Below are 55637 nucleotides of genomic sequence, written 5' to 3' on the forward strand. Positions count from 1 at the left end.
TTCGCCTGACGCTCTCTTGCGAGCGGCGATTGGCATCTTCAACACTCAACGGTGACAGCGCCATTTTTTTTGTTCGTGGTGTGCACGCAAACTTGGATCCCGGCCTTCGCCGGGATGACGTACTGGAGCAGTCGCGGAGCGTGAGTTTGCCGCTGCTCTCGAGACCGTCATTACCGCCACTGGCGGTAATGACTCCCGGCGAAGGCCGGGACAATGCCACTGGCATTGTCCCGCCCAAGTTCGTCGCGTACCACTAGCCTCAGCTATTAAACCCCTTCCCTTCCCCAGCCAGCTTCACCATCAGCGGCGCCGGCTTCCACGCCTCCCCGTGCCGCCCGCGCGCATACTTCTCCATCGCCATCAGCACATTCGGCAGTCCCACGCTATCCGCGTAGAACATCGGCCCACCGCGATGCAGCGGGAAGCCATACCCGGTCAGGTAGACCATGTCGATATCCGACGCCCGCAGCGCGATGCCTTCCTCGAGGATCTTCGCCCCTTCGTTCGCCAGCGCAAACACCAGCCGCTCGACGATTTCCTGGTTCGAGATCTCGCGCCGCGCCACGCCGATGTCGGCCGAATGGCGCACGATCATGTCGTTCACCGCATCCGACGGATAGGCCTTGCGGTCGCCCGGCTTGTAGTCGTACCAGCCCGCGCCCGTCTTCTGGCCGAAGCGGCCCTGTTCGCACAGCAGGTCGGCGGTCTTCGAGTAGGCGATCTCCGGCGACTCGATCGCGCGGCGCTTGCGGATATACCAGCCGACGTCGTTGCCGGCCAGGTCGCTCATGCGGAACGGACCCATGGCGAAGCCGAAGCCTTCGATCGCCTGGTCGATCTGCTCCGGCAGCGCGCCTTCGTCCAGCATGAAATAGGCCTGGCGCAGGTACTGCTCCAGCATGCGGTTGCCGATGAAGCCGTCGCACACGCCCGATACCACCCCGGTCTTCTTGATCTTCTTGGCCAGCGCCATGCTGGTCGCCAGCACGTCCTTGCCGGTTTCCTTGCCGCGTACGATCTCCAGCAGCTTCATCACGTTGGCCGGGCTGAAGAAATGCAGGCCGATCACGTCCTGCGGCCGCGAGGTGAAACCGGCGATGCGGTCCAGGTCCAGGGTCGAGGTATTCGACGCCAGGATCGCGCCCGGCTTCATCACCCGGTCCAGTTCACGGAACACGGCCTCCTTGACGCCCATGTCCTCGAATACGGCTTCGATCACGATGTCGGCCTGGCCGATGTCCGCGTAGTCCAGGGTGGTCCGGATCAAGCCCAGGCGCTGGTCGAGCTTCTCGGCCGTGAGCTTGCCCTTCTTGACGCTGCTCTCATAGTTCTTGCGGATGGTCGCCAGGCCCTTGTCCAGCGCTTCCTGCTTCGTCTCGAGGATGGTGACCGGGATGCCGGCGTTGGCGAAGTTCATGGCGATGCCGCCGCCCATGGTGCCCGCACCCACCACCGCCGCGCTGGCGATGCTGCGTACCGGGGTGTCGGCAGGCACGTCGGGGATCTTGCTCACGGCGCGCTCGGCGAAGAAGGAATGGCGCAGCGCCTTCGATTCCGGCGTCTGGGTCAGGTGCAGGAAGCGTTCACGCTCGAACTTCAAGCCTTCCTCGAAATCCTTGCTGGTGACGGAAGCGGCCACCGCCTCCACGCATTCGAGGGGCGCCGGGAACGGGCCGGCCATCGCCTTGACGGTGTTGCGCGAGAATTGCAGGAAAGCCTCGTGATTCGGGTAGTCGACCTTGCGGTCGCGCACTTTTGGCAGCGGACGGATGTCGGCCACCTTGCGCGCGAAGCCGGCGGCGGCCTCGAGCAGGTCGGTGCCGGCCGGGAAGACTTCGTCGAAGAGCGCGGTGCCGGCCAGCTTCTCCGATACCACGGGTGTGCCGGAAACCACCATGTTCAAGGCCATTTCCAGCCCCAGCAGGCGCGGCAGGCGCTGGGTGCCGCCGGCGCCCGGCAGCAGGCCGAGCTTGACCTCCGGTAGCGCGATCTGGGCGCCCGGCAAGGCCACGCGGTAATTGCAGCCCAGGGCCAGCTCCAGGCCGCCGCCCATGCACACCGAGTGGATCGCAGCGACCACCGGCTTGGACGCGTTCTCGACCACGCGGATCAGGGAATGCAGGGTGGGCTCGGTGAGCGCCTTCGGCGAGTTGAATTCGCGGATGTCCGCGCCGCCCGAGAACGCCTTGCCGGCGCCCGTGATCACGATCGCGCGCACGGCCTCGTCGGCCTCTGCGCGGCGCACGCCTTCGGCGGCGGCGGTGCGCGTGGCGAGGCCAAGCCCATTGACCGGCGGATTGTTCAAGGTGATGACGGCGACGTCGCCATGTACCTGGTAGTCGGCACTCATGTCTCTTCTTCTCCTTATCAAGTGATCTAGCCCGACCACTATAACTGAAAAAAGAACGGGCGTATTATTTTCTCATCGATTTTCCGCGCGCCTTGCCCTCGGGTAGTGGCCAATGCGCGGGACAACATGCCCGTTGTAAAACAACCAAAAGTATAAAATCCCCGATCAACCGGGCGCAACAATTCAACAGAACGCGCCTCGGCAGGCGCACAATACAGCTTCGCGGCACCACCAAACAAGTAGAGACCGGACCATCCGCTTCCGGTTTCGAGGAGACACACACATGCGCAGCAAAATCACCTTCCGGGTGACGCTGGTCGTCGCCCTCGTACTCGCCGTTCAGCAAGCCGCCGACGGCGTCTCGGTGCATTATTTGTTCGACGAGGAGGCGCTGCCGGCCTTCTCGAACTGGTGGGGCCTGCTCCTCCTGCCCGCCATGACCTGGATCGCCCTGGGGCGCGTGTGCGCCGGCTACGACGGCGAAGCCTTCGTCAGGGACGCCATCGGCGCCTTGCTGTTCGGCGGCGCACTGGCCTTCGTCTATGAGCATGGGCGCCTGGACATCTTCGAATTCCTGGGCGAAGGACTGCTGCTCCTGACCCTGGCCTATCCGATCTACCGCGCCGGCTGCGTCGTCGGATTCGTGTTCGGCGCCGCCTATGCTTTCGGGCCCGTGGTTCCGGTCCTTGCGGCCTGTGCACTGGCGCCGGCCGCCTACCTGGGACACCACGGCGTGCGCATGCTGTGGTCGCTGCACAGGGCGCCGAGGCAGGAGCCGCCGAAAGCGCAGGGGCAGCAAGCGCAGCAGAACATGCAAGGCGCATTGCGTTCTGCGAAATAACTGCCACAATCCTCGTGTCCCGTTAACGAGGAGTCAGCATGCGTCGCCAACTTACATTCGCAGTGGCGCTTGCCACCGGCCTAATGCTCGCCTGGCAGCATCTCACCACCGGCGTGCCGGCCCATCACCTGCTGGCGCGCGCCGACATGCCCGCCATCTCGAACTGGTGGGGGGTGATCCTGTTGCCGCTGCTGGCCTGGGTCGCGGCCTCGCGCGTCGAGGCCCGCTACGGCGCGAAGAAAGCTTTTGCGGCGGCTCCGGGCTTCGCCGGCGGCCTGCTGTTCGGTGCGGCCGTGGCGCTGTTCTTCAGCCTGGGACGCACCGACCTGTGCGAATACCTGATGCAGGGGCTGCTCCTGCTGGCCTTCTTTTATCCCATCTACCGCTCCGAGACCCTGCTAGGTTTCGCCTTCGGCATGAGCTATGCCTTCGGACCCGTACTGCCGGTGCTGGTCGCCTGCGTCCTCGCGGTGGGAGGCTATGTGCTGTACCAGCTCCCGCGCGTGCTCTGGTCCGCCGTCAAGGCGCAAAAGCGCTAGCCGGCTTCAAGCGCCCTTGCGCTTCCTGTGCCGGGGCAGCGGAAACACATCCGCCACGATGATGCTGTCGCCGATCTGGCGGCTGGGCGAGGCGGAATCGTAGACCACCATCAGCCCGTCCTCGGCGCCCTCTGGGCCGGGGAACAGGGTCATGCCTTCCGGATGGTCCACGCCCTCGCCATAGGGCAGGCTCAGCAGACGCTCGAGCCGTTCGTGCGGCATCACCGTCTCCTTGTCCGGCTGCGCGCCGCCCGGCCAGCGGTAGACGTGGACCGGCCCGTCCAGGTCCATGGTGGGCCCGGCCAGGATCAGCAGGTCCTTGCCCTGCACGCACAGGTCGCGGATGCCGAGGCCGTGCAGGTCGACGAAGTGCTTGCGCAGCATCTGGGCCTCGCCGTCCACCGGGGCCAGGCGCAGCTTGCCGGGTTCGTCGTCCACCACGGCCACCTCCAGGATGGCCGCCCAGCCCCGCAGCACGGGGCCGCGCAGGCCCAGCAGCAGGTGCTTGCCGGCGACGGCGATGCCTTCGATGTCGAAGCCGTTGTCCTTGCCGGGGATGGACAGGAAGGGGCCGAAGTGTTCGTCTTCCTTGAGCAGCGCCGTGAGTTCGTTGCCATGCTCGTCCCCGCGCAGCAGCGCGGCGCTGCGCCGTTTTCCCTTGTGTTCGACTTCCTTCGCCAGGGTCGTCTCGCCGTTTTCGGTGGCGACGGGAATGCGCGCCAGCAGGTAGCGGTTGCCGTCGGCGCCGACGGAACACAGGCGCTTGTGGGCTTTCTTTGCGCCGTCGTCCGGCTTGGGCTGCTTGCGGCGCAGGCTGTGCGAACCGACCAGCCACATATATTTGTCGTCGCAGGCGAGGCCCTCGATATCGGCCTCGTTGATGTCGTCCTTCGTCTCGCCATGGGGCGGAAGCGGCAGGTCGAGGAAATCGTGCAAGGCAAACTGCTTGTGGTCGCGGGTGAAGCTGCTCTTGCCCGAACTGTCCTTGTCGGCCAGGGTCAGGCGCTCGATGCTGACCGATTCGTCGTTGGCCAGCCAGAGCGTCTTACCCATGCGCAGGGCCACGGACAGGCCGTCGCGCAGCTCCTTGTCGCGCGTGAGGTTGTCGCGCTCCGGGTGGAACTCCAGCAGGACGATGTTCGAGGGATGCATGCGATGGCCTCCGTGCGCTTGACGATATGGCCGAGCATACCGCCAAGCGGGAGAACATGGCGCAAGGGCGGCGCCGTCGCCCCTATGCGGTGGGCAGGCGGTACTCCTGGTAGGCCTCGCGCAGCTTGTTCTTCTGGATCTTGCCGGTGCCGCCGACCGGGAGGCTGTCGGCGAACACCACGTCGTCCGGAATCCACCACTTGGCGACCTTGCCTTCGAAGAAGCGCAGCAGCTCCTCGCTTGACACCTCCATGCCGGGGCGGCGCACCACCACCAGCAAGGGCCGTTCGCTCCATTTCGGATGCTGGACGCCGATGCAGGCCGCCTGCAGCACGGCCGGATGGGACATCGCGACGTTCTCCAGGTCGATCGAGCCGATCCACTCGCCGCCCGACTTGATCACGTCCTTGCTGCGGTCGGTGATGCCGAGGTAGCCGTCCGGGTCGATGGTGGCCACGTCGCCGGTCGGGAACCAGCCATCCTGCAGCACGCTGCCGCCCTCGCCGCGGAAGTAGCCGGACACCACCCAGGGGCCCTTCACCAGCAGGTGGCCGTAGGTCGCGCCATCCCAGGGCAGCTCGCTGCCGTCGTCGTCCACGATCTTCATGTCGACGCCGTAGATGGCGTGGCCCTGCTTGCGCAGCACGGCGCGCTGGTCCTCGACCGGCATCTTCATGTGCTTGCCCATCAGGGTGCAGGCGGTGCCCAGCGGCGACATCTCCGTCATGCCCCAGGCGTGCACCACCTGCACGCGCAGGCGGTCGATCAGGGTGTCCATCATGGCCGGCGGACAGGCCGAGCCGCCGATCACGGTGCGGCGGAAGGTCGAGAAGCGCAGGTCGTTCTGCAGCACGTAGTTGATCAGGCCCAGCCAGACCGTGGGCACGCCGGCCGAGAAGGTCACGCCCTCCTGCTCGAACAGCTCGTACAGCGACTTGCCGTCCAGCGCGGCGCCCGGATAGACCATCTTGGCGCCGGACAGCAGCACCGAGTACGGCAGGCCCCAGGCATTGACGTGGAACATCGGCACCACGGGCAGCACCACGTCGGCCGAGGACACGTTCAGCGCGTTCGGCATGGCCGAGGCGTAGGCGTGCAGCACCGACGAACGGTGAGAATACAGGGCGCCTTTCGGATTGCCGGTGGTGCCCGAGGTATAGCACAGGGCCGCGGCGCTGCGCTCGTCGAACTGGGGCCAGCGGTAGTCGTCGGGGGCGGCGCCGACCAGCTCCTCGTAGCACAGCAGCATGGGGATGCTGGTCTCGCGCGGCATGTGCTCGCGCCCGCACATGGCCACGTAGCCCTTCACGGTCTTGCAGGTGCGCGCCATGATCTCGATGGCGGGCAGGAAAGTCAGGTCGAAGAACAGGAACTGGTCCTCGGCGTGGTTGACGATGTAGGCGATCTGCTCGGGGTGCAGGCGCGGGTTGATGGTGTGCAGGACGGCGCCCGAGCCGGAAACGCCGTAGTACAGCTCCATGTGGCGGTAGCCGTTCCAGGCCAGGGTGGCGACGCGGTCGCCCATCCTGACGCCCAGGCCGGCCAGGGCATGGGCCAGCTTGCGCGAGCGCTGCTCGCACTCGCGGTAGGTATAGCGGTGGATATCGCCTTCCACCCGGCGCGAGACGATCTCGCTGTCGCCGTAGTGGCGCGCGGCGAACTCGATAATGCTCGAGATCAGCAGCGGCTGGTCCATCATCTGGCCCATCAGGGGGCTCATCGGGTAGTCGGTCATCGGCGTCTCCATGATCTATTTTGCAACTTCGTGAATGTTGTAACGTGGTCAGAGTACGGTCGTCAATGCAATTCGATGATGCGATGCAGCAGGTATTTGCGGAACATGCTCACGCTCGTAGGGCGCTAGTTCGTTAGCTCGTCGTTCTGGCGAAGGCCGGAACCCACGTTTCCGCGCCGCGCCTACATTCAACATAAGTGGCGCGCGAAGACACTTGGATTCCGGCCTCCGCCGGAATGACGTTGGTAAGGTCGCGGTCTGACAGCGCCGCTACTTCGTCCTCTCCCACCCGTGCGCCTCCACATTCGGCCCGGTACGGTAGAATCCCGACATCCACCATCCCTTGATACTGGAACTGCCATTACTGCCGACGAACTCCCCCTGAACAATTCGTTTGCCGAGCTGCCCCCGGCCTTCTACACGCGCCTGATGCCGACCCCGCTGCCTTCGCCCTACTTCATCGCGGCGAGCAACCCGGCAGCGGCGCTGGTCGGCCTGAATGCGGGCGAGCTGGCGAACGAGGACTTCGTTGCCGTCTTCACCGGCAACAAGGTGGCCGTCCGTTCCCAGCCCCTGTCGGCCGTGTACTCGGGCCACCAGTTCGGCGTCTGGGCCGGCCAGCTGGGCGATGGCCGCGCGATCACCCTGGGCGACATCGCCACCCCGAACGGCCCCATGGAGCTCCAGCTCAAGGGCGCCGGCCTGACGCCGTATTCGCGCATGGGCGACGGCCGCGCCGTGCTGCGCTCCTCGATCCGCGAATTCCTCTGCTCCGAAGCGATGGCCGCCCTCGGCATCCCGACCACCCGCGCCCTGATCGTCACCGGCTCGCACCAGCCCATCGTCCGCGAAAGCGTGGAGACGGCCGCCGTGGTCACCCGCATGGCGCCCTCCTTCGTGCGCTTCGGTTCCTTCGAGCACTGGCACTACAGGAACAAGCAGGACGAGCTGCGCATCCTGGCCGACTACGTCATCAAGAACTTCTATCCGGAATTCGCCGGCGCGGTGAACCCCTACAAGGAACTGCTGGCCGAAGTGACCCGCCGCACCGCGCGCATGATCGCGCACTGGCAGGCGGTGGGCTTCATGCATGGCGTCATGAACACCGACAACATGTCGATCCTGGGACTGACCCTGGACTACGGCCCCTTTGGTTTCATGGAAGCCTTCGACGCCAACCACATCTGCAATCACACCGACCAGGGTGGCCGCTATTCCTATGCCAACCAGGTGCCGGTGGGCCACTGGAACTGCTATGCGCTGGGCAACGCCCTGCTGCCGCTGATCGGCACGCCTGAAGAAGCCGAGGAAGCCCTGGATGTGTACCGTCCCGCCTTCGGCGCCCAGCTCGACGAGCTGCTGCACGCCAAGCTGGGCCTGCGCGACACCCGCGACGAGGACGGCGCCCTGTTCGACGCCATGTTCCAGCTGCTACAGGCCAACCATGCCGATTTCACCCTGTTCTTCCGCCGCCTGAGCGGACTGCGGGTGGAGGATCCTTCCTTCGACACGCCGCTGCGCGACCTGTTCATCGACCGCGAAGCCTTCGACGCCTGGGCCGCGACCTACCGCGCGCGCCTGCGCGCCGAGTCCAGCGACGACGCCCTGCGCAGCGAGGCCATGAACCGCGTCAATCCCAAGTACGTGCTGCGCAACTACCTGGCCCAGGTGGCGATCGAACAGGCGCAGAATGGCGACTACAGCGGCGTGCACAAGCTGCTGGCCGTGCTCGAGCGCCCCTACGACGAACAGCCGGAAAACGAATCCTATGCCGCCTTGCCCCCTGACTGGGCGGCGCATCTTGAAGTAAGCTGCTCATCCTGATTAAGAGACAGGCCATCATGAACGATAAAGTGACGAAGACCGACGCCGAGTGGCGTTCCCAGCTCGACCCGATGCAGTACCAGGTCACGCGCCATGCCGCCACCGAGCGCGCCTTCACCGGCAAGTACTGGGACCATCACGAGCACGGCATCTATCACTGCGTCTGCTGCGACACCCCGCTGTTCGAGTCGGACGCCAAGTTCGATTCCGGCTGCGGCTGGCCCAGCTATTTCCGCGCCCTCGACCCGGACAATGTGATCGAGAAGGAAGACCGCACCCACGGCATGCTGCGCACCGAGATCATCTGCGCCGTGTGCGACGCCCACCTGGGCCACGTCTTCCCCGACGGTCCGCCGCCGACCGGCCTGCGCTACTGCATCAACTCCGCCGCCCTGCGCTTCGAACCCATCTAACCACCAAGGGACTACCCCGCAATGAAATTCCTGTTCGACCTGTTCCCGGTCATCCTGTTCTTCGGCACCTATAAATATGGTGAAAGCAACCAGGAGTGGGCCCACGGCCTGGCCACCCAGTTCCTCGGCGGCCTGATCGCGGGCGGCTCGGTGCCGCCCAGCCAGTCGGCGATCCTGCTGGCGACGGCGGTGGCGATCGTCGCCACCTTCCTGCAGATCGGCTATTTGCTGGCGCGCGGGCGCAAGGTCGACGGCATGCTGTGGCTGTCGCTGGGCGTGATCGTGGTCGCCGGCGGCGCCACCATCTACTTCCACGACGACACCTTCATCAAGTGGAAGCCGACCATCCTGTACTGGGGCTTCGCCCTGGCCCTGCTGGTGGCCCAGGTCTTGTACCGCAAAAACTTGATGCGCTCGGTGATGGAGGCCCAGGTGAAGCTGCCCGATCCGGTCTGGAACCGGGTCGGCTATACCTGGATCGTGTTCTTCTTCGCCATGGGCCTGCTGAACCTCTTGATGGCCTTCGTGGTGTTCGCCACCGATACCAGCGCCTGGGTCAGCTTCAAGCTGTTCGGCTTTACCGGCATTTTCTTCGCCTTCGTGGTCGTCCAGACCCTGATGCTTTCCAAACATATTGAGGAGGACGCATGAGCACCCCTACCGATCGCACCGAACGCCTGCGCGAGCGCCTGCAGGCCGAACTGAAGCCTTCCGTGCTCGAGATCACGGACGATTCCCACCTGCATGCCGGCCATGCGGGCGCGGCCTCCGGCGGCAGCCATTACAGCGTGAAAATCGTCTCGGACCAGTTCGAGGGCCGCACGCTAGTCATGCGGCATCGTCTTGTGTATGATGCCGTGCACGAAATGATTAACAAAGCGGAAATCCACGCGCTCGCCATCACGGCGACCGCGCCTTCCGAACAGTCCTGAATGTCGGCTTCAGGCTGCTTTAAGAAAACTCGCCGACAATTGAACTGGTTGTTACAAAAACTAATCTAACCTCGTCCAGCAACTCTCCCCGCTACAGGAACACCACATGACTTTTAAGCCAGCACGCCTGCTGTTAGCCCTGATCGCCGTTGCAGCGGCGCCCGCCTTTGCCCAGAACCTCGCAGTGGTGAACGGCAAGCCGATCCCGTCGGCGCGTGCCGATGCGATGGTCAAGCAAGTCGTCGCGCAAGGCCAGGGCCAGGATTCGCCGCAGCTGCGTGAAATGATCAAGCAAGGCCTCATCGAGCGCGAAGTGCTGATGCAGGAAGCCATCAAGCAGGGCTACGACAAGAAGCCGGAAGTGAAGGCCGCGCTGGACAACGCGCGCCAGGCCATCGTCGTGAACCAGCTCGCCAAGGACTACATCGCCAAGAACCCGGTGAGCGACGCGGAAATCAAGGCCGAGTACGACAAGTTCAAGGCCCAGACCGGCGACAAGGAATACCACGTGCGCCACATCCTGACCGACAGCGAAGCGGACGCCAAGGCGATCATCGCCAAGCTCAAGGGCGGCGCCAAGTTCGAGGACCTGGCCAAGCAATCGAAGGACACCGGCACCGCCAACAGCGGCGGCGACCTGGACTGGGCTGTGCCTGCCTCCTTCCCGGCTGAGTTCGCCGCCGGCTTCACCGGCCTGCAGAAAGGCGCCATCACCGAGACCCCGGTCAAGACCCAGGCCGGCTTCCACGTGATCAAGCTGGACGACACCCGCGCCGCCAAGCTGCCGTCGCTGGAAGAAGTCAAGCCGCAGATCGCGGACTCCCTGACCCAGCAGAAACTGCAGGCCTACCAGGAGCAAATGGTCAAAAAGGCAAAGGTGCAGTAAGATGTGCTGTCGCCGGCGGCGCATCCAGGATGGAGACAAACCTGGTTCGGCGCCGGTTCTCGTCGCCCGCGGCGATACTTTTCGTGTTTATATAGGATCTCAACAATGATTTTGAAGCCAGCCCGCCTGTTGTTAGCCATGACCGCAATGGTTGCCATGCCAGCATTCGCGCAAAACGTTGCGACCGTCAATGGCAAGCCGATCCCGGCGGCCAAGGTTGACCAGCTGGTCAAGCAAGTCGTCGCCCAGGGCCGCGCCACCGATTCGCCGCAACTGCGCGAAGCGATCAAGCGTGACCTGATCGGCCGCGAAGTGTTGATCCAGGAAGCCGACAAGCAGAACATCGGCGCGCGCGCCGACGTGAAGGCAGCGATCGACAACGCCCGCCAGAGCATCATCATCAACGCCATGCTCGCGGACTACGTCAAGAAGAACCCGGTCAAGGATGCCGACATCAAGGCCGAGTACGACAAGTACAAGTCGCAAGTGGGCGACAAGGAATACCACGCACGCCACATCCTGGTGGGCACCGAGGAAGAAGCCAAGGCCATCATCGCCAAGCTGAAGGGCGGCGCCAAGTTCGAAGAACTGGCCAAGCAGTCGAAAGACGGCAGCGCCAACAACGGCGGCGACCTGGACTGGGCAAGCCCGGCAGCCTATGTGCCTGAGTTCTCGAAGGCCATGGTTGGCCTGCAAAAAGGCGCCATCACCGAAACCCCGGTGAAGACCCAGTTCGGCTACCACGTGATCAAGCTGGAAGACACCCGTGCGGCCAAGATCCCGGCCCTGGACGAAGTCAAGCAGCAGGTCGCGGAACAGCTGCAGCAGCGTCAGCTGGCGCAGTACCGCGAAAGCCTGGTCAAGAAGGCCAAGGTTCAGTAATCACGCTGGATCGGCAAGCGAAAGGCGCTCCCTCGGGAGCGCTTTTTCATTGTCGCGAACATCCGCGGGCGCAGGCCTTATCCAGCCGGACCTTGCCCTTCCCGCTTCCGAACCCGCAGACCCGCGACAAGGACGGGCCGATGCATTGCTGCCCGCCCCTTCCACAGACACCGGCGGTCCTAGTTCTTTGTCCGCAACAACTGTCGAAGCTCTTTCAGCAGCCCTTCGGCTTCGTGTCTCGTGGCTGAGTTCCCGCAAGCATTCACCCAATACCGATTTCCATCCTGCGAGAGGAAGAGCAGGTGCTCTTCACCCGTCGCCATGGCGTAGCGCGAGGAGGTGTTGTCATTCATGACCACAAGCTGTGCCGGCGCCTTCCCCTTCAGGTTCTCCAGCACGTCGATCGTGATCCTGAAGGCGCTGATACCGTCCGGGTCCTCGGGATCGTCGCTCAGGCCTTCCTCCGATTGCACGCGCCCGATCACGATCGCTTCGGCGGCGGCCACTTCGACGCCGAGTGGCGTCCGATACCCGGATTGTCCGGTCCGGGGATCGAGGCAAACGGCATGCGCGGTCACTGCCTGGTCGCAGAGTGCGAGGACGACCGCGCACGGGCCAAGGCCCCGCGATGCCCTCATCCGGATCTGCCGTCCCGGCGCGGCGCCGGCGACTCCCGCGTCAAGGCAACTCGCTGGAATGCCCCAGCCACTCGATGCATTTGCCGCGCAAATTCGGGAAACGGCGCGCGATCCCGGTCAAGCCCTCTTCCAGCTGGACCTTCGTATTAAACGGGAACACGTCGCTCATCGACAGGGCGACCGCGATCCTGTACTCATCGCCGGAATCCAGCCACTTATCCCGGACGGCGAGGATTTCCTCCCCGTTATCCGAGACACACCAGATCAGGCGGTCCAATATTTCCGCGATCGCTTCCGCAGGCAATTCCGGCGCCCTGTTGTCAACCAGGGATTCCATAAACGCTCTGAGTTCTGTCATGGCGCGACTCCATCGTTAGCGGATTGGTGGAAAGCAGCCGGCCCAACGGATGGCCGGACTGCCCCGGCCTTCACTGTCCGACTTCCGGAAGCCGTGGTGGCGGGTAGCCCGGCGGATATGCTGAAGAGATTTCGAAGCGATTGGCGGCGCCCGGCCGCCGCGCGCGACACGCGGCGGCCGGGAAACAGGCCCGAATCGGGCGCGAGCAATACTGACATACTGAGCCATCCCCTTAGACATTCGATCGTTGTCGATAAATATCCATGCGAGCTTGTAGCGTGCTCGTCTAGGGTTCAGTGTAAGAGAAGTGTTACAAATATCGCAAGCAAAAGTTCCAATTGCTGTAGCAATTTTTACGACAATGTCGTCGTGTTGCGCGCGACATTCGCCTGATCTTGGTGTACAAATGGACGCCCGTGCAAACATGGCCGCTTCGGCCGCCGGCCGAAAGCGGTCGATGATGCTGATCGAAAGGCCGGCGAGCCCGGGCTGGGCCCTGCCCGACGCTTATTCTTCGTCGCAATGCCGCGGCGCGCCCGGATAGACACCGTTGTTGTAGGCATCGAGCACGCCTGCCCAGGCACGTTGCAGAGGGCATCCGCCCGCCGTGCACTCGCCCAGGGCCACCCCGCTGTTGAACCACGCCGTCGCCGCATTGATCACGCTCTGCACGCCCGACGGGGCCGAAGCGCCCGCGGCGCGGTTCAGGACCGCCGCCACGTACTGGTGGGCCAGGATCAGGTAAGCGTCGCCGCGCGTCGGGCGGTCCATGATCTGCTGCCAGGCCAGGCCGCTGGAGAAGAACGGCGCGTTGCGGTCGAAGCCCGACGGCCAGACCACGCCCGGCTTGTTGCTCCAGTAACCCTGCGTACGCACGCAGCCCTTGGGCGGACAAGCGCAGTCGGCCAGTTCCGTCTCCGCCTGCATGACCAGCTGCGCGCAGGGGTTCGCCACGAACGCCGTATCCGCCAGCACCACCCTGGCCTGGGCAGCCGCCATGCCGGGACTGCCGGCCAGACCAAGAACGAGCCCCAGCACCAATGCCACCCGGCTTGCCATACAGGTCAAGAAAGAACTCAACTTCATCGCATCCTCCGAGGTCGGACGGCCCGAAATGGCCGCTTCCGGAGGATGATGCGCGCACGCTGTGCGGCACGGCTTGCGTCAGCTCAGCCGTGCAAGTAGTTGAAATTCCTAGAAAAATCTTTCCTACAGCGACTATTTCTTCCCGCGCAGGACCTCGATTTCCGCCCGCAGCTTGCTGCGTTCGGCGTAGGAAGTCTCCAGCTGCTTGCGCAGGTCGTTGAGCTCGGATTCCAGGCTGGAGCGCGCGGTGGTGGCGCCCACCAGCTCCATTTCCGCGGCCAGGCGGCGGTCGGATTCCTCGGCCTGGGCCGTCACGTTGCGCTCCAGCTGGGCGCGCAGCTCGGCAAGCTGCTTGTCCTTGCCGTCGATGGCCAGCTGGTCCTTGGCCTTGCTGACCAGGGCGTCGGTGGCGATCTGGCGCGCGTTGCGCAGTTCCGCGTTCAGGCGCTCGATTTCTTCCGAGCGGTCGGCCAGTTCGGCCTCGACCTGGGCGCGTGCGGTCGCCAGCGCATCGCGCTCGGCTTCCAGCTCGTCGCCGGCGCGCAGCAGCGCCTCGGTGTCGCTGGCGGTTTGCGAGATCGATTCGCGCACGCCGGCGCTGGCCTGGTCGGCGAACTGCCTGACCCATTCGACCAGGTCGTTGACGATCGATTCCGGAATATCGGGACGCGGCAGCTCAGGCGGCTTGACGTGCTCGGCGCGCCAGGCGGCCAGGTGCTTGTAGATCGCGGTCGGCGTGCCGAATCCGAGCACCTCGCGCACCGCGTCGATATTGATTTCCTTGCCGTCCTTTTGCAGGCCGGCCGCGGCTGCCGCCACATTCTCGAAAGTGACGTCCTCGCTTGCCATGGTTTCTCCCATCTTGGTGTGCTTCTTGTTCATGTTCGTATGATATGCCAGAGCGAAGCGGAACCGGTTCCGCTAGCCGGCGAATGCAAAAGCGCCTCCGAAGAGGCGCTTTTTCGAGTGGCCGCCGCTTAGCCGACCCACTTGCGCGCGTTGCGGAACATGCGCATCCACGGCGACTCGTCACCCCAGGAATCCGGCGCCCACGAGTGCACGACGGTGCGGAACACGCGCTCGGCGTGCGGCATCATCGCGGTGAAGCGGCCGTCTTCGGTGGTCACGGCGGTCAGGCCGCCCGGCGAGCCGTTCGGGTTGAACGGGTAGGTCTCGGTTGCCTGGCCGCGGTTGTCGATATAGCGCAGCGACTTCAGCGCGGCGTTCATGTCGCCGGTCAGCGAGAAGTCGGCGAAGCCTTCGCCGTGGGCGATGGCGATCGGCGCCTGGGTGCCGGCCATGCCCTGGAAGAAGATCGACGGCGAGTCCAGCACTTCCACCATGCCGAAGCGCGCTTCGAACTGCTCCGACTTGTTGCGGGTGAACTTCGGCCACGCCTGCGCGCCCGGGATGATGGACTTCAGGTTGCTCAGCATCTGGCAGCCGTTGCACACGCCCAGGCCGAAGGTGTCCTGGCGCTGGAAGAAGCGCGCGAACTGTTCCGACAGCTGCGGATTGAACAGGATGGTCTTGGCCCAGCCCTCGCCCGCGCCCAGCACGTCGCCGTAGGAGAAGCCGCCGACGGCGATGATGCCGTGGAAGTCGTCCAGCTTGGCGCGGCCGGCGATCAGGTCGCTCATGTGCACGTCGACGGCGGTGAAGCCGGCCTGGTGCATCACCCACGCGGTCTCGATGTGCGAGTTGACGCCCTGCTCGCGCAGGATCGCCACGCGCGGGCGCACGCCGGTCGCGATGAACGGGGCAGCCACGTCATCAAGCAGGTCGAAGCTGAGCTTCGGGGTGATGCCCGGATCCTGCTCGTCCAGCAGGCGCTCGTATTCGGCGTCGGCGCAGGCCGGGTTGTCGCGCAGGCGCGCGATGCGCCAGCTGGTCTCGCTCCACAGGCGGTGCAGGCTGCTGCGCTGCACGTTGTAGATCACCTTGGCGTCGCGGGTGAACTCGATCACGCCACGGTCGTTGTGCTTGCCGATGATGTGGCTGCAGGCGCCCAGGCCCAGATCGCGCAGCACGTTCATCACAGCGCTCTTGTCTTCCGCACGCACCTGCACCACGGCGCCCAGCTCTTCGCTGAACAGCGCGCGCAGGGTCATCTCGTTGCGGCGCTCGGCGACCTGGCCGGCCCAGTTCTTGGCGTCGCCCCAATCGGAAGCGTGCTCGCCTTCCATGGTCAGGATGTCGAGGTTGACCGAGACGCCGGCGCGGCCCGCGAAGGCCATTTCGCACAGGGTGGCGTACAGGCCGCCGTCCGAGCGGTCGTGGTAGGCCAGCAGCTTGCCGTCCTTGTTCAGCTGCTGGATGGCCTGGAAGAAGGCCTTCAGGTCCTCGGGCGAATCGACGTCCGGCACGCTGTCGCCCAGCTGCTGGGTGACTTGCGCCAGCACCGAGGCGCCCAGGCGGTTCTTGCCGCGGCCCAGGTCGATCAGCACCAGGGCGGTTTCGCCGAGGTCGGTGCGCAGTTGCGGGGTCAGCGAACGGCGCACGTCGGTAACCGGCGCGAACGAGGACACGATCAGCGACACCGGCGAGATCACGGCCTTGTTCTGGCCCTCGTCGTTCCAGGTGGTGCGCATCGACAGCGAATCCTTGCCGACCGGGATAGACACGCCCAGCGCCGGGCACAGCTCCATGCCCACCGCCTTGACGGTGTCGAACAGCGCGGCGTCCTGGCCCGGCTGGCCGCAGGCCGCCATCCAGTTGGCCGACAGCTTGATATCGGAGATGTCGCCGATGGCGGCGGCGGCGATGTTGGTGATCGCCTCGCCAACGGCCATGCGGCCCGAGGCGGCGGCGTCGATCACGGCCAGCGGGGTGCGCTCGCCCATGGCCATCGCCTCGCCCACGAAGCCTTCATAGGACATGGCGGTGACGGCGCAGTCGGCCACCGGCACCTGCCACGGACCGACCATCTGGTCGCGCACGGTCATGCCGCCCACGCTGCGGTCGCCGATCGTGATCAGGAAGGATTTGTCGGCCACGGTCGGCTGCAGCAGCACGCGGCGGCCGGCTTCTTCCAGCTCGATGCCGGTCAGGTCCACCGGCGGGAAGCTGTGCTCCACATGTTCGACGTCGCGCAGCATCTTGGGCGGCTTGCCGAGCAGGACGTCCATCGGCATGTCGACCGGGGCCGCATTCGCCTGGTCATCCGCCTGGTCGTCGATCAGGCGCAGCTGGCGTTCTTCGGTGGCGGTGCCGACCACGGCGAAGGGGCAGCGCTCGCGCTCGCACAGTGCTGCAAATTTTGCAAGGTTATCCGGCGAAATCGCCAACACATAGCGCTCTTGCGATTCGTTGGACCAAATTTCTTTCGGCGCCAGACCGCTCTCCTCCAGCGGCACCTTGCGCAGCTCGAAGATCGCGCCGCGCTTGGCGTCGTTGACGATTTCCGGGAAAGCGTTCGACAGGCCGCCCGCGCCGACGTCGTGGATCGAGATGATCGGGTTGTCCGCGCCCATCTGCCAGCAGCCGTTGATGACTTCCTGGGCACGGCGCTCCATTTCCGGGTTGCCGCGCTGGACCGAGTCGAAGTCCAGGTCGGCGGTGTTGGTGCCGGTCGCCATCGAGGAGGCGGCGCTGCCGCCCATGCCGATGCGCATGCCCGGGCCGCCCAGCTGGATCAGCAGGGAACCGACCGGGATCTCGTCCTTGTGGGTGTGCGCGGCCGAGATGTTGCCGATGCCGCCAGCGATCATGATCGGCTTGTGATAACCGTAGACCGCGCCCGCCGCACCGACGTTTTGCTCGTAGGTGCGGAAGTAGCCGCCCAGGACCGGACGGCCGAACTCGTTGCTGAAGGCGGCGCCGCCGATGGGGCCGTCGATCATGATCTGCAGCGGCGAAGCGATGCGCTCCGGCTTGCCGTAGACGGCGTCGCTGCGGCCAGCGTCGCCCTTGGTCACGTCGCTGGCGTTTTCCCACGGACGCTGGGCGTCCGGCAGCAGCAGGTTCGACACCGTGAAGCCGGTCAGGCCCGCCTTCGGCTTGGCGCCGCGGCCGGTCGCGCCCTCGTCGCGGATCTCGCCGCCGGCGCCGGTCGAGGCGCCCGGGAACGGGGAAATCGCGGTCGGGTGGTTGTGGGTCTCGACCTTCATCAGGGTGTGCACCAGCTCGGTCGACGGAGCATAGACTTCGCCAGCGCGCGGGAAGAAGCGGGTCACGGTCGCGCCTTCGATGATCGAGGAGTTGTCGCTATAGGCGACCACGGTGCCGCGCGGGTTCAGCTGGTGGGTGTTCTTGATCATCGCGAACAGCGACTTGTCCTGCTTGACGCCGTCGATGATCCAGTCCGCGTTGAAGATCTTGTGGCGGCAGTGTTCGCTGTTGGCCTGCGCGAACATCATCAGTTCGACGTCGGTCGGGTTGCGCTGGGCCTTGGTGAAGGCCTCGTTCAGGTAGTCGATCTCATCGATCGACATCGCCAGGCCAAGTTCGGTGTTGGCGCGCACCAGCGCCTCGCGGCCGGCGCCAAGCACGTCGATCTTCTCGAGCGGCTTGCCTTCCAGTTCGCTGAACAGCTGCTGGGCCTCGTCGGCGCGGCGCAATACGGTCTCGGTCATCCGATCGTGCAGCAGCGCGACGACGGCGGCGACTTCCTGGTCCTGCAGCTTCTTCGGCGCGCCGATGCTGCTGCCCAGGATGCCTCCCTTGAGCACCACGGTATAGCCGACGCCGCGCTCGATGCGGTGGATGTGGGCCATGCCGCAGTTGTGGGCGATGTCGGTCGCTTTCGAAGCCCACGGCGAGATGGTGCCGAGACGCGGGATCACGAAGAACTCCTCGGTCACGCCCTCGTAGAGTGCTTCGGGCGCAGGCTCGCCGTACGTGAGCATGGCGGACAGCTGGGCAGTGTCGTCCGTGCTCAGCGGAGCGCTGGCGTCGATGAAGTGGTAGAAGCGCGCCTGCACTGCGGCAATCGACGGGGCGACGGCTTGCAATTGGCTCAGGAGGCGTTGGCTACGGAAGGCGGAGAGGGCGTTGGAACCCGGCAGAATCAACATGGCTTGGACAGTCGGTTGATGCAGCGTGGCTGCTAGGGTGGAAGATAGCCCGCTATTATACAGCGTTGCAACATTGCCCGGATATGGACACTTCGAATGAAGATTTCTTGATATGAGCGATGCTTATAGGTATCTTTACCGAACAAAATGACAATAAGCGCGCCTTCATCACTGCGCGCAAGAGGCGAAAGAGACGGCAACGATGCAAGAGAACGGAAACCTGGCGGTCCTGGTGGTCGATCCCAACCAGGGAATGCGCACCAGCCTGCAAAACATGCTGAACCAGATCGGCATCTCGAAGGTCGAGTATGCGGTCAACGCCAACACGGCCATCAAGCAGCTGAGCCGCCGTTCCTACGACGTGATCTTGTGCGAGTACGACCTGGCCGGCGGCAGCGGCGAAGGCCAGGACGGCCAGCAGCTTCTTGAGGACCTGCGCCACCACAAGCTGATCAACGCCTCGACCATCTTCATCATGCTCACCTCCGAGGGGGTGTACGGCAAGGTGGTCAGCGCGGCCGAGCTGACCCCGACCGACTACGTCCTCAAGCCCTTCACCGTGGACATGCTCAGCGGCCGCATCAAGCGCGCGCTGGAGCGCCGCGCCGCCCTGCTCCCGGCCTGGCAGCAGGCCGCCCAGGGCAGGCTGCGCGAGGCCATTGCCGCCTGCGAAAAAGGTGCGGCGGCGCTGCCGCGCTTCGGACTCGACTTCACCCGCCTGCGGGCGGAACTCCACGCGGCGCTGGGCGAGCATGGGGAAGCCGGCTCGATCTACCGAGAAGTGCTGTCCGAGCGCCCGCTCGGCTGGGCCGGCCTGGGCCTGGCGCGCACCCTGCTCGCCCAGGAGCAGGTGGAAGAAGCCCGCGCCGTGCTCGAACAGCTGATCCAGGGCAACCCGCAACTGATGGCGGCCTACGACCTGCTTGCGCGCTGCATCGAAATCAGCGGCACCCCGGCCGAGGCGCAGAAGGTGCTGGAGGAAGCCGTCGCTATCTCTCCGCACATGGTGCGGCGCCTGCGCAAGCTGGGCGAAGTGGCGATGGAAGCGGGCGACGCCGAGACGGCCGAGAAATCCTTCCGCCAGGTGGTCACCAGGGCGCGCTATTCCGAATTCCGCAATCCCGAAGACCACGTCAACCTGGTCAAGGCGCTGGTCACGCGCGGCGACGTGGCCCAGGCCGGCAATGTGGTGCGCGACCTGGACCGTTCGCTGCGCGGCAATCCGGCGGCGGACACCTGCAAGGCCTACTCGAACGCGCTGGTCCAGGACAAGGCCGGCAACCCGGCCGCCGCGGTGGCCGAGCTGCATGCGGCGGTGAACGCCGTGCGCGGCGCCAGCGGCCTGTCCCCTACCCTCAAGATCGGCCTGGCGCAGGCTTGCCTCGACTACAAGCTGGATGCGCAGGCGTCGGATGTGATGCTGACCGTGATGAACGACGTCGACAGCGGCGTCACGGTCGACCAGGCGGTGGGCGTGTTCGTGCGCGCCGGCCGTCCGGACCTGGCCGACGGCATGGGCCAGCAGCTCAAGGCCCAGGCCCAGATCCTGCTGGGCGTGGCCGACGAGAAGCGCAACATGGGCGACGTGCGCGGCGCGGTGCAAACCCTGCTCGAGGCCCTGCACATGGCGCCGAACAACACGCAAGTGATGGTGGCCGTGGCGGGCGGCATCCTGCGCCAGATCAACGAGCTGGGGTGGGACCACCACCTCAGCGAAGTCTGCGCGCAGCAGCTGGAACACCTGCGCGCCTACGACGCCCAGCACCCGCGCCTGGCCGCGCTGTCGGACGAATTCCTGGCGGCCAAGCGCAAGTATGGTATCTCGGCCGCCTGAACGGAGGCCGGGCGTGCGCGCTCCCGCGCCGCTGCGCGCTCAGGCCAGGGCTTCCTTGGCCGCTTCCTCAGGCGTCAGGCCCTCGTAGAACTGGTCGGCAAACCACTCGACCTGCTCTTCGATGTGATCCTGCGCCTGCTTGACGGTCGCGCCGCCGGCGACGAGGAACTGTTCGACCTCGATGCACCACTGGATGAACGCCAAGGTTTCTTCGTCGAGTTCTTCTTTCTTGGCCATGGCTTTTTCCTTTATCGATCCTGGTCCCATTCTACCGCAGCGGCGCGGCGCGCCCTAGGCCTTCCCGAAGCCGCCGCCGCCGGGCGTCTCGATCACGAACAGGTCGCCCACGCCCATATCGGTCTTGCCGATGTGGCCCAAGACCTCGGCCCTGCCATCGGCCCGGATCACGGTGTTGCGGCCGCGCTCGCCCGGCTCTCCGCCCGCCATCCCGAAGGGCGCGTAGATGCGGTTGTTCGACAGGATCGCCGCAGTCATCGGCTCCAGGAAACGGAGCTTCCTCACGCCGCCGTTGCCGCCATGCCAGCGCCCCGCCCCGCCCGAAGCCTGGCGGATCTCGTAGCTCTCCAGCCGTACGGGGAAGCGGAACTCCAGGATTTCCGGATCGGTCAGGCGCGAGTTGGTCATGTTGGTCTGCACCACATCCGTGCCGTCGAAGCCCTCGCCCGCGCCCGAACCACCTGAAATGGTCTCGTAGTACTGGTAACGCGCATTCCCGAAGGTGAAGTTGTTCATGGTCCCCTGGGCCGCCGCCATCACGCCGAGGGCGCCGTAGAGCGCATTCGTGATGCAAGTTGAGGTTTCCACATTGCCCGACACCACCGACGCCGGATAATGCGGGTTCAGCATGGAGCCAGGCGGAATGATGACCTTCAGGGGTTTCAGGCAACCCGCATTCAGCGGAATCTCGTCGTCCACCAAGGTGCGGAATACGTACAGCACGGCCGCCATGCACACCGCCGAGGGCGCGTTGAAGTTGTTCGGCAGCTGGCCCGAGGTACCGGTGAAGTCGATTTCCGCGCTGCGCGCCGCCTGGTCGACGCGGATCGCCACCTCGATGCGCGCGCCGTTGTCCAGTTCATTCACGAAGTGGCCATCCTTGAGCGCCGAGATCACACGCCGCACCGCTTCCTCGGCGTTGTCCTGCACGTGGCCCATGTAGGCGCGCACCACGTCCAGCCCGAAGTGCGCGACCATCTTGCGCAGTTCCTCGACGCCCTTCTGGTTGGCGGCGACCTGGGCGCGCAGGTCGGCCATGTTCTGGTCGGGATTGCGCGCCGGGTAGCGCGCGCCGAGCAGCAGCGCGCGCGCTTCTTCTTCGCGCAGCACGCCGTCCGTCCCGTCGACCAGCTTGAAGTTGTTGATCAGGACGCCCTCCTGCTCGATGTGGCTCGAGTCCGGCGGCATCGAGCCGGGTGTGGTGCCGCCGATGTCGGCGTGGTGGCCGCGCGAGCCGACGTAGAACAGGATCTCCTGCCCCGCCTCGTCGAACACCGGCGAGATCACGGTGACGTCCGGCAGGTGGGTGCCGCCGTTGTAGGGGTCGTTCAGCACATAGACGTCGCCCGACTTCATGCGTCCCGCGTTCTCGCGCATGACGGTCTTGATGCTCTCGCCCATCGAGCCCAGGTGCACCGGCATGTGGGGCGCATTGGCCACCAGGTTGCCGTCATGGTCGAAGATCGCGCAGCTGAAATCGAGGCGTTCCTTGATGTTGACCGAGTAGGCCGTGTTCTGCAGGCGCAGGCCCATCTGCTCGGCGATCGACATGAACAGGTTGTTGAAGATTTCCAGCATCACCGGATCGGCCGTGGTGCCGATCGCGCGGCGCTCGGGCAGCGCTTCGACGCGGGCCAGCACCAGGTGGTTGTAGGGCGTCACCCGCGCCTGCCAGCCCGGCTCCACGATGGTGGTGGCGTTGTCCTCGGCGATGATGGCCGGGCCGCGCACCGTGTGTCCCGGCGCCAGCGCGCGGCGCGTATACACGCCGGTATCGCGCCAGATGCCGCCGCTGAACATGGGGACCGTCTCGGCCGGCCGCGGTGCGCCCGCCTGCGCCTGCGTGCTCGCCTGCTGTTCCGGCGGCGCATCCGAGCGGCCGATCGCTTCGACCGATACGGCTTCCACGACGAGCGCGCGCGAAGGCATCAGGAAAGAATAGCGGCGCTTGTAGGCCTGTTCGAACTGCGCCTGCATCGCCGCCATGCCGCCGTGCAAGACCACCAGCGCCGAGTCGGTGCCTTCGTAGCGCAGGTGGACGCGCTCGACCAGCGCGATACGCTCCGGCGCCACGCCCTGGGCCAGCAGCTGGCCGCGCGCCTGTTCGCCCAGCGCGGCCAGGCGGGATGCGAGGCCGGACAGCGCCGGTTCGCCCAGGCGCTCCTCGACAGCCTGCTCGCGCATCGCGGTCTGGTCGGCCAGGCCCATGCCGTAGGCCGACAGCACGCCGGCCAGCGAATGGATGAAGACCGTCTTCATGCCCAGCGCATCGGCCACCAGGCAGGCATGCTGGCCGCCGGCGCCGCCGAAGCTGGTCAGCGCGTATTCGGTAACGTCGTGGCCGCGCTGCACCGAGATCTGCTTGATCGCGTTGGCCATGTTGCCGACGGCGATCTGGATGAAGCCTTCGGCCACGCTTTCCGGGCTCGGACGCTCGCCGGTGGCCTGGAAGATCTCCTCGGCCATGGCGCTGAAGCGCGCCTCGACGGCCTCGGCATCGAGGGGCTCGTCGCCGCCCGGCCCGAACAGGTGCGGGAAGTACTGCGGCCGGATCTTTCCGAGCATGACGTTGCAGTCGGTGACCGCCAGCGGACCGTCGCGCCGGTAGCTGGCCGGGCCCGGATGGGCGCCCGCGCTGTCCGGCCCCACGCGGTAGCGGCTTCCGTCGAAATGCAGGATCGAGCCGCCGCCGGCCGCCACCGTATGGATACTCATCATCGGGGCGCGCATGCGCACGCCCGCGACCTGGGTCTCGAACACCCGCTCGAACTCGCCCGAGAAATGCGACACGTCGGTCGAAGTCCCGCCCATGTCGAAGCCGATGATGCGCTCGAAGCCGGCCAGCTGGCTGGCGCGCACCATGCCGACGATGCCGCCCGCCGGTCCGGACAGGATGCTGTCCTTGCCCTGGAAGGCGCGCGCATCGGTCAGGCCGCCGTTGGACTGCATGAACTGCAGGTTCACGCCTGGCAGCTCGCCGGCGACCTGGTCGACGTAGCGGCGCAGGATCGGCGACAGGTAGGCGTCGACCACCGTGGTGTCGCCGCGCGCGACCAGTTTCATCATGGGGCTGACTTCGTGCGAGACCGAGACCTGGGTAAAGCCGATCTCGCGCGCCATGCGCGCGACCAGCGCTTCGTGCCGCGTGTGGCGATAGCCATGCATGAAGACGATGGCGATCGAGCGCAGGCCCTGATCGTAGGCCTGCTGGAGGGCGGCGCGGGACTTCTCCTGGTCGAGCGCCTGCACCACGTCGCCGTGGGCGCCGATGCGCTCGTCGATCTCGATCACTTCCGCATACAGCAGTTCCGGCAGCACGATATGGCGGTCGAACAGGCGGGGACGGTTCTGGTAGGCGATGCGCAGCGCATCGCGAAAGCCCCGCGTGATCGCCAGCACCGTGCGCTCGCCCTTGCGTTCCAGCAGCGCGTTGGTCGCGACGGTGGTGCCCATCTTGACCGCCTCGATGCGCTCGACCGGCACCGGCGCGCCGGCCTGCACGCCCAGCAGGTGGCGGATGCCGGCCACGGCGGCGTCGCGGTATTGTTCGGGATTCTCGGAAAGCAGCTTGTGCGTGAGGAGCTGGCCGTCGGGCTTGCGCGCCACGATGTCGGTGAAGGTGCCGCCACGATCGATCCAGAACTGCCAATCCATGAGTGTCTCCGCTAAGCTTGTCGAATCGCCTATTGTAGTCCCACGGCGCGCCGGTTTTGGCGAAAATGCACGACAATGGCCGTCGTCTCAACAGGATGAGTCATCGTATGGAAAACTGTCTGTACACGGTCGCGCAGCTGCGCGCCATCGAACAAGCCGCCTATGCGGAGCTGGCGCCGGGCACCCTGATGCGGCGCGCCGGCAAGGCGGCCGCGGACTATGCGCTCGAACTGCTGGGCGAGGACCGCAGCCAGCCCGTGCTCATCCTCGCCGGCCCCGGCAACAATGGCGGCGATGCGCTCGAGATGGCGGCCAACCTGGCCGAGGCCGGGGTCGACGCGACCGTGCTGCATCTGCCGGGCAGCGCCGAAGCTTCCAGCGAGACGGCCGCCGCCTACGAGCGCGCCCGCTCGGGCACGGTCGGCTGGATCGACATGCTGCCGCCCGGCGCGCAGTGGGGTCTCGTGGTCGACGGCCTGTTCGGCATCGGCCTGTCGCGGCCGATCGAAGAGCCTTATCGCGAACTGGTCACCGGGCTGGACGAGCTGCGCTGCCCGATCCTGGCGCTGGACGTGCCGAGCGGCCTGGATGCCGACAGCGGCGCGGTGGTCGGCGGCCAGGATGGCGTCGCGGTGCACGCCACCCACACCCTCACCTTCCTCGGCGACAAACCGGGACTGCATACGGCCGATGGACGCGACCATGCCGGGGAAGTCCGCGTGGACATGCTGGGCGTGGAGGCGGCCAAGCTGCCCCTGGCCGGCGCACGGCTGAGCGGTATCGGCGTCTTCGCCCGCCATCTTGCGGCGCGGCGCCACAACACCCACAAGGGCAGCTTCGGCGACGTCGCCATCGTCGGCGGCGCCCACGGCATGGCCGGCGCACCGGTGCTTGCGGCGCGCGGCGCGCTGTATGCGGGCGCCGGGCGCGTCTACGTCGCGGCCCTCGACAAGCCGCCCGGCTACGACAGCTTGCAAGCGGAGATCATGTTCCGCCTGGCGGACGACTTCGAGTTCGACAAGCGCACGCTGGTCATCGGCCCCGGCATGGGCGGCTCGGCGAACGCGATGCGCCTGCTGGCCAAGGCGCTGGACAGCGACAGCCCGCTGGTGATCGATGCCGACGCCCTCAACCTGATCGGCGCCAGCCCCGACCTGCAATCGCGCCTGGCGCAGCGGTCCGCGCCGGCGGTGCTGACGCCGCATCCGCTGGAAGGCGCGCGCCTGCTCGGCATGACCACCGGCGTGGTGCAGGCCGACCGCCTGGAATCGGCACGGGAGATGGCCTTGCGCATGAACGCCACCGTGATCCTGAAGGGTTCGGGCTCAGTGATCGCGCGGCCGGATGGCGAGGTGCTGGTCAACCCGACCGGCAATGCCGGGCTGGCGACCGCCGGCAGCGGCGATGTGCTGGCGGGGATCTGCGGCGCGCTGCTGGCCCAGGGCTGGCCGGGCTGGGAGGCGGCAGCGGCCGCGGCCTGGATCCACGGCGCGGCGGCCGACCTGCTGGTAAAGGAAGGCGTGGGACCGATCGGAATGACGGCGGGCGAACTGCCGGCGGCAGCCCGCAAGCTGCTCAACAGCCTGGCGCGTTAGGAAAGCAGGCGGCCGCCGGCGATGGTGAGGGTGCGCCCGCAGCGGGCGGCCATGGCCGGGTCGTGCGTCACCAGCACCAGGGTCGAGCCGCGCTCGCGGTTGAGTTCGAACATCAGCTGGATCACGGATTCGCCGGTGGCGGCATCCAGGCTGCCGGTGGGCTCGTCGGCGAACAGCAGCGGCGGCTGGGTGACGAAGGCGCGCGCCAGGGCGACGCGCTGCTGCTCGCCGCCCGACAGGTACTTGGGATAGTGCTTCAGGCGGCTCGACAGGCCGACGCGGCCGAGCATCTCAGCCGCCTTTTCACGCGCGGCCGTATCGCCGCGTAATTCGAGTGGCAACATGACGTTTTCCAGCGCATTCAGGTGGCCCAGCAGCTGGAAAGACTGGAACACAAACCCCAGCTTGGCCTTGCGGAATGCCGCGCGGCCGTCCTCGTCGAGGGCGAAGATATCGGTGCCGTCCAGCTCTACCGTTCCCGAGGAAGGGGTATCGAGACCCGCCAGCAGGCCGAGGAGGGTCGACTTGCCGGAGCCGGAAGCGCCGACCAAGGCGAGCGTTTCGGCGGGTTGCACGGTAAAATCAATGTTTTGCAGGATGGTGAGCTCGCCGCTCGCGTCGGCCACCTTCTTCGACAGGCCGCTGACCCGGATCGCGGGTTTGCTCGCTGCTTCATCGGTGACCATATTTTTCACAGCTTCGGGATTATCACGCATGCTTGCTTTTCTTAAGAAATGGGCAGTCTTCCTGCTGGTAACGCTGGCCGCGTCGGCGAGCGCCTATTCTGCACCAAAAACCGTGCTCGTGGTGGGTGACAGCCTGTCGGCCGAATACGGCATCGCGCGCGGGGCGGGCTGGGTCTCGCTGCTGGAGCAGAAGCTCAAGGCCGAGAAGGTCCAGGCCAGGGTCGTCAACGCCAGCATCAGCGGCGAGACCACCAGCGGCGGCCGGGCGCGCCTGCCCGCCCTGCTCGGCCAGCATCGTCCCGACATCGTCGTGATCGAACTGGGCGCCAACGATGGCCTGCGCGGCCTGCCGGTGACTTCCGCGGAAGCCAACCTGCGCGCCATGGTGGCCATGTCAAAGGACAAGAAGGCCGAAGTCCTCCTGGTCGGCATGCGCATGCCGCCGAACTACGGCCGCGCCTATACCGAAAAATTCTTCGACATGTTCAAGAAAGTGTCGACCGAGACCAAGTCGCCGCTGGTGCCCTTCATGCTGGAAGGCGTGGCCGACAAGCCGGCCCTGTTCCAGCAAGACCGCCTGCACCCGCTGGCCGACGCCCATCCGATCATCCTCTCCAACATCTGGCCGCAGTTCGCCTCGCTCATCAAGAAACAATGAAATACCCTGCTGTCCTCGGCTTCGCCGACATCCTGCCCGAGCTCGACCAGTTCGACACCATCATCGACGCGCGCAGCGAGTCGGAATATGCGCTCGATCACATTCCCGGCGCGATCAGCTGCCCGGTTCTGAACGACGAGGAGCGCGTGCGCGTCGGCACCCTGTACAAGCAGGTGGGCGCGTTCGAGGCCAAGAAAGTCGGCGCGCCGCTGGTGGCCGCGAACGTTGCGCGCCACATCGAGGCCCTGTTCGCCGACAAGCCGCGCGACTGGAAGCCGCTGGTCTACTGCTGGCGCGGCGGCAACCGCAGCGGCGCGATGGCGCACATCCTGGCCAAGATCGGCTGGCCGGTGGTGCAGCTGGACGGCGGCTACAAGGCCTACCGCGCGCAGGTGGCGGCGGCCTTGTCGGAGCCGCCGGCGGTGGACTTCCGCGTGGTGTGCGGCACGACCGGCAGCGGCAAGAGCCGGCTGCTGGAAACGCTTGCGCGCGTGGGCGCCCAGGTACTGGACCTGGAACGCCTGGCCGCCCACCGCGGCTCGGTGCTGGGCCACCTGCCGGACGAACCGCAGCCGACCCAGAAGATGTTCGAAAGCCAGATGTGGGACCAGCTGCGGCGCTTCGATTTGTCGAAGCCGGTATTCGTGGAATCGGAGAGCAAGAAGGTCGGCAACCTGCGGGTGCCGGACGCCGTGATGGAGCGCATGCGCGCCTCGCCCTGCATTTCGCTCCAGCTGTCGCGGCCGAACCGCGTGCGGCTGCTGATGGAGGATTACACCCACTTCTGCGCCGATCCCGCGGCGCTCAACGGGCAGCTGGAGCACCTGGTGCAGCTGCACGGGCGCGAGAAGATCGATGCCTGGCACGAGATGGCCAGCGGCGGGCGGATGGCGGAGCTGGTGGACCAGCTGCTGGTGGAGCATTACGATCCGGCGTATCTGCGTTCGATCGACCGGAATTTTGTGCAGTATCCGCAGGCGCGGGTGGTGGAGCTGAGCGATATTGCGCCGGGAGACTTCGAAGCCTTGGCAAAGGCGCTGCACGCGGCATAAACAAGTATTGTTAGCCCGTCGTTCCGGCGAAGGCCGGAACCTAAGTTTTACGCGCCGCCGTTAGCGTCCGAGTTTAGCCGTGCGGCACGCGAACAAACTTGGGTTCCGGCCTTCGCCGGAACGACGGAATAGTGGCGCAGGTTTGAAATACGTCTCTCGTCATGCATACATTCAAAAGACAAAAAGCCCGGCCTGCTCACGCAGCCGGGCTTTTTTTCAGCCGTGTTACTTACTCGGCCTTGGTCTGCGCAGCCTTGGCATTGACCTTGGCCTTCGCCTTGACCTTCAGGGCCTCGATGTAGTTCACCATCTCCTGCTGACCCACGATGCCGGCGATCTGCTGCGCTTCCTGCTCGCGGCGCGCCTGGTCAGGCTGGGCCGGCTGCGACACCTTGCCGATGCGATAGACCGCATAGCCCTGGCCCGGCAGTTCCACGCCCACATAGGCCGGCAGCTTGCTCACGTCGGCCTTCAGCGCGGCGATCGCGCCGGTCGGGTTGAACGGCGGCTCCTTGGTGCGCGAGACGATCTTCGCTTCGCCGAAACCGGCCGCATCGCCCGAGGCCTTGACGGCAGCCAGTTTCTGCTCGCCGGCGGCGCGCGCCAGGCGGGCGGCTTCTTCGATGGTCACGCGCTGGCGGATCTGCGCTTCGACGTCGGCCAGCGGACGCTTGGTCGCCGGGCGGAACTCGAGCACGCGGCCCGACACCAGCACGCTCGGCGCCACTTCCACGGCTTCGGTGTTGCGCTTGTTCTTCACCGCGTCCACGCCGAACAGCGCGGTCAGGAACTTCTCGTTGTTGACCGGCGAGTCGCCCAGGGCCGGATTCGGCTTGCGGGTCAGGTTGTCGACGGTCTGGACTTTCAGGCCCAGCTTGTCGACGACCGGCTTCAGGCTGTCCGACTGCTCGTACACGGTGTTGCTGAAGGTCTCAGCCAGCTCCGAGTACTTCTTCGACATCTTCTGCTTCTTCAGGTCGGCGACGATCTCGTCCTTGGCAGCCTCCAGCGGCTTTTGCGAAGCCGGCTTGACCGAGGTGACCTTGATCACGTGCCAGCCGAACTCCGACTGCACCAGGTTGCCGATCTCGCCTTCCTTGAGCGCATAGATCGCGTCTTCGACCGGCTTGACGAACAGGCCCTTCTCGACCACGCCGAGGTCGCCGCCAGCCTGGGCCGAGCCCGGGTCTTGCGACTGCGCCTTGGCGACGGCGGCGAAGCTGGCCGGGTTCTTGCGCACTTCGGCCAGCGCCGCCTCGGCCTTGGCCTTGGCTGCAGCCTGGTCGGCGGGCTTGGCGTCGCGCGGCACGGTGATCAGGATGTGGCTCGCGGTGCGCTGCTCCGGCGTGATGTAGGACTTGAGGTTCTTGTTATAGTACTCGGTGACTTCGGCGTCGCTCACCTGCACCTGGCTCTCGACCACCGACTGGTCGAACACCACGTACTCCGCCTTCACCTGCTCAGGAATCTGGAACAGCGCGGCGTTCTTGTCGTAATAGGCCTTGACCATGTCGTCGGTGACTTTCACCTGCGGCAGGAAGTTCGTGATCGGGAAGACCAGTTCCTGGACTTCGCGTTCCTGGTCGTTGATGTTCGACAGGCGCGAGGCCACGCTGCGCGGAGCGAAGGCGGTGCCCTGGATCGCGCTCGACAGCTGCTCGGCTGCCAGGTCGCGCGCCAGGCGCTGCTCGAACATCGGACGAGTCATGCCCTGCGACGCGGCGAAGGCCTTGTAGGCCTCGCCATCGAGGGTGCCGTCGGCCTTGCGGAAGCCCGGAATCTCGAGCAGGGTGTTCAGCAGCGACTGGTCGCTGACCGTCATGTGGTTGCGATTGATCTCGGCGTTGAGCGCGCGCTCGGCCACCAGGTTGTTCAGCACGGCCTGCTTGGCTTCCGGCGTTTCGAACAGCTTCTGGTCGAACTGGGCGCCCATCATCTGGCGCGCACGGTCGATCTGGCGGCGCTGTGCGTCGTCCCATTCCTGCTGGGTGACCTTCTGGCCGGCCACGGTGGCCACGCCCTCGTTGGCACTGCCGCGGTCCTGGTAGCTCTCGAGTCCAACGAGCACGAACGACGGCACGATCAGCAGCAGCAGTGCGCCCTGCATCACGCGCTTGTTGTTACGGACAAAATCAAACATGGTCAGCCTATCAAGCTTGAAAATGCTTTAACAGCACAGTTTAAAAAAAAAGGCGAACTTGCGTTCGCCTCTTCTGGTCTCCCGGGCTCCTTGCGGAGTGACCGGGCTTATCTGAATTCTGGCGGAGCGGACGGGGCTCGAACCCGCGACCCCCGGCGTGACAGGCCGGTATTCTAACCAACTGAACTACCGCTCCAGATTGTGATGTGATGGTTGGCGGAGCGGACGGGGCTCGAACCCGCGACCCCCGGCGTGACAGGCCGGTATTCTAACCAACTGAACTACCGCTCCAACATTTCTCACTTCACTGCGCACCGCTTGGTGAAACGCGAGAGGCCCGCATTTCCAGCCCACGGCTCAATGAAGAGCCGCTGGCACCTTCTGGTGCACTTCTTCGCGTGTCATCGCGAAGAAGGCATTAGTTTACAGCATCTTTTAACGCTTTACCAGCCTTAAATTTCGGAACCTTCGCTGCCTTGATCTTGATGGGTTCCTTGGTGCGCGGATCGCGGCCGGTACGCGCTGCGCGCTCACCCACCGTGAAGGTGCCGAAGCCGACCAGCGTGACGCTGTCGTTGTTCTTCAGGCTGGTGGTCACCGCTTCGATCATGGCGTCGAGTGCGCGCGTCGCCGAGGCCTTCGTAATGTCCGCGGACTTCGCGATTTCTTCGATCAGTTCTGTCTTGTTCACTCGTTTCCTCGTTAATCCGTTTCCGGCGCCGCGGCGCCGGACCTGCAAAAGTGCAGGGCGTATTAAACAAGGGCAACATTGGTCTGTCAAGCAACAACGGCTGAGCGGGGGCTCGGTTGCGGAAAAGCGTCAAGGAAAATTGCACGGTTTAGCAGACCGCCCTGCCCGTTTAGTTCGGTAGAATCTCCCCTCCGTCGTTCCCGCGCAGGCGGGAACCCAATTCCCCCGGTCAGTGAGGAAAGCACCCGTTGTCGGATGGGCGTCAAACTTGGATTCCCGCCTTCGCGGGAAAGACGGTTTTACGGATACGGGTTGAAGTCGAATGGTGTGATGTGCATGCACCAAAAAAACAGGCGCCACATGGGCGCCTGTTCTAGCGGTCATTGAAACCGATCAGTGCTTGACGACTTCGCCTTGCGCGTCGCTTGCAGCCGGGGTGACAGCAACTGCCGACACTTCCACCAGCGGCTCAGGCTGACGCTCCAGCGCAACCTCCAGCACCTTCTCGATCCAGCGCACCGGCACGATCTCGAGCTTGTTCTTGACGTTGTCAGGAATCTCAGCCAGATCCTTCACGTTCTGCTCGGGAATCAGGACCGTCTTGATGCCGCCGCGGTGCGCCGCCAGCAGCTTCTCTTTCAGGCCGCCGATCGGCAGGACTTCGCCGCGCAGGGTGATCTCGCCCGTCATCGCCACGTCGGCGCGCACCGGGATGCCGGTGAAGGCCGAGACCAGCGCCGTCGTCATGCCGATACCGGCCGACGGACCATCCTTCGGCGTCGCGCCTTCCGGCACGTGGATGTGGATGTCGGTCTTCTCGAAGGCCTCGGCCTTGATGCCGAAGCGCTGCGCGCGGCTGCGCACCACGGTGCGGGCTGCCTCGATCGATTCCTTCATCACGTCGCCCAGGGTGCCGGTGCGGATGATCCCGCCCTTGCCCGGCACGTTCACAGCTTCGATGGTCAGCAGGTCGCCGCCCACCTCGGTCCATGCCAGACCCACCACCTGGCCGATCTGGTTTTCCTTTTCGGCCATCCCGAAGTCGTAGCGGCGCACGCCCAGGAACTTGTCCAGGTTCTTGCTGTTGACCAGCACGCGCTTGTCGCTCTTCTTCAGCAGCAGCATCTTGACCACCTTGCGGCAGATCTTCGACACTTCGCGCTCGAGCGAACGCACGCCGGCTTCACGGGTGTAGTAACGGATGATGTCGCGGATCGCCGACTCGTCGACCTTGATCTCGTCTTCCTTCAGGCCGTTGTTCTTGATCTGCTTCGGCAGCAGGTAGCGCTGCGCGATGCTGGTCTTCTCATCCTCGGTGTAACCCGACAGGCGGATCACTTCCATACGGTCGAGCAGCGCCGGCGGAATGTTGAACGAGTTCGAGGTCGCCACGAACATCACGTCCGACAGGTCGAAGTCCACCTCGATGTAGTGGTCCGAGAACGTGTGGTTCTGGGCCGGATCCAGCACTTCGAGCAGGGCCGACGACGGGTCGCCGCGGAAGTCCGCGCCCATCTTGTCGATCTCGTCGAGCAGGAACAGCGGGTTGCGCACGCCTACTTTTGAGAGCGACTGCAGCACCTTGCCCGGCATCGAGCCGATATAGGTACGGCGGTGGCCGCGGATCTCGGCTTCGTCGCGCACGCCGCCGAGGGCCATGCGGACGTACTTGCGGCCGGTCGCACGTGCGATCGACTCGCCCAGCGAGGTCTTACCCACGCCCGGAGGACCGACGAAGCACAGGATCGGGGCCTTCAGCTTGTCGACGCGCTGCTGCACCGCGAGGTACTCGAGGATGCGTTCCTTGATCTTTTCCAGACCGTAGTGATCCGACTCCAGCACTTGCTGGGCCTTCTCCAAATCGATGGTGACCTTGGTCTTTTTCTTCCACGGCAGGCCGACCAGGGTGTCGATGTAGTTGCGCACCACGGTGGCTTCGGCCGACATCGGCGACATCAGCTTGAGCTTGCGGATTTCGGCCTGCGCCTTTTCCAGTGCCTCTTTCGGCATCTTGGCGGCGATCACTTTCTTTTCGAGCTCTTCGATGTCGGCGCCTTCTTCGCCTTCACCCAGCTCTTTCTGGATAGCCTTGACCTGTTCGTTCAGGTAGTACTCGCGCTGCGACTTCTCCATCTGGCGCTTGACGCGGCCACGGATGCGCTTTTCGACCTGCAGGATGTCGAGTTCGCCTTCAAGCTGGCCGAGCAGGTGCTCCAGGCGCTTGGCGACATTGAAGATCTCCAGGATGACCTGCTTCTGCTCGAGCTTGAGCGGCAGGTGGGCGGCCACGGTGTCGGCCAGGCGGCCGGCGTCGTCGATGCCGGCCAGCGAAGCCAGGATCTCGGGCGGGATCTTCTTGTTCAGTTTGACGTACTGGTCGAACTGCTGGACGATCGCACGGCGCATCGCCTCGACTTCGGAATCGTCGCCGATTTCCGAGGACAGCGGGGTCAGCTGGGCCGTGAAATGGGTCGCGCCATCGGTGATGGTATCGATGCGCGCACGCTGGGCGCCTTCGACCAGCACCTTCACGGTGCCGTCGGGCAGCTTCAGCATTTGCAGAATATTGGCCACGCAGCCGATCTCGTAGATGTCTGCGGCGGAAGGTTCGTCCTTGGCGGCGGCCTTTTGAGCAGCCAGCATGATGCTCTTGCCCTGCTCCATCGCGGCTTCCAGCGCCTTGATCGATTTCGGACGGCCGACGAACAGAGGTATCACCATATGCGGAAACACGACCACGTCGCGCAACGGCAGGAGGGGCAGCGTCGTTTGCTCGGTTAATTTGGAAGTTGTCATGGCATACCTTATAGAAAGCGTGTTGCTGAACTTGGGCACTCACGGCGAAAACTCAAGATGCGCGCCGTGAAAAATATTTTCTACAAGTAAAAGTACTTGATGCGAAAACTAGCCGTTCTAATAAAAGCCGCGGTGTGAAATGAAAAAGCCACCACGCGGGGTACCGCGAGTGGCTTTTCGATTGAAGCCTGCGTCTTTTATTGAGATCAGTTTTACCGATATGAGTCTGCGCGGCAAGCGTTTTGTTGCGTGCGTGCAGGCTTTTTTCAGTTTTCCCCAGATGCTTTCGGCGTTTCGCTGTAAATCAATAAAGGTTTTGCGGCATTCGTGATCGTATTTTCATCGATCACCACTTTGACGACATTCTGCTGGCTTGGCAATTCGTACATGACGTCCAGCAGCGCGTGTTCGAGAATCGAACGCAGGCCACGGGCGCCGGTCTTGCGCGCCAGCGCCTTGCGGGCGATCGCGTGCAGGGCCGCAGGACGAATTTCGAGCTCGGCGCCTTCCATTTCAAGCAGCTTCGAGTATTGCTTGATCAGCGCGTTCTTCGGTTCGATCAGGATCTGGATCAGGGCCTCTTCGGTCAGCTCGCTCAGCGTGGCGACCACAGGCAGGCGACCGACCAGTTCCGGGATCAGGCCGAACTTGATCAGGTCTTCCGGCTCGGCTTCGAGCAGGATGTCGCTGTTGGAACGCTCGTTCTGGCTCTTCACCGAGGCCGAGAAACCGATGCCGCTCTTTTCCGAACGGTTCTGGATGATCTTGGCCAGGCCGTCGAAGGCGCCGCCGCAGATGAACATGATGTTGGTCGTGTCGATCTGCACGAAATCCTGGTTCGGATGCTTGCGGCCGCCCTGCGGCGGTACCGAAGCCATGGTGCCTTCGATCAGTTTCAGCAGGGCCTGCTGCACGCCCTCGCCCGACACGTCGCGGGTGATCGACGGATTGTCGGACTTGCGCGAAATCTTGTCGATCTCGTCGATGTAGACGATGCCGCGCTGGGCCTTTTCGACTTCGTAGTTGCAGCTCTGCAGGAGCTTCTGAATGATGTTCTCGACGTCCTCGCCGACATAGCCGGCTTCGGTCAGGGTGGTCGCGTCGGCGATCACGAAGGGAACGTTGAGCATGCGCGCCAGGGTCTGGGCCAGCAGGGTCTTGCCGGAACCAGTCGGGCCGACGAGCAGGATGTTGCTCTTGGCCAGTTCGACATCGTCCTTCTTGCCCAGGTGCTTTAGGCGCTTGTAATGGTTGTACACCGCCACCGACAGGATGCGCTTGGCCGTCTGCTGGCCGATCACGTACTGGTCGAGCAGTTCGGTGATTTCGTGCGGCGTCGGCAGGTCGGACTTGGCGCCCGCCACCGACTCGACGTTCGAGGTTTCGTCGCGGATGATGTCGTTGCACAGGTCGATGCATTCATCGCAGATGAACACCGACGGTCCCGCGATCAGCTTTTTGACTTCGTGCTGGCTCTTTCCGCAGAAAGAGCAGTACAGAAGTTTCTCGCCGCTGGAGGATTTTTTGTCTGACATGGGGCAGGTTTCTATTGAATTGCTATGAATATAACGCTAATACGGAGACGCAACAAGTGCGCTGGCGCACATAATACGAGCATATGCCCGGTGCGTTGCGCCGTCCATGAACTATGCTACCCGAAATAAAAACGAAACGCCCGAACGTGTTCGCGCCCGGGCGTTTTTTGGCAACAGTACAGTCGGTATGGCGAACCGGAGCCCGTCAGCCGCGGCTCGACAGCACCCGGTCGATCATGCCGTACTCGACGGCTTCCTCGCCCGACATGAAGCGGTCGCGGTCGGTATCCTTGTGGATCTGCTCAACCGTCTGGCCGGTGTTCTCGGCCATGATGCGCGCCAGACGCTCGCGCAGGTACAGGATTTCCTTGGCCTGGATCTCGATGTCCGAAGCCATGCCCTGCGAACCGCCGGACGGCTGGTGAATCATGATGCGCGAGTTCGGCAGCGAGAAACGCTTGCCCTTGGCGCCGGCGGCGAGCAGGAACGCGCCCATCGACGCGGCCAGGCCCGTGCACAGCGTGGAGACGTCCGGCTTGATGAAGTTCATCGTGTCGAAGATCGCCAGGCCCGCCGAAACGGAACCGCCCGGGGAGTTGATGTAGAGCGAAATGTCCTTGTCCGGATTCTCGCTCTCCAGGAACAGCAGCTGGGCCACGATGAGGTTGGCCATCTGGTCGTTGACAGGGCCGACCAGGAAAATCACGCGCTCCTTGAGGAGGCGCGAGTAGATGTCGTAGGCGCGCTCGCCGCGGCCACTCTGTTCGATCACCATCGGCACCATGCCCAGTGCCTGTGTATCCAATGCCGGATTTCGAATCATACCTGTCTCGTTCCTTATAAAGGGAAAGCCTAAGGGAAAAAAGCCGGCCACGAAGGCCGGCAATCTTCAATTACGCCTGGGGCATCGAGCCCATCAGTTCATCGAAAGCGATGGTCTTGGTGGAGACCTTCGCCTTGCCAAGCACATAGTTAACGACGTTTTCTTCCAATACAAGAGCTTCCACTTCGCCCAGGCGGCGACGGTCGCTGTAATAGTACTTCAGGACTTCCTTCGGATCTTCGTAGCTCTGCGAGAAGTCTTCGATCTGCGCCTTCACCTGATCCTGGGTGGCTTGCAGGTTGTTGTCGCTGACCAGTTGCGACAGGATCAGGCCCAGGCGCACGCGGCGCTCAGCCTTGTCCTTGAACATCTCTGCCGGGAACGGCAGGTTCTTGACGTCCATGCCGCGCTGGGCCATGTCCTGGCGGGTCATCTCGGCCAGGCGCTCCGCGTCCTGGTCGATCATAACCTTCGGCACGTCCAGTTCGGTCGACTTGACCAGGGCGTCCATCACGGCTTCCTTGTTGCGGGCCTTGACGCGCGCCTTGACTTCGCGCTCCAGGTTAACCTTGATGTCGTCGCGCATCTTCTCGACGGAACCGTCTTCGATGCCCAGCGACTTGGCGAACTCGGCGTCGACTTCCGGCATGTGCGCCCACTCGAGCTTCTTCAGGGTGATGGTGAACTCGGCGGTCTTGCCTGCCACGTCCTTGCCATGGTAGTCCTCAGGGAAGGCCAGCGGGAAGGTCTTGCTTTCGCCGACTTTCAGGCCGACGGTGGCGGCTTCGAATTCCGGCAGCATGCGGCCTTCGCCCAGCACGAACGCGTAGTTGTCGGCCTTGCCGCCGGCGAACTCGACGCCATCCAGGGTGCCGACGAAGTCGACGGTCACGCGGTCGCCGTTGGCGGCCACCGGCTCGCCGCCGGTGCCGTGCTCGCCTGCCTCACCCTTGGTGTGGTAGTGCACGCGCTGCTTGCGCAGGATGTCGATGGTCTTGTCGATCTCGGCGTCGGTCACTTCGGTGGTGACGGTTTCGACGTCGACGTTGGCCAGGTCGGCGATCACGACTTCCGGGTAGACTTCGAAGGTCGCGTCGAAGGCCAGCATGCCTTCCGGCGCGTCTTCTTTCGGTTCGATTTTCGGGAAGCCGGCAACGCGCAGCTCGTTCTCGTTGGCTGCCTCGTTGAACGCACGGCCGACCTTGTCGTTCAGGACGTCGGTCTCGATCTGGTAGCCGTACTGGGCAGCGACCATCTTCAGAGGCACTTTGCCCGGACGGAAGCCAGGCGCCTTCGCGGTCTTCGCCTGCTTCTTCAGGCGCTTTTCGACTTCCGTACGAACGTCAGCTACCGGGAAGGAGATGGTCAAGCGACGCTCGAGTTTACCGAGGGTTTCGACTGCAGTTGCCATTATAAAAATCGTCCAAAAAAATTAATTATTCGTGGTGCGAGGAGGGGGACTCGAACCCCCACACCATTGCTGGCGTCAGGACCTAAACCTGGTGCGTCTACCAATTTCGCCATCCTCGCGCAAGGATTGCATATTGCCACAAAAACAAAGGGCGCCCGACAGTGAAACCGGCCGCCCTGCACTCCTCTGTTTAGGGGCTACAACTTCAAACAATTATTTTACTGGATTTTCTGACACTATTGGGGTGAATTTTGGAACACGGGACGAGCTGCGTCATTCGACTGCATTTCCCGTCCCGCGTTCCGGCGGCATTTAAATATCAGCGCACCGGCTTCTTCACCCTGAACCATGCCGCATACAGCGCCGGCAGGAACAGCAGGGTCAGCGCCGTCGCCACCACCAGCCCGCCCATGATCGCCACCGCCATCGGACCCCAGAACACGGAGCGCGACAGCGGAATCATGGCCAGGGCTGCGGCGGCTGCGGTCAGCAGGATCGGCCGCGCACGGCGCACGGCCGCCTCGACGATGGCGTCCCAGGCTTCCACACCGTTGGCCCGGTCCTGTTCGATCTGGTCGACCAGGATCACCGAGTTACGGATGATCATGCCGAACAGCGCGATCACGCCCAGGTTGGCAACGAAGCCGAACGGCCGTCCGAGCAGCAGCAGCGCCATGGCCGCGCCGGCGATACCCAGCGGGCCGGTCAGGAAGACCAGCAGCGCGCGCGAGAAGCTGTGCAGCTGCAGCATCAGCAGGGTGAAGACGACGAACAGCACCAGCGGGATGTTCGCCGCGATCGAGGCTTCCGCATCCGAACTGTCGGCGGCAGCGCCTTCGATGGTGACGCGGTAGCCGGCCGGCAGCTTCGAACGGATCCCGGCCAGCTTGGCATCGACCTGGCCGGTCACGGTCGGGCCCTGGATGCCTTCGACCACGTCGGACTGGACCATGATGGCCCACTCGCGTCCCTGGCGCCAGACCACGCCCGGCTCCCAGACGAGCTGCACGCGGGCGACCTGGCCGATGGTCACGGCGCGCCCGGAGGCGGTCGGGACCAGCGCCTCCTGCAGGCGGGTGATGGTCGAACGCTCCTCGACCGGCTGGCGCACCACGATGTCGATCAGGCGGTTGGTTTCGCGGAACTGGGCGATCGGGGTGCCGGTCAGCGTGGTGTTGACCACGCGGCGCACTGCCTGCGAGGTCACGCCGAGCGCGCGCAGCTTGTCCTGGTCGAGGTCCAGGCGCAGGACCTTGACCGACTCGTTCCAGTTGTCGTTCACGCCCACCGTGTTCGGATTCGCGCGCATCACTTCCTTGACCTGGTCGGCGACCGTGCGCACGACGCCGATGTCCGGGCCCAGCACCTGGAACTGCACCGGATACGGCACCGGCGGGCCGTTTGGCAGCAGCTTCACTCGCCCGCGCACCTCGGGGAACTCGGTCTCGAAGACTTTTGTGATCTTCAGGCGCAGCGCCTCGCGCGCCTTCGCATCGACTGGCAGCACCACCAATTGGGACACGTTCGACTGCGGGAAGATCTGGTCCAGCGGCAGGTAGAAGCGCGGACTGCCGGTGCCCACATAGCTGGTCACACTCTTGACGCCCTGCTGCTTACCCAGCCAGGCTTCGAAGCGCTTCACCACCGCTTCGTTCGCCTTGAAGCTGGTGCCTTCGGGCGACCACATCTCCACCATCAGCTCGGGGCGGCTGGAATCCGGGAAGAACTGCTTCTCGATGAAATTAAAGCCGAACACGCCCAGCGCGAACACGCCCAGGCTCAGGGCGATGGTGGTCTTGCGCCATTCGACGCAGCGGTTCACCAGGCGGCGGAAGCGCTGGTACATGGGCGTATCGAACACGTCGTGATGGCTTTCGCCATGGGCGTGCGGCTTCACCTTCAGCAGGATGAAGCCGATGTAGGGCGTGAAGACCACCGCCACCACCCAGGAAACCAGGAGCGCGATCGCGTTCACCGAGAACATCGAGAAGGTGTATTCGCCGGCCGCCGACTTGGCCAGGCCGATCGGCAGGAAGCCGGCGGCCGTGATCAGCGTGCCGGTCAGCATCGGCATGGCGGTCGAGGTGTAGGCGAAGGTGGCAGCCTCGAAGCGCGACAAGCCCTCCTCCATCTTCCGCACCATCATTTCCACCGCGATGATGGCGTCGTCCACCAGCAGGCCGAGGGCGATGATCAGGGCGCCCAGCGAGATCTTGTGCAGCGAGATGTCGAGGATGCGCATGAACAGGAAGGTGATCGCCAGCACCAGCGGAATGGTCAGGGCCACCACCAGGCCGGGCCAGATGTCGACCCGCAGCTTCGGCTTGGTATGCAGGCCGAGCGAGAGGAAGGACACGATCAGCACGATCACGACCGCCTCGATCAGCACCTTGACGAATTCGCCCACCGAGTCCTGCACCGCGCGCGGCTGGTCGGCCACGCGTTCGAGCTCGATGCCGACCGGGAGCTGGGAGCGGATGCGCGCGACGGTCTCGTCCAGGCCCTTGCCGAGCTGGATGATATTCCCGCCCTTCTCCATCGACACGCCCAGGCCGATCACTTCCTTGCCGTTGTAGCGCATCTTGTCCTGCGGCGGATCCTGGTAGCCGCGCTTCACAGTGGCGAAGTCGCCCAGGCGGAAGGTGGTATTGCCGGCCCGGAGCTGCAGGTTCTCGAGCTGCTCGAGCTGGCGGATCGCGCCGGTCACGCGCACCTGCAGGTTGTCGGTCGGCGTCACCAGCACGCCGCTCGCCTCGATCTGGTTCTGGGTCTGGATCTGGTTGACGATCTGCTCGAAGGGGATGCCCAGCTGGGCGAACTTCTTGCTGGAGAACTCGATATAAACCTTCTCGTTCTGGACGCCGAACTGCTCGACTTTCGATACCAGCGGCACGCGCAGCAGCTGCTGGCGCACGAAGTCGGCATAGTCGCGCATCTGCGCGTAGGTGAAGCCGTCGCTCGACAGCGCGAAGATCGAGCCATAGGTGTCGCCGAATTCGTCGTTGAAGAAGGGGCCGATCACGCCCTGCGGCAGGGTGCCGGCCATGTCGCCGATCTTCTTGCGCACCTGGTACCAGGTCGGGGTGGTTTCCTTGGGCGGGGTCGATTCGCGCAATTCCAGGATGATGGTGGTCTCGCCCGGCTTGGAGAAGCTGCGGATGCGGTCCACGTAGGGCGTTTCCTGGAGCTTGCGTTCGAGCGGATCGGTGACCTGCTCGGCCATCTGCACCGCGGTCGCGCCCGGCCACACGGCGCGCACGACCATGGCGCGGAAGGTGAAGGGCGGATCTTCGTCCTGGCCCAGCTGCTGGTAGCTCAGCACGCCGAACACCAGCAGCGCCGCGATCAGGTAGCGCGTGAGCGGGATATGTTCCAGCGCCCAGCGCGACAAGTTGAAGCCTTTCATTTGGCGCCCCCGCCCGAGACGGCCGCTTCGGTGTCGGCACGGCGCGAGACGTCGGCGGTGAGGATGCGCACCTTCTGCCCGTTCTTGAGCAGGTGAACGCCGGCGGTCACGACCTGCTGCCCGGCCTGCACGCCGCCGCCGAGGATCACGTCGTTATCCACCTGGCCGGCCACCTGCACCGGCACCATGCGGACGGCGCCCTTCTCCACCACCCAGACGCTGGTGTTCCCCTGGTTCTGCACCAGGGCCGACAGCGGCACGCGCAGCGCGGTGGCGCCGCTGCCACTTGCAATCTGCACGGTCGCCGTCATGCCGAGACGGACATCCGGACGAGCCGGGATCGCCACCTTGACCGTGTAGGTACGCGTCGCAGGGTCGGCCACCGGCGAGACTTCGCGGATCTTGCCGGGGATCGTCTCGCCCTGGTTGGCCCAGAGGCGCACGCTGACATCGCTGGTCTTGCGCAGCAGCTCGACCTTGTTCTCGGGGATACCGATCACGACTTCCTTTTCGTCGGTGCGGGCCACCCGCGCCACCGGGGCGCCTGCGGTCACCACCTGGCCGACTTCGGCGTCGATGCCGGTCACCACGCCATCCGCGTCCGCCGCCAGGCTGGCGTAGCCGGCCTGGTTGGCCTGGCCGCGGAAGGCCGCGCGCGCGGCGTCGACATTGGCCTGGGCCGCCTTGAGGGTGCTCTGCTTGGTATCCAGCACGGCCTGGCTGACGAAATTCTGGGCGCGCAGGTTCTGGTGGCGCTTGTAGTCGGCCTGGGCCAGGTCGCGCTCGGTCTCGGCGGCGCGCAGGGCGGCCCTGGCCTGGCTCTCGGCCAGGCGCAGGTCCTGGGGATCCAGCCGCATCAGCACGTCGCCGCGCTTGACCGTGGCGCCGACGTCGACCTTGCGCTCGACGATCTTGCCGCCCACCCGGAAGCCCAGGCGCGATTCGTAGCGCGGACGGACGTCGCCCGAGAACTCGAGCCGCTCGCCGACCGTGTCCGCGGCCAGGGTGACCGCGCGCACCGGGCGCACGTCTTCGGTCTTCGGAGCAGGTTTGTCGCAGGCGGCGAGGAAGCTGGCAAGCAGGGGTATCGCGATGGCGGCGCGCAGCTGGCTGGGGGAGAGTCGGGCGAACACGGGGAATCCTTGGTTGGGTCGATCGGCGACAAAAGGCGCTGGCGGGTCGTGCCCGGCCGGGCCTTACATTGATACTTTTGATTCTTCTGCAATTATAATCATGCAAGTACAAAAATAATTGACTTTAGAGTCAATACTCAATTCATGGCCGTCGATCACTACGAGAACTTCCCCGTCGCCTCCTTCCTGCTGCCGCGCCGCCTGGTGCCCGCCGTCGAAGCCATCTACGCCTTCGCCCGCAGCGCCGACGACCTGGCGGACGAAGGCGATGCCGCTCCGGAGGAGCGCCTGGCCGCGCTCCAGGCTTACGAGCGGGAGCTCGATGTGATCGCGGCCGGCAAGGCGGTGCACAACCCGCCAAAGGATCCGATGTTCGCCCGCCTGGCGGCGGTGGTCGCCGACTACCGCCTGTCGGTGGAGCCGATGCGCGACCTGCTGTCGGCCTTCCGCCAGGACGTGGTGACCCACCGCTATGCCGACTACCCCGCCCTGCTCGATTATTGCAATCGCTCCGCCAACCCGGTCGGCAAGATGATGCTGGCCCTCTACGACGCCGACGACGCCCGCAACGTGCGCGATTCGAACGCCATCTGCACCGCCCTCCAGCTGATCAACTTCTGGCAGGACGTCGCGATCGACCTGGCCAAGGGCCGGATCTACCTGCCACAGGAAGACCTGGCCAAGCACGGCGTGAGCGAGAGCGCCCTGCAGGCCGGCAGTTTAGAGGGCGGCTGGCGGCCGCTGATGCGCTTCGAGGTGGAGCGGGCGCGCGCCCTGATGCTGTCCGGGGCGCCGCTGGCGCGCCGCCTGCCGGGCCGCATCGGCTGGGAGCTGAGGATGATGATCCAGGGCGGCCTGCGCATCCTGGACGGGATCGAGGCCGCCGACTACGACGTCTTCCGCCAGCGCCCTGTGCTCAAGGCGCCCGACTGGCTGGCGATCGGCTGGCGCGCGCTCTGGATGTAGGAGCCAGCTTTCCCACTCGCGTCCTTGGGTCCGCATCGGCTAAGATAGCGGATTCGCATCGCCCTATCCCTAAAAGAACTACATGTCTCCTGACGAATACTGCCAGCAAAAGACGCTCCAGAGCGGCTCCAGCTTCTATTACAGCTTCCTGTTCCTGCCGCCGGAGCGCCGGCGCGCGATCACGGCGCTGTACGCCTTCTGCCGCGAAGTCGACGACACCGTCGACGACGCGACCGACCAGTCGGTGGCCCGCATCAAGCTGGCCTGGTGGCGCACGGAAGTCTCCGCCATGTACAAGGGCGCGCCCACCCATCCGGTGACCCAGGCCCTGCAGCCGCACGTGGAACCGTACAAGCTGGAAGAAAAGCACCTGCTGGCCATCGTCGACGGCATGGAAATGGACCTGGACCAGAGCCGCTACCTGGATTACGCCGGCCTGCAGCGCTATTGCTGGCACGTGGCGAGCGCGGTCGGCATCCTGTCGGCCAGCATCTTCGGGTACACCAATCCGCAGACCCTGGCCTATGCCGAGAAGCTCGGCCTGGCCTTCCAGCTGACCAACATCATCCGCGACGTGGGCGAAGACGCCCGCAAGGGCCGCATCTACATCCCGGTCAACGAGCTCCAGCAGTTCAACGTCACCGCGGCCGACCTGCTCAACGCCCGCCACAGCGACAAGTTCGAGGCGCTGATGCGCTTCCAGACCGAGCGCGCCCAGCGCACCTACGACGAAGCCCTGGCCCTGCTGCCGAAGGAAGACCGGCGCGCCCAGCGCCCGGGCCTGATGATGTCGTCCATTTACCGCACCCTGCTCGACGAGATCGAGCGCGACGGCTTCCATGTGCTCACCCAGCGCATCTCGCTGACGCCGCTGCGCAAGCTGTGGCTGGCGTGGAAGACCTATGTCCGTGCCTGAAACCGGCCTCAAGGTCCTGGTCGCCGGCGGCGGCTGGGCCGGCTGCGCGGCGGCGGTGGAACTGGTGCGCCAGGGCGCGCAAGTGACCCTGGTGGAAAGCGCGCGCAGCCTCGGCGGCCGCGCCCGCGGTGTCGAGGTGCGCGGACGCATGCTCGACAACGGCCAGCACATCCTGCTCGGCGCCTATGGCGAAACCCTGCGCCTGCTGCGCAGCGTCGGCGTCGATCCCGAGGCGGCCATGCTGCGCCTGCCGGTGCAGATGCGTTACCCGGTTGGCGGTACGGGCATGGATTTCGCCGCGCCGCGCCTGCCCGCCCCGCTGCACCTGCTGGCTGCCCTGCTGCGCGCCAAGGGCCTGGCGCGCGCCGACAAGATGGCCCTGGCCCGCTTCACCACGGCCGCGCGCTGGATGGGCTGGCAGCTGTACACCGACTGCCCGGTGGCCGAACTGCTGGAGCGCTTCGACCAGACCGAGCGCCTGACCCGGCTGCTGTGGCGGCCCTTGTGCATCGCCGCCCTGAATACCCCGCCCGAGCGCGCCTCGAGCCAGGTCTTCCTGGCCGTGCTGCGCGACAGCCTGGGCGCCAGGCGCCGCGCCGCATCCGACATGCTGCTGCCCAAGCTGGCCATGGGCGCGCTGTTCCCGGAAGCGGCCGCTGCTTTCCTGGGCCGCAAGGGTGCCGCCGTCCATACCGGAGTCAAGCTGGCGGGCATGGCGCCCACGAGCGACGGTCGCTGGACGGCCGAGCTGACCGGCGAATCCCCTGCCGATCCGGTCTACGACGCCGTGGTCCTGGCCACGCCGCCCTGGCAGACGGCGGCCCTGCTCGCCCCGCATGCCGCCACCCAGGAGCTGAGCGCCCAGCTGGACGGCTTCGGCTACGAGCCGATCGCCACCTGCTACCTGCAATACGCCCCCGGCACCCGCCTGGACTTGCCCTTCTATGCGCTGGAAGACGCTCCGGCGGCGGGACGCTGGGGCCAGTTCGTATTCGACCGGGGCCAGCTCGACGCCACCCAGGACGGCCTGCTGGCCGTCGTGGTCAGCGCCGCGCTGGACGCCGCCGCCCTCCCGCAGGAGGCCCTGGCGGCAGCCATCGCCGGCCAGCTGGCGCATGATTTCCGAAACGAAACTCTTGCCAAACCGGACTGGACCCAGGTGATCACCGAGAAGCGCGCCACCTTCTCCTGCACGCCAGGCCTGGCGCGCCCGGACAACGGCACACCCCTGCCGGGCGTCTTCCTGGCGGGCGACTATACCGCCAGCGACTATCCCGCCACCCTCGAAACCGCGGTGCGCAGCGGGGTTGGAGCCGCGACGGCCATCCGCGCCTACGGCACCCTGCCCCGCGAAAAGCGCAGCCTGTCGCACACCGATGGCGCCCGGGAGTCCGATTCCGTAAGGTAGCAACATCGAAACAGGTCTTACGGAAGATGATCATGTACCTACAACTCGGATTGCGGACGATCGCGTTGCTGGCCCTGGTGGCCGTCAGCACGATGGTGCTGGTGATGCCGGAACTGATCGGCGGCGCGGACCACGGCGTGTCGGTGGCGCTGAGCACGATCCCGGTTGTCGGCCACCATTGATCGGTCGCTACTGTTTCACGACGTAAATACACGCATCAAACGCATCAAAACGGAGTCATTCACCCATGGGCAAACTGGAATACCTCGACGCGCTCAAGCGGGCCATGTTGGGCCTGCCGCCCGAGACGCAGGCCAAGACCCTGGCCTGGTACGAGCAGCGTTTCGTCGACGGCAACGCCGCAGGCCGCCGCGAGCAGGAAGTCGCGGACGAGCTGGGCGACCCGCGCAAGGTCGCGGTCTCGCTGCGCGCCAGCGTCCACATGGACGCCTTCAAGGAAAAGAAAAGCCCGACCAACATCCTGCGCATGGTAGCCTCGGCCGCCGGCCTGCTGGTCTTCAACCTGTTCATGGCAATTCCGGCCGCCGTGTATGCATCCCTGCTGGTGAGCCTGTACGCCTCTGCTTTCGCCTTCTACGTGGGCGGCATCGCGATCACGGCCAGCGGCCTGGCCGGCGCCAATGAACTGGTCCTCAACGGTCCGCTGCACCGCGTGACCATCAGCGACGACGGGCATGAGCGCCAGAATGTGCAGACCCGCATCTCGATCGGCGAGACCGGCATCCACGTGTACGAGGAGAAATCCGCCGATCCGGTCATGGACGGCGGCGATCCCGATGCGGAGAACGAACCGGCCCATTCGCGCGTGATCCGCGGCGCCGAGGCCGTGGCCGAGCGCAAGATCCAGATCACCACCGACCTCGACCCGGAGTCGCGCACCACCCAGACCCTGTTCGGTTCCGGCCTGGTGCTGGGCGGGATCGCCCTGTTCCTGATCTCGATCGTGATCACCAAATACACCATCGTCGGCGTGCGCCGCTACGTCAAGATGAACCTCTCCCTGCTCAAGGGAAGCTGAAGGAAGCGCCATGCGAGGACTGTTGAAAATCGGATTCAGCCTGCTGCTGCTGGCCTGCGTGCTGATCGCCCTGAGCTACAGCATGCTGCGCGCCAACGGCGTCAGCGCCGCCAGCGAAGGCCGCCAGGTCGTCACCGAAACCCGTGAAGTGCCGCCCAACGTCAATGCCATCGAGCTGAACGGCCCCATCGACCTGAATCTGCGCTACGGCGCCACGCCTTCGCTGAAGGTGCGCGGCGAGCAGCGCCTGCTGAGCAATATCGAAGTCAAGGCCGAAGGCGCGGTGCTCAACGTCGGCATCCGCGGCATCGTGCTGCGCCACCGCCAGCCGCTGGAAGTCGAGCTGGTGCTGCCGGCCCTTACCAGCGCCACCATCGACGGCAGCGGCGACAGCAAGATCAACGGCTTTTCCGGCGAAAGCATCGAGGTGCGGCTGGAGGGTTCGGGCAGCGTCAAGTTCAACGGGCGCTTCCGCAAGGTCGAGGCAGGCCTGAATGGCAGCGGCGACCTGGACGTGAATGCGGGCGCCTCCATCGACCGTCTCGATGCGGAACTGATGGGATCGGGCCGCATGACGGTGGTCGGCACCGCGCGCGAACTGGACGCCCGCGCCAGCGGCTCCGGCCAGCTCGACGCCCGCGACCTGCGCGCCCAGCGCGTGAACGTGTCGCAGACCGGTTCGGGCAGCAGCACGGTGCAGGCACGCGCCTCGGTAATGGCCTCGGTCAGCGGCAGCGGCGACATCGAAGTCCTGGGCAATCCGGACGAGCGCAGCATCAGCCGGACCGGCAGCGGCACCGTCTCGTTCGAAGAATAAAGCAATACGGCTGCGTTTCGCGCCGCATGGGCTGCGTTTCACGCCGTCCTCCAACGCTTCGTCGCACGTTTTCCCCACGCGGCCCAGGTGCTGGCACAGTGGTGCCATCGACAACAACGATGGAGCCATCGTGCTGATCCAGATCCTGAGCCACACCCCCGCCTACGTCTGGGCGATCCTTGCCTTCCTGATCTATCGCGGGGTCGCGGCCATGCGCGAACGGGAGCTCACTGCGCGCCAGTTGACCGTCATCCCCATTGTCATGCTGTGCCTTTCATTGCAGGACATCGCGGCCAGGTTCGGCCTGCACCTCATGCCCCTGTTCACCTGGCTGCTCGCTGCGGGCGGCGCCGCGTTCTTCGTCTGGAGGTTCGCGGCTACCCGCATCGTGGTCCGGACAGCGGGCCTGCGCATGCAAGGCAGTGCGGCGCCGCTGGCGATGATGCTGGGCGTGTTCGTACTCAAGTATGCGGCATCGGCCGCCTGGGCGCTCGCGCCGCAGCTCCATCACGATCCGATGTTTGCCGGCGCCGTATGCGGTTTGTTCGGAGTCTTGAACGGCTGCTTCCTGGGCGCGATGATCCGCGACCTTGCCGTCTACCGGCGCGCAGCAAGCCAGGCCAGCGCGTCTTTGCCGGCCGCCCTGCCGCCCGCGAAGCAGGCGGTCAGCAGGTAGCCGCCGGTCGGCGCCTCCCAGTCCACCATCTCGCCGGCCACGAACACGCCCGGCAGCGCGCGCAGCATGGCGCTGCCGCCGTCCAGTGCATCGAAGCGCACGCCGCCGGCGCTGCTGATCGCCTCGTCGATGGGGCGCGGCCGCAGGAGGGTCAGCGGCAGCGCCTTGATCGCGGCCGCCAGGCGCGCCGGGTCGGCGTACTCTTCGGCCGACAGGCATTCGCGCAGCAGCCCGGCCTTCACGCCCTTGAGGCCGAGGCGGCTCTGCAAGTGGCTCGACATCGAGCGCGAACCGCGCGGATGCGTCACTTCGGCCAGCACGCGCTCGGCGCTGTGATCGGGCGCCAGATCGATCCATACGGTCGTCTTGCCCTCGCGGGCGATCTGGTCGCGCAGCGGCGCCGACAAGGCGTACACCAGGCTGCCCTCGATGCCGGTCTGGGTGACGACGAACTGCCCCTTGCGGCGTACCATCTCCCCATTGTCGTCACGGTAGGCCAGCGCGGCTGTCGTCAGCGGTGCGCCCGCATGGCGGCTGCTGAAATGCTCGCTCCAATCGGTATCGAAACCACAATTGGCGGGAACCAGGGGCGCCACGTCCACACCCTTGCCGCCCAGCAGCGGCGCCCAGGCGCCGTCCGAGCCGAGCCGCGCCCAGCTGGCGCCGCCCAGGGCGAGGATGACCGCGTCGGTCTGCACGATCAACTCGCCATCCGGCGTCGCGACGCGCAAGTCCTTGCCCTCCCAGCCGGTCCAGCGGTGCCGCATGTGGAAGCGCACGCCGCATTCGCGCAGCCGGTGCAGCCAGGCGCGCAGCAGGGGCGCGGCCTTCATGTCGGTCGGGAATACGCGGCCCGAGCTGCCGACAAAGGTATCGATCCCCAGGCCATGGATCCAGGCGCGCACCTGCTCCGGCGTGAAGTCGTCCAGCCAGCGCTGGACCTGTCCGCTGCGACCGCGATAGCGCGCCACGAAGGCGGCGTAGGGCTCGGAATGGGTGATGTTCATGCCGCCCTTGCCCGCGAGGAGGAACTTGCGCCCGACGGAAGGCATCGCGTCGTAGACGTCGGCCTGCACGCCCCCTTCGGCCAGCACCTCGGCCGCCATCAGGCCTGCGGGGCCGCCGCCGATGACGGCGACGCGAACGGGGGTCGGGGAAGACTGGCTCATGGCTGGGGGAGGAAACAAGGGAGCAGCATTGTAGTCGAGTTTGCGCGGCGCCGGCACTTTGTAAAGTTTGCTTGACACCAAAGATCTTGCCGTCTACGATGTAAAGCATACTTTACTAACTGCGGGGTGTCATCATGCATGAGCAACGTGTCGCGAAGGCGTATTACAAGGAGCTGGGCGGCTCGATCGTCCTCTACAGCCTGCTGCTGGCGGCGGCGATCCGGTTCGGGCGTCCCATGGAGGACGGCCCGGCGCGCACCCTGGTCCTGCTCTCGCCCATGCTCGGCTTCGGCCTGGCCCTGTGGGCCATCGCGCGCCACTTTTCCCGGGTCGACGAATACATGCGCATGTTCCTGCTGGAGTCGGTCGCGCTGGCCGCCGCGATCACGGCGGGCCTGACCTTCACCTACGGTTTCCTCGAGACAGCCGGCTTTCCGCGGCTGTCGATGTTCACCGTCTGGTGCGTGCTGTGCGGCGCCACGGGGCTGGTGTGTGTCCTGCGCCGCATCCTGAACCGATGAAGAACCGCATCCGCGAACTGCGCGCCGAGCGCGGCTGGAGCCAGGCCGACCTCGCGCAGCATCTCGACGTGTCGCGCCAGAGCGTGAACGCGATCGAGACCGGCCGCTACGACCCGAGCCTGCCGCTGGCCTTCGCCATCGCGCGCCTGTTCGGACTACCCGTCGAATCCATCTTTTCACCCGACCCGGAGACCGCATGAAAACTTCCATCCTGTTCGCCTTGGCGCTCGGTGCCGCGCTGCCCCCGGGCGCCGCGGCCCAGCAGCCGGGCAGCCCGCCGCCCAATCGCTTCGCGGCGACCATCGCACCGGCCGAACGCTTCGAGATCCAGGGCATGCTGGTCGAGCGCCACGGCAGCAAGGGCCGCCCGCTGGTCCTGATTCCCGGCCTGTCCAGCGGCGCCTGGGTATGGCAGGACCTGGTCCGCCGTTTCAGTCCCGACTACACCGTGTACGTCGTCACCCTGCCCGGCTTCGACGGCCGCCCGGCGCCTGCCGGCGCGCCCTTCCTTGAGGCCCGTGCGGCGGTGGCGGAGCTGGTGACCAGCCGCCGCCTCGACAAGCCGGTCCTGGTCGGCCACAGCCTGGGCGGCGCTCTCGCCTTCGCCGTCGCGGCGGACCTCGGCAACCGGGTCGGCGGCGTGGTCTCGCTCGACGGCCTGCCGGTGCTGCCGGGGACCGAGAACGCACCGCCGGAGCAGCGGCCGCAGCTCGCCACCGGGCTCCAGGCGCGCCTGGCGTCCGCCCCTCCGGCCGCCTATGCCGAGCAGCAGCGCCAATACATGCGTACCCAGGGCGTGCTCGACATGGGCAAGGCCGACGACCTGACGCCCCTGCTGCTGCGCAGCGACCGCGGCGCCGTCGGCGCCTACATCGCCGATGTGATGACGCTCGATCTGCGGCCCGAGCTGCCGAAGATCAGCGCGCCGGTCCTGGTGCTGGCGCCCTACTTCGAGCCCGATGCGGCGCAGGACGGATTGACCGTTGGCGCCCGGCTGGAGCACTATCGCAGTCTGCTGCCCGGCCTGGCCTCCGCCGATGTCCAGCCGGTGGCGCCGGCCCGCCATTTCCTGATGATCGACCAGCCCGACCTGGTGGCCGAGCATCTCCGCCGTTTCCTCAACCGCCGCTGACAAAGGATCCACCATGCGTTCGATTACCTACTGGGCCGGGCAATACCTCCTGGCCGCCAGCTCGATGTTCGCACTCATCTCGCTGATCGACTACCTGAGCGGCAAGAGCTTCACCGCCACCTGGCCGGCCACGCTCGGCTGGTCCTGTGCGGCGGCGGCGATCTTCGTCGCCTCGCGCTACCGCCAGGCGCGCGCCGGCGCGGCCTGCGCCCTGTGCGAGGACGGCAAGCCGGCCGCCAAGCCGCGGCGCTGAAGCGTTCATCCTCCGGATTACGTCAATACGCGAACTGCCAGGCGGCGGGATACTGCCGCCTTGGCACGCCCGTGCTTTGCAAAACCTACAAGATTCTGCTTGACAATAAAGACAGCAGGAATATTCTTGTACCCGCCATGCAGACGATGAGCTCCCGCTCGAACGAGGGGCCACGATTTGCGGCAGTCCGTTAAAACATCTTGGAGGATGTGTATGTCGGTAATGACCCGCAGGGCCGTTTTGGGCGCGCTCGCGTCCAGCCCTCTCTGGATGCAGTCCGCATGGGCGCAGCCAGGCAATTTGAAAATCTCCCATCAGTTCCCGGGCGGCAGCATCGCCCAAGGCGACTTCCGTGACCGGCTGTGCCGCATGTTCGCGGCCGAGGTCGAGAAGCGCACCCGTGGCGGCATGAAATTCTCGATCTACCCGAATTCCTCGCTGATGGGCGCCAACGCCCAGATCGGCGCGCTCAAGGGCGGCTCGCTGGACATGGCCCTGGTGCCGCTGTCGTATGCCGGCGCCGAAGCGCCGGAGGCCAACATTGGCCTGATGCCGGCCCTGGTCACCTCCTACGAGCAGGGTTACGCGTGGAAGGACGCCCCGGTGGGGCGCGAGCTGTCGCGCATCCTGGCTGAGCAAGGCCTGGTGATCGTGAGCTGGATCTGGCAGGCCGGCGGCGTCGCGTCGCGCGGCGCGCCGATCGTCAATCCGGAAGACGCGCGCGGCCTGAAGGTGCGCGGCGGCTCGCACGAGATGGACCAGCTGCTGCGCGACGCCGGCGCCACCGTGGTCGACATGCCGTCCAACGAGATCCAGGCAGCGCTGCGCAGCGGCGCCCTCGATGCGGCCCTGACCTCGTCGACCTCCTTGATTTCATTCCGCCTGCACGAATCGGCCAAGTCGCTGACCACGGCGCGCGGCGGCTCCTACTGGTTCATGTTCGAGCCGCTGATGATGTCGCGCACGGTCTTCGACCGCCTGACGAAGCAGCAGCAGGCGGCCGTCATGGCCGTGGGTGCGGACCTGGAGAAGTTCGCGCTGCGCGCCGCGCAGGCGGACGATGCGGCCGTGGCCTCGGTCTACCAGCGCGCCGGCGCCAAGGTGACCGACATGAACGCCGAGTCGCTGCGCAAGTGGCAGGCGGTGGCGCGCACCACGGCGTGGAAGGAGTTTGCGGAACGCAGCGACAACTGCGCCAAGCTGATGGCCCTGGCGGAGCAGTCGATCGCCGTGATGTAGGCCTAGCCGCCCGTGACCGGGGGGAAGAACGCCACTTCGGCGCCCGCTTCCACCCTGGTCTCCGGGCCGCACATGACCTGGTTGCAGGCCATGCGCACCGCGCGCTGCGGCGCCAGGGCTTCCGCCCACGGCCCGCCACGCGTGACCAGCAGGCCGCGCACGGCGCCGACCGTATCGACCTCGCCGGGCAAGTCCACCGATTCCTGGCCGATCCCCACCGCCTCGCGCACCGAGGCGAAATACCGCAAATTGATCTTCATGGCGCTCCTTAATGCTGCAGTTCGGCGAAGGGAATGAAGCGCACCAGGTCGCCCGCGGCGATCGGATTGCCGGGCGGGTTGTCCACCAGCCCGTCACCCCAGACGGTCGAGGTCAGCACGCCCGAACCCTGGTTCGGGAACAAGTCCAGTCCGCCGGCCGAATTGATCCGCACGCGCAGGAACTCGTTGCGGCGGTCGGCCTTGGTCCAGTTGAAATCCGCGCGCAGCATGTAGCCGCCGGGTTCCACCGGCCCGCTCACGCCCTGCAGGCGCAGCAGGAAAGGCCGCACGAACAGCAGGAAGGTGACGAAGCTCGACACCGGATTGCCCGGCAGGCCCAGGAAGAACGCTTCACCCACCTGGCCGAATGCGAGCGGCTTGCCCGGCTTGATCGCGATCTGCCACATGTTCAGGCGGCCTTCCGCTTCCACCGCCGGCTTGATGTGGTCTTCCTCGCCGACCGACACGCCGCCGGAGGTAATGATCAGGTCATGTCCCTGCGCCGCTTCGCGCAAGGTGGCGCGGGTCGCTTCCAGCGAATCGGGGACGATGCCGAAGTCGCGCACCTCGCAGCCGAAATTCTCCAGCAGGCCGCGCAAGGTGAAACGGTTGGAGTTGTAGATGGCGCCCGGCGCGAGCGGCTCGCCCGGCATGGCCAGCTCGTCGCCGGTGAAGAACACGGCCACCCGCAGGCGGCGGCGCACAGGCAGCTTCGCCAGGCCCACGGAGGCGGCCAGTCCCAGCTCCTGGCCGCGCAGGCGGGTGCCGGCCGGCAGGATGACGGAACCGGCCACGATGTCCTCGCCGGTACGGCGAATCCATTCGCCTTCGCGCGGCGTATGGCGCACGGTGACGCTGTCGCCCACGGCTTCGCACTGCTCCTGCATCACCACCGCGTCGGCGCCCAGAGGAATCAGGGCGCCGGTGAAGATGCGGGCGGCGGTGCCGGGTTCCAGGGGCTGGCCCACGCTGCCGGCCGGGATGCGCTGGGCCACGCGCAAGGTGGCGCTGCCGCCGGCGCAGTCCGCGGCGCGCACCGCGTAGCCGTCCATCTGCGTGTTGTCGGCCGAGGGCACGTCGAGCGTGGACAGGACGTCTTCGGCCAGCACGCGGCCGTTCGCTTCCAGGGTCGGCACGTTCTCCACGCCGTCCACCGCGCGCGCGGCGTCGAGCAGGAAATCCAGCGCTTCGCGGCGCGAGAGCATGGGCGGCTTCATGTCACAGTCCCGTGTGTTCGGAAATATAGGCCTTCATGCGGTCCACATCGGGCGGCATCACCACGAAGCGCTGCGGCAGCGCCTCGATATTCTCGAAGCCGGCCGGACGATCGGCGTCCTTGCCCAGGGCTTCGACGATGGTTTCGTTGAACTTGGCGGCCAGCGCGGTTTCCAGCACGATCATCGGCACACCGGGCTGCATGTGCTCGCGCGCCACCTTGACGCCATCGGCGGTGTGGGTGTCGATCACGATGCCGTACTTGGCCGCCACGTCGCGGATGGTCGCCAGGCGGTCAGCGTGAGTCGAGCGGCCCGACTGGAAGCCAAACTTGCCTACGTGTTGGTACTCGTCGCCGTCGCTGCCCGGCGCGCCGGACAGGTCGAAGCCGCCATGGGTCTCGACCTTGCGGAACAGGTCGTGCGTCCGGTCGGCGTCGCGGCCCACCAGTTCGTAGACGAAGCGCTCGAAGTTCGAGGCCTTCGAGATGTCCATCGACGGGCTGCTGGTGTGGAAGGTCTCCGAGGACTTGCGGACGCGGTAGACGCCGGTGCGGAAGAACTCGTCGAGCACGTCGTTCTCGTTGGTGGCGGCCACCAGCTTGTCGATCGGCAGGCCCATCATGCGGGCGATGTGACCGGCGCAGATGTTGCCGAAGTTCCCGGACGGGACGGTGAACGAGACCTTCTGGGAGTTAGTGGTGGTCGCCGCGAGATAGCCGCGGAAGTAATAAACCACCTGGGCCACGACGCGCGCCCAGTTGATCGAGTTGACGGTGCCGATCTTGTGGCGGGCCTTGAACGAGAGGTCGTTCGAGACGGCCTTCACCAGGTCCTGGCAATCGTCGAACACGCCTTCGACGGCGATGTTGAAGATGTTCGGGTCCTGCAGGCTGAACATCTGCGCGGTCTGGAAGGCGCTCATTTTCTTGTGCGGCGAGAGCATGAACACGCGCACGCCGCGCTTGCCGCGCATCGCGTACTCGGCGGCGCTGCCGGTGTCGCCGGAGGTGGCGCCGAAGATGTTCAGTTCGTCGTTGTTCTTGGCCAGCGCGTACTCGAACAGGTTGCCGAGCAGCTGCATGGCCATGTCCTTGAAGGCCAGGGTCGGGCCGTTCGACAGCGCCTGCAGCACCAGGGTGCCGCGCTCGCCCTCTTCCAGCACGCGCAGCGGCGTGATCTCGGCGGCGGATTCGCCGGCGCGGGCGTTGCGGTAGACCTCAGGGGTGTAGGTGCGCGCGGTCAGGGCCTTCAGGGCGGCGTCCGGGATGTCGGTCGCAAACTTGCGCAGGATCTCGTAGGCCAGCTCAGCGTAGCTCAGCTTGCGCCAGGCGTCGAGCTCGGCGCCCGTGACCTGAGGGTACTCGGTGGGAAGATACAAGCCGCCGTCGGGCGCAAGGCCGCCAAGCAGGATGTCGGAAAACAGCTGGGGATTGCGTGCTGCGGACGCGCTCGTCGCGCGGGTGGACACATAATGCATACAGTAGAAAATCCGGTTGGGGGCTCACGTTGAAACTTTATTATAGTGTGAGGCGGCCGAAATGTATGCTGTGCTGCAAAAAAGTGGGGTTGGGTGAATAAAATTTAGGGTTTGGTGGGGACTGAAGGGGGCGTTAATGGTGCGCTGCGGACTTGGGTCCCGGCCTTCGCCGGGACGACGTGCTGAGGGAGCGGGCCTACGGCATCGATCTGGTACGGATACTCAAGACCGTCGTCCCGGCGAAG

Annotated in this window: 48 protein-coding genes and 3 tRNA genes; 25 read left to right on the forward strand and 26 right to left on the reverse strand. The window is 65.5% G+C overall.

The window, feature by feature from the left end; translation table 11 throughout:
* A partial coding sequence (locus tag KBW95_RS19870) for a hypothetical protein (protein WP_211529155.1) occupies window positions 1-257 on the forward strand: 257 nt, incomplete at its 5' end.
* 2 nt (window positions 258-259) lie between these two features.
* Here KBW95_RS19870 and KBW95_RS19875 read toward each other — a convergent pair.
* On the reverse strand, window positions 260-2350 hold the full coding sequence (locus KBW95_RS19875; protein ID WP_211529156.1) for a 3-hydroxyacyl-CoA dehydrogenase NAD-binding domain-containing protein: 2091 nt from the start codon (window positions 2348-2350) through the stop codon (window positions 260-262).
* A 283-nt stretch (window positions 2351-2633) separates the two neighbouring features.
* Between KBW95_RS19875 and KBW95_RS19880 the strand changes: the two genes are divergently transcribed.
* Both KBW95_RS19880 and KBW95_RS19885 read left to right on the forward strand, forming a co-directional pair.
* The gene (locus KBW95_RS19880; RefSeq protein ID WP_211529157.1) at window positions 2634-3191 is read left to right on the forward strand and encodes a hypothetical protein; all 558 of its coding nucleotides are present in this window, start codon (window positions 2634-2636) and stop codon (window positions 3189-3191) included.
* A gap of 38 nt (window positions 3192-3229) precedes the next feature.
* A complete protein-coding gene (locus KBW95_RS19885) occupies window positions 3230-3730 on the forward strand; it encodes a hypothetical protein (protein WP_211529158.1) in 501 nt (166 codons plus the stop codon).
* A 6-nt stretch (window positions 3731-3736) separates the two neighbouring features.
* On the opposite strand, the gene KBW95_RS19890 is transcribed toward KBW95_RS19885, so the two are convergent.
* Together KBW95_RS19890 and KBW95_RS19895 are read right to left on the reverse strand one after the other, a co-directional pair.
* On the reverse strand, window positions 3737-4882 hold the full coding sequence (locus tag KBW95_RS19890) for a DUF3616 domain-containing protein (RefSeq protein WP_211529159.1): 1146 nt from the start codon (window positions 4880-4882) through the stop codon (window positions 3737-3739).
* An 82-nt stretch (window positions 4883-4964) separates the two neighbouring features.
* Window positions 4965-6617: a 3-(methylthio)propionyl-CoA ligase gene (locus KBW95_RS19895; protein WP_307727670.1), complete on the reverse strand. Its 1653-nt coding sequence runs from the start codon at window positions 6615-6617 to the stop codon at window positions 4965-4967.
* A gap of 429 nt (window positions 6618-7046) precedes the next feature.
* Between KBW95_RS19895 and KBW95_RS19900 the strand changes: the two genes are divergently transcribed.
* The 6 genes from KBW95_RS19900 to KBW95_RS19925 all read left to right on the forward strand — a co-directional run bounded on the left by KBW95_RS19900 (window position 7047) and on the right by KBW95_RS19925 (window position 11554).
* Window positions 7047-8441, forward strand: a complete 1395-nt coding sequence (locus tag KBW95_RS19900; RefSeq protein WP_229429900.1) for a protein adenylyltransferase SelO — start codon at window positions 7047-7049, stop codon at window positions 8439-8441.
* A 17-nt stretch (window positions 8442-8458) separates the two neighbouring features.
* A complete protein-coding gene (msrB, locus tag KBW95_RS19905; protein WP_211522759.1) occupies window positions 8459-8854 on the forward strand; it encodes a peptide-methionine (R)-S-oxide reductase MsrB in 396 nt (131 codons plus the stop codon).
* Between the two features lie 21 nt (window positions 8855-8875).
* On the forward strand, window positions 8876-9505 hold the full coding sequence (locus KBW95_RS19910) for a septation protein A (protein WP_211529160.1): 630 nt from the start codon (window positions 8876-8878) through the stop codon (window positions 9503-9505).
* On the forward strand, window positions 9502-9786 hold the full coding sequence (locus KBW95_RS19915; RefSeq protein WP_211522757.1) for a BolA family transcriptional regulator: 285 nt from the start codon (window positions 9502-9504) through the stop codon (window positions 9784-9786). The genes KBW95_RS19910 and KBW95_RS19915 overlap by 4 nt, the downstream gene beginning before the upstream one ends.
* A gap of 106 nt (window positions 9787-9892) precedes the next feature.
* Window positions 9893-10672, forward strand: a complete 780-nt coding sequence (locus tag KBW95_RS19920) for a peptidyl-prolyl cis-trans isomerase (RefSeq protein ID WP_211522756.1) — start codon at window positions 9893-9895, stop codon at window positions 10670-10672.
* Window positions 10673-10777: 105 nt separating this feature from the next.
* Window positions 10778-11554, forward strand: coding sequence for a peptidylprolyl isomerase (locus KBW95_RS19925; protein ID WP_211522755.1), 777 nt, complete (start codon window positions 10778-10780; stop codon window positions 11552-11554).
* 179 nt (window positions 11555-11733) lie between these two features.
* On the opposite strand, the gene KBW95_RS19930 is transcribed toward KBW95_RS19925, so the two are convergent.
* The 5 genes from KBW95_RS19930 to purL all read right to left on the reverse strand — a co-directional run bounded on the left by KBW95_RS19930 (window position 11734) and on the right by purL (window position 18651).
* A complete protein-coding gene (locus KBW95_RS19930; protein ID WP_211529161.1) occupies window positions 11734-12132 on the reverse strand; it encodes a hypothetical protein in 399 nt (132 codons plus the stop codon).
* A 100-nt stretch (window positions 12133-12232) separates the two neighbouring features.
* Complete coding sequence (locus tag KBW95_RS19935) at window positions 12233-12550, reverse strand: hypothetical protein (protein WP_211522753.1); 318 nt, start codon at window positions 12548-12550, stop codon at window positions 12233-12235.
* A gap of 507 nt (window positions 12551-13057) precedes the next feature.
* Entirely contained in the window at window positions 13058-13597 is a 540-nt protein-coding gene (locus KBW95_RS19940; protein WP_211529162.1) for a hypothetical protein, read from the reverse strand.
* 171 nt (window positions 13598-13768) lie between these two features.
* On the reverse strand, window positions 13769-14518 hold the full coding sequence (locus KBW95_RS19945) for a DNA-binding protein (RefSeq protein WP_229429901.1): 750 nt from the start codon (window positions 14516-14518) through the stop codon (window positions 13769-13771).
* A gap of 95 nt (window positions 14519-14613) precedes the next feature.
* On the reverse strand, window positions 14614-18651 hold the full coding sequence (purL, locus tag KBW95_RS19950) for a phosphoribosylformylglycinamidine synthase (RefSeq protein WP_211522751.1): 4038 nt from the start codon (window positions 18649-18651) through the stop codon (window positions 14614-14616).
* A gap of 202 nt (window positions 18652-18853) precedes the next feature.
* Here purL and KBW95_RS19955 point away from each other — a divergent pair, with 202 nt between their 5' ends.
* Window positions 18854-20485 carry a response regulator gene (locus KBW95_RS19955; RefSeq protein WP_211522750.1) on the forward strand — a complete coding sequence of 544 codons (1632 nt, stop codon included), beginning with the start codon at window positions 18854-18856 and terminating at the stop codon, window positions 20483-20485.
* A 39-nt stretch (window positions 20486-20524) separates the two neighbouring features.
* Here KBW95_RS19955 and KBW95_RS19960 read toward each other — a convergent pair whose 3' ends face one another.
* Window positions 20525-20722, reverse strand: coding sequence for a hypothetical protein (locus KBW95_RS19960; RefSeq protein ID WP_211529163.1), 198 nt, complete (start codon window positions 20720-20722; stop codon window positions 20525-20527).
* A 54-nt stretch (window positions 20723-20776) separates the two neighbouring features.
* Window positions 20777-24376, reverse strand: coding sequence for a hydantoinase B/oxoprolinase family protein (locus tag KBW95_RS19965; protein WP_211529164.1), 3600 nt, complete (start codon window positions 24374-24376; stop codon window positions 20777-20779).
* A 107-nt stretch (window positions 24377-24483) separates the two neighbouring features.
* On the opposite strand from KBW95_RS19965, the gene KBW95_RS19970 reads away from it, so the two are divergent.
* Window positions 24484-25971 carry an NAD(P)H-hydrate dehydratase gene (locus KBW95_RS19970; protein ID WP_211529165.1) on the forward strand — a complete coding sequence of 496 codons (1488 nt, stop codon included), beginning with the start codon at window positions 24484-24486 and terminating at the stop codon, window positions 25969-25971.
* Here KBW95_RS19970 and KBW95_RS19975 read toward each other — a convergent pair.
* A complete protein-coding gene (locus KBW95_RS19975; RefSeq protein WP_211522870.1) occupies window positions 25968-26657 on the reverse strand; it encodes an ABC transporter ATP-binding protein in 690 nt (229 codons plus the stop codon). The two genes, KBW95_RS19970 and KBW95_RS19975, sit on opposite strands and share 4 nt — an antisense overlap.
* Before the next feature lie 28 nt (window positions 26658-26685).
* On the opposite strand from KBW95_RS19975, the gene KBW95_RS19980 reads away from it, so the two are divergent.
* Both KBW95_RS19980 and mnmH read left to right on the forward strand, forming a co-directional pair.
* A complete protein-coding gene (locus KBW95_RS19980; protein ID WP_211522746.1) occupies window positions 26686-27315 on the forward strand; it encodes an arylesterase in 630 nt (209 codons plus the stop codon).
* The gene (gene mnmH, locus KBW95_RS19985) at window positions 27312-28367 is read left to right on the forward strand and encodes a tRNA 2-selenouridine(34) synthase MnmH (RefSeq protein WP_211522745.1); all 1056 of its coding nucleotides are present in this window, start codon (window positions 27312-27314) and stop codon (window positions 28365-28367) included. The genes KBW95_RS19980 and mnmH overlap by 4 nt, the downstream gene beginning before the upstream one ends.
* 229 nt (window positions 28368-28596) lie before the next feature.
* Here the strand turns inward: mnmH and KBW95_RS19990 are convergent, their stop codons facing one another.
* The 11 genes from KBW95_RS19990 to KBW95_RS20040 all read right to left on the reverse strand — a co-directional run bounded on the left by KBW95_RS19990 (window position 28597) and on the right by KBW95_RS20040 (window position 42302).
* Complete coding sequence (locus KBW95_RS19990; RefSeq protein WP_211529166.1) at window positions 28597-30507, reverse strand: SurA N-terminal domain-containing protein; 1911 nt, start codon at window positions 30505-30507, stop codon at window positions 28597-28599.
* Between the two features lie 119 nt (window positions 30508-30626).
* Window positions 30627-30703: transfer RNA gene (locus tag KBW95_RS19995), tRNA-Asp, on the reverse strand.
* Window positions 30704-30721: 18 nt separating this feature from the next.
* A tRNA-Asp gene (locus tag KBW95_RS20000) sits at window positions 30722-30798 on the reverse strand.
* 127 nt (window positions 30799-30925) lie between these two features.
* Window positions 30926-31198 carry an HU family DNA-binding protein gene (locus tag KBW95_RS20005; RefSeq protein ID WP_211518051.1) on the reverse strand — a complete coding sequence of 91 codons (273 nt, stop codon included), beginning with the start codon at window positions 31196-31198 and terminating at the stop codon, window positions 30926-30928.
* Between the two features lie 393 nt (window positions 31199-31591).
* Complete coding sequence (gene lon / locus KBW95_RS20010; protein WP_211522743.1) at window positions 31592-33994, reverse strand: endopeptidase La; 2403 nt, start codon at window positions 33992-33994, stop codon at window positions 31592-31594.
* A gap of 266 nt (window positions 33995-34260) precedes the next feature.
* Window positions 34261-35529, reverse strand: a complete 1269-nt coding sequence (clpX, locus tag KBW95_RS20015; RefSeq protein ID WP_211522742.1) for an ATP-dependent Clp protease ATP-binding subunit ClpX — start codon at window positions 35527-35529, stop codon at window positions 34261-34263.
* A 205-nt stretch (window positions 35530-35734) separates the two neighbouring features.
* Window positions 35735-36352, reverse strand: a complete 618-nt coding sequence (gene clpP, locus KBW95_RS20020; RefSeq protein WP_307727484.1) for an ATP-dependent Clp endopeptidase proteolytic subunit ClpP — start codon at window positions 36350-36352, stop codon at window positions 35735-35737.
* A gap of 70 nt (window positions 36353-36422) precedes the next feature.
* Window positions 36423-37763 (reverse strand): trigger factor, encoded by a 1341-nt coding sequence (gene tig / locus KBW95_RS20025; protein ID WP_211522741.1) that lies wholly within the window; start codon window positions 37761-37763, stop codon window positions 36423-36425.
* A gap of 32 nt (window positions 37764-37795) precedes the next feature.
* Window positions 37796-37882: transfer RNA gene (locus KBW95_RS20030), tRNA-Leu, on the reverse strand.
* Window positions 37883-38082: 200 nt separating this feature from the next.
* Entirely contained in the window at window positions 38083-41169 is a 3087-nt protein-coding gene (locus KBW95_RS20035) for an efflux RND transporter permease subunit (protein WP_211522740.1), read from the reverse strand.
* Window positions 41166-42302, reverse strand: a complete 1137-nt coding sequence (locus KBW95_RS20040; protein ID WP_211522739.1) for an efflux RND transporter periplasmic adaptor subunit — start codon at window positions 42300-42302, stop codon at window positions 41166-41168. The genes KBW95_RS20035 and KBW95_RS20040 overlap by 4 nt, the downstream gene beginning before the upstream one ends.
* 144 nt (window positions 42303-42446) lie before the next feature.
* Between KBW95_RS20040 and hpnC the strand changes: the two genes are divergently transcribed.
* From hpnC to KBW95_RS20075, 7 genes are all read left to right on the forward strand, one after another.
* Window positions 42447-43268 carry a squalene synthase HpnC gene (gene hpnC, locus KBW95_RS20045; RefSeq protein WP_211522738.1) on the forward strand — a complete coding sequence of 274 codons (822 nt, stop codon included), beginning with the start codon at window positions 42447-42449 and terminating at the stop codon, window positions 43266-43268.
* Window positions 43269-43350: 82 nt separating this feature from the next.
* Entirely contained in the window at window positions 43351-44184 is an 834-nt protein-coding gene (gene hpnD, locus KBW95_RS20050) for a presqualene diphosphate synthase HpnD (protein ID WP_211522737.1), read from the forward strand.
* On the forward strand, window positions 44171-45592 hold the full coding sequence (gene hpnE / locus KBW95_RS20055; protein ID WP_211529167.1) for a hydroxysqualene dehydroxylase HpnE: 1422 nt from the start codon (window positions 44171-44173) through the stop codon (window positions 45590-45592). Before hpnD ends, hpnE begins: the two co-directional genes overlap by 14 nt.
* A 32-nt stretch (window positions 45593-45624) precedes the next feature.
* Complete coding sequence (locus tag KBW95_RS20060) at window positions 45625-45774, forward strand: hypothetical protein (RefSeq protein WP_211529175.1); 150 nt, start codon at window positions 45625-45627, stop codon at window positions 45772-45774.
* A gap of 65 nt (window positions 45775-45839) precedes the next feature.
* Window positions 45840-46631, forward strand: coding sequence for a DUF1700 domain-containing protein (locus KBW95_RS20065; RefSeq protein ID WP_211529168.1), 792 nt, complete (start codon window positions 45840-45842; stop codon window positions 46629-46631).
* Between the two features lie 10 nt (window positions 46632-46641).
* Window positions 46642-47448, forward strand: coding sequence for a head GIN domain-containing protein (locus KBW95_RS20070; RefSeq protein ID WP_211522734.1), 807 nt, complete (start codon window positions 46642-46644; stop codon window positions 47446-47448).
* 130 nt (window positions 47449-47578) lie between these two features.
* Window positions 47579-48124 (forward strand): DUF6622 family protein, encoded by a 546-nt coding sequence (locus tag KBW95_RS20075; protein WP_211522733.1) that lies wholly within the window; start codon window positions 47579-47581, stop codon window positions 48122-48124.
* On the opposite strand, the gene KBW95_RS20080 is transcribed toward KBW95_RS20075, so the two are convergent.
* Complete coding sequence (locus KBW95_RS20080; RefSeq protein WP_211529169.1) at window positions 48046-49293, reverse strand: TIGR03862 family flavoprotein; 1248 nt, start codon at window positions 49291-49293, stop codon at window positions 48046-48048. The two genes, KBW95_RS20075 and KBW95_RS20080, sit on opposite strands and share 79 nt — an antisense overlap.
* 134 nt (window positions 49294-49427) lie before the next feature.
* Here KBW95_RS20080 and KBW95_RS20085 point away from each other — a divergent pair, with 134 nt between their 5' ends.
* The 5 genes from KBW95_RS20085 to dctP all read left to right on the forward strand — a co-directional run bounded on the left by KBW95_RS20085 (window position 49428) and on the right by dctP (window position 52438).
* Complete coding sequence (locus tag KBW95_RS20085) at window positions 49428-49814, forward strand: hypothetical protein (RefSeq protein WP_211522731.1); 387 nt, start codon at window positions 49428-49430, stop codon at window positions 49812-49814.
* Window positions 49811-50014 (forward strand): helix-turn-helix transcriptional regulator, encoded by a 204-nt coding sequence (locus KBW95_RS20090; protein ID WP_211522730.1) that lies wholly within the window; start codon window positions 49811-49813, stop codon window positions 50012-50014. Before KBW95_RS20085 ends, KBW95_RS20090 begins: the two co-directional genes overlap by 4 nt.
* A complete protein-coding gene (locus KBW95_RS20095; RefSeq protein ID WP_211522729.1) occupies window positions 50011-50946 on the forward strand; it encodes an alpha/beta fold hydrolase in 936 nt (311 codons plus the stop codon). Before KBW95_RS20090 ends, KBW95_RS20095 begins: the two co-directional genes overlap by 4 nt.
* 13 nt (window positions 50947-50959) lie before the next feature.
* A complete protein-coding gene (locus KBW95_RS20100) occupies window positions 50960-51199 on the forward strand; it encodes a hypothetical protein (RefSeq protein ID WP_211522728.1) in 240 nt (79 codons plus the stop codon).
* 213 nt (window positions 51200-51412) lie between these two features.
* Window positions 51413-52438 (forward strand): TRAP transporter substrate-binding protein DctP, encoded by a 1026-nt coding sequence (gene dctP, locus KBW95_RS20105; protein WP_211522727.1) that lies wholly within the window; start codon window positions 51413-51415, stop codon window positions 52436-52438.
* Window positions 52439-52440: 2 nt separating this feature from the next.
* Here dctP and moaD read toward each other — a convergent pair whose 3' ends face one another.
* From moaD to thrC, 3 genes are read right to left on the reverse strand one after another with little or no spacing between them, the layout of a single operon-like run.
* Window positions 52441-52698: a molybdopterin converting factor subunit 1 gene (moaD, locus tag KBW95_RS20110; RefSeq protein WP_211529170.1), complete on the reverse strand. Its 258-nt coding sequence runs from the start codon at window positions 52696-52698 to the stop codon at window positions 52441-52443.
* An 8-nt stretch (window positions 52699-52706) separates the two neighbouring features.
* Window positions 52707-53903 carry a gephyrin-like molybdotransferase Glp gene (gene glp, locus KBW95_RS20115; protein WP_211529174.1) on the reverse strand — a complete coding sequence of 399 codons (1197 nt, stop codon included), beginning with the start codon at window positions 53901-53903 and terminating at the stop codon, window positions 52707-52709.
* A 13-nt stretch (window positions 53904-53916) separates the two neighbouring features.
* The gene (gene thrC, locus KBW95_RS20120) at window positions 53917-55392 is read right to left on the reverse strand and encodes a threonine synthase (protein WP_211529171.1); all 1476 of its coding nucleotides are present in this window, start codon (window positions 55390-55392) and stop codon (window positions 53917-53919) included.
* Between the last annotated feature and the right edge of the window lie 245 nt (window positions 55393-55637).

It is taken from the genome of Massilia sp. ZL223 (assembly GCF_018119395.1).
Classification (GTDB): domain Bacteria; phylum Pseudomonadota; class Gammaproteobacteria; order Burkholderiales; family Burkholderiaceae_D; genus Telluria.

Bases quoted from the DNA above. Each gene is read 5' to 3' on its own strand.
- KBW95_RS19875 (WP_211529156.1), bottom strand. From the start codon at position 2,350: ATGAGTGCCGACTACCAGGTACATGGCGACGTCGCCGTCATCACCTTG.
- KBW95_RS19880 (WP_211529157.1), top strand. From the start codon at position 2,634: ATGCGCAGCAAAATCACCTTCCGGGTGACGCTGGTCGTCGCCCTCGTA.
- KBW95_RS19885 (WP_211529158.1), top strand. From the start codon at position 3,230: ATGCGTCGCCAACTTACATTCGCAGTGGCGCTTGCCACCGGCCTAATG.
- KBW95_RS19890 (WP_211529159.1), bottom strand. From the start codon at position 4,882: ATGCATCCCTCGAACATCGTCCTGCTGGAGTTCCACCCGGAGCGCGAC.
- KBW95_RS19895 (WP_307727670.1), bottom strand. From the start codon at position 6,617: ATGACCGACTACCCGATGAGCCCCCTGATGGGCCAGATGATGGACCAG.
- KBW95_RS19900 (WP_229429900.1), top strand. From the start codon at position 7,047: ATGCCGACCCCGCTGCCTTCGCCCTACTTCATCGCGGCGAGCAACCCG.
- msrB (WP_211522759.1), top strand. From the start codon at position 8,459: ATGAACGATAAAGTGACGAAGACCGACGCCGAGTGGCGTTCCCAGCTC.
- KBW95_RS19910 (WP_211529160.1), top strand. From the start codon at position 8,876: ATGAAATTCCTGTTCGACCTGTTCCCGGTCATCCTGTTCTTCGGCACC.
- KBW95_RS19915 (WP_211522757.1), top strand. From the start codon at position 9,502: ATGAGCACCCCTACCGATCGCACCGAACGCCTGCGCGAGCGCCTGCAG.
- KBW95_RS19920 (WP_211522756.1), top strand. From the start codon at position 9,893: ATGACTTTTAAGCCAGCACGCCTGCTGTTAGCCCTGATCGCCGTTGCA.
- KBW95_RS19925 (WP_211522755.1), top strand. From the start codon at position 10,778: ATGATTTTGAAGCCAGCCCGCCTGTTGTTAGCCATGACCGCAATGGTT.
- KBW95_RS19935 (WP_211522753.1), bottom strand. From the start codon at position 12,550: ATGACAGAACTCAGAGCGTTTATGGAATCCCTGGTTGACAACAGGGCG.
- KBW95_RS19945 (WP_229429901.1), bottom strand. From the start codon at position 14,518: ATGAACAAGAAGCACACCAAGATGGGAGAAACCATGGCAAGCGAGGAC.
- purL (WP_211522751.1), bottom strand. From the start codon at position 18,651: ATGTTGATTCTGCCGGGTTCCAACGCCCTCTCCGCCTTCCGTAGCCAA.
- KBW95_RS19955 (WP_211522750.1), top strand. From the start codon at position 18,854: ATGCAAGAGAACGGAAACCTGGCGGTCCTGGTGGTCGATCCCAACCAG.
- KBW95_RS19960 (WP_211529163.1), bottom strand. From the start codon at position 20,722: ATGGCCAAGAAAGAAGAACTCGACGAAGAAACCTTGGCGTTCATCCAG.
- KBW95_RS19965 (WP_211529164.1), bottom strand. From the start codon at position 24,376: ATGGATTGGCAGTTCTGGATCGATCGTGGCGGCACCTTCACCGACATC.
- KBW95_RS19970 (WP_211529165.1), top strand. From the start codon at position 24,484: ATGGAAAACTGTCTGTACACGGTCGCGCAGCTGCGCGCCATCGAACAA.
- KBW95_RS19975 (WP_211522870.1), bottom strand. From the start codon at position 26,657: ATGGTCACCGATGAAGCAGCGAGCAAACCCGCGATCCGGGTCAGCGGC.
- KBW95_RS19980 (WP_211522746.1), top strand. From the start codon at position 26,686: ATGCTTGCTTTTCTTAAGAAATGGGCAGTCTTCCTGCTGGTAACGCTG.
- mnmH (WP_211522745.1), top strand. From the start codon at position 27,312: ATGAAATACCCTGCTGTCCTCGGCTTCGCCGACATCCTGCCCGAGCTC.
- KBW95_RS19990 (WP_211529166.1), bottom strand. From the start codon at position 30,507: ATGTTTGATTTTGTCCGTAACAACAAGCGCGTGATGCAGGGCGCACTG.
- lon (WP_211522743.1), bottom strand. From the start codon at position 33,994: ATGACAACTTCCAAATTAACCGAGCAAACGACGCTGCCCCTCCTGCCG.
- clpX (WP_211522742.1), bottom strand. From the start codon at position 35,529: ATGTCAGACAAAAAATCCTCCAGCGGCGAGAAACTTCTGTACTGCTCT.
- clpP (WP_307727484.1), bottom strand. From the start codon at position 36,352: ATGATTCGAAATCCGGCATTGGATACACAGGCACTGGGCATGGTGCCG.
- tig (WP_211522741.1), bottom strand. From the start codon at position 37,763: ATGGCAACTGCAGTCGAAACCCTCGGTAAACTCGAGCGTCGCTTGACC.
- KBW95_RS20035 (WP_211522740.1), bottom strand. From the start codon at position 41,169: ATGAAAGGCTTCAACTTGTCGCGCTGGGCGCTGGAACATATCCCGCTC.
- hpnC (WP_211522738.1), top strand. From the start codon at position 42,447: ATGGCCGTCGATCACTACGAGAACTTCCCCGTCGCCTCCTTCCTGCTG.
- hpnD (WP_211522737.1), top strand. From the start codon at position 43,351: ATGTCTCCTGACGAATACTGCCAGCAAAAGACGCTCCAGAGCGGCTCC.
- hpnE (WP_211529167.1), top strand. From the start codon at position 44,171: ATGTCCGTGCCTGAAACCGGCCTCAAGGTCCTGGTCGCCGGCGGCGGC.
- KBW95_RS20060 (WP_211529175.1), top strand. From the start codon at position 45,625: ATGTACCTACAACTCGGATTGCGGACGATCGCGTTGCTGGCCCTGGTG.
- KBW95_RS20065 (WP_211529168.1), top strand. From the start codon at position 45,840: ATGGGCAAACTGGAATACCTCGACGCGCTCAAGCGGGCCATGTTGGGC.
- KBW95_RS20070 (WP_211522734.1), top strand. From the start codon at position 46,642: ATGCGAGGACTGTTGAAAATCGGATTCAGCCTGCTGCTGCTGGCCTGC.
- KBW95_RS20080 (WP_211529169.1), bottom strand. From the start codon at position 49,293: ATGAGCCAGTCTTCCCCGACCCCCGTTCGCGTCGCCGTCATCGGCGGC.
- KBW95_RS20085 (WP_211522731.1), top strand. From the start codon at position 49,428: ATGCATGAGCAACGTGTCGCGAAGGCGTATTACAAGGAGCTGGGCGGC.
- KBW95_RS20090 (WP_211522730.1), top strand. From the start codon at position 49,811: ATGAAGAACCGCATCCGCGAACTGCGCGCCGAGCGCGGCTGGAGCCAG.
- KBW95_RS20095 (WP_211522729.1), top strand. From the start codon at position 50,011: ATGAAAACTTCCATCCTGTTCGCCTTGGCGCTCGGTGCCGCGCTGCCC.
- KBW95_RS20100 (WP_211522728.1), top strand. From the start codon at position 50,960: ATGCGTTCGATTACCTACTGGGCCGGGCAATACCTCCTGGCCGCCAGC.
- dctP (WP_211522727.1), top strand. From the start codon at position 51,413: ATGTCGGTAATGACCCGCAGGGCCGTTTTGGGCGCGCTCGCGTCCAGC.
- moaD (WP_211529170.1), bottom strand. From the start codon at position 52,698: ATGAAGATCAATTTGCGGTATTTCGCCTCGGTGCGCGAGGCGGTGGGG.
- glp (WP_211529174.1), bottom strand. From the start codon at position 53,903: ATGCTCTCGCGCCGCGAAGCGCTGGATTTCCTGCTCGACGCCGCGCGC.
- thrC (WP_211529171.1), bottom strand. From the start codon at position 55,392: ATGCATTATGTGTCCACCCGCGCGACGAGCGCGTCCGCAGCACGCAAT.